Annotated in this window: 38 protein-coding genes; 27 read left to right on the forward strand and 11 right to left on the reverse strand. The window is 43.3% G+C overall.

The window, feature by feature from the left end; translation table 11 throughout:
- Positions 1 to 129 precede the first annotated feature (129 nt).
- Both A3729_RS19450 and sbcB read left to right on the forward strand, forming a co-directional pair.
- A complete protein-coding gene (locus A3729_RS19450) occupies positions 130 to 1,017 on the forward strand; it encodes a DUF6160 family protein (RefSeq protein ID WP_156490548.1) in 888 nt (295 codons plus the stop codon).
- A gap of 84 nt (positions 1,018 to 1,101) precedes the next feature.
- Complete coding sequence (sbcB, locus tag A3729_RS19455) at positions 1,102 to 2,544, forward strand: exodeoxyribonuclease I (protein ID WP_068512962.1); 1,443 nt, start codon at positions 1,102 to 1,104, stop codon at positions 2,542 to 2,544.
- Positions 2,545 to 2,592: 48 nt separating this feature from the next.
- Here the strand turns inward: sbcB and A3729_RS19460 are convergent, their stop codons facing one another.
- Positions 2,593 to 5,436: an insulinase family protein gene (locus A3729_RS19460; protein ID WP_156490641.1), complete on the reverse strand. Its 2,844-nt coding sequence runs from the start codon at positions 5,434 to 5,436 to the stop codon at positions 2,593 to 2,595.
- A 362-nt stretch (positions 5,437 to 5,798) separates the two neighbouring features.
- Between A3729_RS19460 and A3729_RS19465 the strand changes: the two genes are divergently transcribed.
- Together A3729_RS19465 and A3729_RS19470 are read left to right on the forward strand one after the other, a co-directional pair.
- Complete coding sequence (locus A3729_RS19465) at positions 5,799 to 7,790, forward strand: SDR family oxidoreductase (protein ID WP_068515512.1); 1,992 nt, start codon at positions 5,799 to 5,801, stop codon at positions 7,788 to 7,790.
- 216 nt (positions 7,791 to 8,006) lie between these two features.
- On the forward strand, positions 8,007 to 8,609 hold the full coding sequence (locus A3729_RS19470) for a peroxiredoxin (protein ID WP_068515509.1): 603 nt from the start codon (positions 8,007 to 8,009) through the stop codon (positions 8,607 to 8,609).
- Between the two features lie 59 nt (positions 8,610 to 8,668).
- Here the strand turns inward: A3729_RS19470 and A3729_RS19475 are convergent, their stop codons facing one another.
- A complete protein-coding gene (locus A3729_RS19475) occupies positions 8,669 to 8,878 on the reverse strand; it encodes a hypothetical protein (RefSeq protein ID WP_068515507.1) in 210 nt (69 codons plus the stop codon).
- 151 nt (positions 8,879 to 9,029) lie between these two features.
- Entirely contained in the window at positions 9,030 to 10,280 is a 1,251-nt protein-coding gene (locus tag A3729_RS19480; protein ID WP_068515504.1) for a response regulator, read from the reverse strand.
- 199 nt (positions 10,281 to 10,479) lie between these two features.
- On the opposite strand from A3729_RS19480, the gene gyrA reads away from it, so the two are divergent.
- From gyrA to A3729_RS19540, 12 genes are all read left to right on the forward strand, one after another.
- A complete protein-coding gene (gyrA, locus tag A3729_RS19485; protein ID WP_068634191.1) occupies positions 10,480 to 13,104 on the forward strand; it encodes a DNA gyrase subunit A in 2,625 nt (874 codons plus the stop codon).
- Positions 13,105 to 13,115: 11 nt separating this feature from the next.
- The gene (gene pheA, locus A3729_RS19490; protein ID WP_068515499.1) at positions 13,116 to 14,213 is read left to right on the forward strand and encodes a prephenate dehydratase; all 1,098 of its coding nucleotides are present in this window, start codon (positions 13,116 to 13,118) and stop codon (positions 14,211 to 14,213) included.
- Complete coding sequence (gene hisC, locus A3729_RS19495; protein WP_231872046.1) at positions 14,213 to 15,346, forward strand: histidinol-phosphate transaminase; 1,134 nt, start codon at positions 14,213 to 14,215, stop codon at positions 15,344 to 15,346. The genes pheA and hisC overlap by 1 nt, the downstream gene beginning before the upstream one ends.
- Positions 15,337 to 17,562: a bifunctional prephenate dehydrogenase/3-phosphoshikimate 1-carboxyvinyltransferase gene (locus A3729_RS19500; RefSeq protein WP_068553341.1), complete on the forward strand. Its 2,226-nt coding sequence runs from the start codon at positions 15,337 to 15,339 to the stop codon at positions 17,560 to 17,562. The genes hisC and A3729_RS19500 overlap by 10 nt, the downstream gene beginning before the upstream one ends.
- A gap of 65 nt (positions 17,563 to 17,627) precedes the next feature.
- Entirely contained in the window at positions 17,628 to 18,302 is a 675-nt protein-coding gene (gene cmk / locus A3729_RS19505) for a (d)CMP kinase (RefSeq protein WP_068509312.1), read from the forward strand.
- Positions 18,303 to 18,421: 119 nt separating this feature from the next.
- Positions 18,422 to 20,098, forward strand: coding sequence for a 30S ribosomal protein S1 (gene rpsA, locus A3729_RS19510; RefSeq protein ID WP_068509310.1), 1,677 nt, complete (start codon positions 18,422 to 18,424; stop codon positions 20,096 to 20,098).
- 144 nt (positions 20,099 to 20,242) lie between these two features.
- On the forward strand, positions 20,243 to 20,539 hold the full coding sequence (locus A3729_RS19515; RefSeq protein WP_068509308.1) for an integration host factor subunit beta: 297 nt from the start codon (positions 20,243 to 20,245) through the stop codon (positions 20,537 to 20,539).
- 81 nt (positions 20,540 to 20,620) lie between these two features.
- Positions 20,621 to 20,920 carry a LapA family protein gene (locus A3729_RS19520; RefSeq protein ID WP_068509306.1) on the forward strand — a complete coding sequence of 100 codons (300 nt, stop codon included), beginning with the start codon at positions 20,621 to 20,623 and terminating at the stop codon, positions 20,918 to 20,920.
- Positions 20,921 to 20,923: 3 nt separating this feature from the next.
- Positions 20,924 to 22,102 carry a tetratricopeptide repeat protein gene (locus tag A3729_RS19525; protein ID WP_068509305.1) on the forward strand — a complete coding sequence of 393 codons (1,179 nt, stop codon included), beginning with the start codon at positions 20,924 to 20,926 and terminating at the stop codon, positions 22,100 to 22,102.
- Between the two features lie 26 nt (positions 22,103 to 22,128).
- A complete protein-coding gene (gene pyrF, locus A3729_RS19530) occupies positions 22,129 to 22,854 on the forward strand; it encodes an orotidine-5'-phosphate decarboxylase (RefSeq protein WP_082865164.1) in 726 nt (241 codons plus the stop codon).
- Positions 22,847 to 23,428 (forward strand): chalcone isomerase family protein, encoded by a 582-nt coding sequence (locus A3729_RS19535; protein WP_068509304.1) that lies wholly within the window; start codon positions 22,847 to 22,849, stop codon positions 23,426 to 23,428. The genes pyrF and A3729_RS19535 overlap by 8 nt, the downstream gene beginning before the upstream one ends.
- A 116-nt stretch (positions 23,429 to 23,544) precedes the next feature.
- Positions 23,545 to 24,393 carry an alpha/beta fold hydrolase gene (locus tag A3729_RS19540; protein ID WP_068509302.1) on the forward strand — a complete coding sequence of 283 codons (849 nt, stop codon included), beginning with the start codon at positions 23,545 to 23,547 and terminating at the stop codon, positions 24,391 to 24,393.
- A 12-nt stretch (positions 24,394 to 24,405) separates the two neighbouring features.
- Here A3729_RS19540 and A3729_RS19545 read toward each other — a convergent pair whose 3' ends face one another.
- From A3729_RS19545 to A3729_RS19555, 3 genes are read right to left on the reverse strand one after another with little or no spacing between them, the layout of a single operon-like run.
- Positions 24,406 to 25,476 (reverse strand): ABC transporter ATP-binding protein, encoded by a 1,071-nt coding sequence (locus A3729_RS19545; protein ID WP_231872213.1) that lies wholly within the window; start codon positions 25,474 to 25,476, stop codon positions 24,406 to 24,408.
- Between the two features lie 28 nt (positions 25,477 to 25,504).
- A complete protein-coding gene (argF, locus tag A3729_RS19550; RefSeq protein ID WP_068509298.1) occupies positions 25,505 to 26,413 on the reverse strand; it encodes an ornithine carbamoyltransferase in 909 nt (302 codons plus the stop codon).
- A 55-nt stretch (positions 26,414 to 26,468) separates the two neighbouring features.
- Positions 26,469 to 27,671: an aspartate aminotransferase family protein gene (locus A3729_RS19555; protein ID WP_231872212.1), complete on the reverse strand. Its 1,203-nt coding sequence runs from the start codon at positions 27,669 to 27,671 to the stop codon at positions 26,469 to 26,471.
- Positions 27,672 to 27,882: 211 nt separating this feature from the next.
- On the opposite strand from A3729_RS19555, the gene A3729_RS19560 reads away from it, so the two are divergent.
- A complete protein-coding gene (locus tag A3729_RS19560) occupies positions 27,883 to 29,430 on the forward strand; it encodes a hydantoinase B/oxoprolinase family protein (protein WP_068513276.1) in 1,548 nt (515 codons plus the stop codon).
- Between the two features lie 83 nt (positions 29,431 to 29,513).
- Positions 29,514 to 29,834 (forward strand): Grx4 family monothiol glutaredoxin, encoded by a 321-nt coding sequence (gene grxD, locus A3729_RS19565; RefSeq protein WP_068513273.1) that lies wholly within the window; start codon positions 29,514 to 29,516, stop codon positions 29,832 to 29,834.
- Between the two features lie 66 nt (positions 29,835 to 29,900).
- On the opposite strand, the gene A3729_RS19570 is transcribed toward grxD, so the two are convergent.
- The 4 genes from A3729_RS19570 to A3729_RS19585 form a co-directional block, all read right to left on the reverse strand.
- On the reverse strand, positions 29,901 to 30,689 hold the full coding sequence (locus A3729_RS19570) for an energy transducer TonB (protein ID WP_068513268.1): 789 nt from the start codon (positions 30,687 to 30,689) through the stop codon (positions 29,901 to 29,903).
- 3 nt (positions 30,690 to 30,692) lie between these two features.
- A complete protein-coding gene (locus A3729_RS19575; protein ID WP_068634192.1) occupies positions 30,693 to 32,903 on the reverse strand; it encodes a DUF1631 domain-containing protein in 2,211 nt (736 codons plus the stop codon).
- A gap of 203 nt (positions 32,904 to 33,106) precedes the next feature.
- Positions 33,107 to 34,360 (reverse strand): HlyC/CorC family transporter, encoded by a 1,254-nt coding sequence (locus A3729_RS19580; RefSeq protein WP_068510844.1) that lies wholly within the window; start codon positions 34,358 to 34,360, stop codon positions 33,107 to 33,109.
- 32 nt (positions 34,361 to 34,392) lie between these two features.
- On the reverse strand, positions 34,393 to 35,190 hold the full coding sequence (locus A3729_RS19585; protein ID WP_068510840.1) for an inner membrane protein YpjD: 798 nt from the start codon (positions 35,188 to 35,190) through the stop codon (positions 34,393 to 34,395).
- An 85-nt stretch (positions 35,191 to 35,275) separates the two neighbouring features.
- On the opposite strand from A3729_RS19585, the gene ffh reads away from it, so the two are divergent.
- The 7 genes from ffh (at position 35,276) to A3729_RS19620 (ending at position 40,834) form a co-directional block, all read left to right on the forward strand.
- Positions 35,276 to 36,643 (forward strand): signal recognition particle protein, encoded by a 1,368-nt coding sequence (gene ffh / locus A3729_RS19590; RefSeq protein WP_068510837.1) that lies wholly within the window; start codon positions 35,276 to 35,278, stop codon positions 36,641 to 36,643.
- A 183-nt stretch (positions 36,644 to 36,826) separates the two neighbouring features.
- Positions 36,827 to 37,075, forward strand: coding sequence for a 30S ribosomal protein S16 (rpsP, locus tag A3729_RS19595; protein WP_068510835.1), 249 nt, complete (start codon positions 36,827 to 36,829; stop codon positions 37,073 to 37,075).
- A 55-nt stretch (positions 37,076 to 37,130) separates the two neighbouring features.
- Positions 37,131 to 37,673, forward strand: a complete 543-nt coding sequence (gene rimM / locus A3729_RS19600; RefSeq protein ID WP_068510833.1) for a ribosome maturation factor RimM — start codon at positions 37,131 to 37,133, stop codon at positions 37,671 to 37,673.
- Positions 37,674 to 37,834: 161 nt separating this feature from the next.
- Entirely contained in the window at positions 37,835 to 38,608 is a 774-nt protein-coding gene (gene trmD, locus A3729_RS19605) for a tRNA (guanosine(37)-N1)-methyltransferase TrmD (protein ID WP_068510832.1), read from the forward strand.
- A gap of 38 nt (positions 38,609 to 38,646) precedes the next feature.
- Complete coding sequence (gene rplS, locus A3729_RS19610; protein ID WP_068509094.1) at positions 38,647 to 39,003, forward strand: 50S ribosomal protein L19; 357 nt, start codon at positions 38,647 to 38,649, stop codon at positions 39,001 to 39,003.
- A gap of 90 nt (positions 39,004 to 39,093) precedes the next feature.
- Entirely contained in the window at positions 39,094 to 39,978 is an 885-nt protein-coding gene (gene xerD / locus A3729_RS19615; RefSeq protein ID WP_068510830.1) for a site-specific tyrosine recombinase XerD, read from the forward strand.
- 139 nt (positions 39,979 to 40,117) lie between these two features.
- On the forward strand, positions 40,118 to 40,834 hold the full coding sequence (locus tag A3729_RS19620) for a DsbC family protein (RefSeq protein ID WP_068510827.1): 717 nt from the start codon (positions 40,118 to 40,120) through the stop codon (positions 40,832 to 40,834).
- 54 nt (positions 40,835 to 40,888) lie between these two features.
- Here the strand turns inward: A3729_RS19620 and A3729_RS19625 are convergent, their stop codons facing one another.
- Positions 40,889 to 41,101 (reverse strand): hypothetical protein, encoded by a 213-nt coding sequence (locus A3729_RS19625; RefSeq protein WP_068507676.1) that lies wholly within the window; start codon positions 41,099 to 41,101, stop codon positions 40,889 to 40,891.
- A 221-nt stretch (positions 41,102 to 41,322) separates the two neighbouring features.
- Between A3729_RS19625 and A3729_RS19630 the strand changes: the two genes are divergently transcribed.
- Both A3729_RS19630 and A3729_RS19635 read left to right on the forward strand, forming a co-directional pair.
- Complete coding sequence (locus A3729_RS19630; protein ID WP_068510825.1) at positions 41,323 to 42,630, forward strand: homoserine dehydrogenase; 1,308 nt, start codon at positions 41,323 to 41,325, stop codon at positions 42,628 to 42,630.
- Positions 42,631 to 42,693: 63 nt separating this feature from the next.
- Positions 42,694 to 43,293: pyridoxal-phosphate dependent enzyme (locus tag A3729_RS19635; RefSeq protein WP_156498033.1), on the forward strand; the 600-nt coding region annotated here is incomplete at its 3' end.

A 43,293-nucleotide genomic window follows, 5' to 3' on the forward strand; every position in this document is an offset into this window, starting at 1 on the left:
ATATAGTTACATTCGCTTATAAAAAATAATACAAAGACAAAGCAATAGAGTTTTAGTTGTAGATTTTGGGTCGCCGAACAATTCGTTAATGGAACTTGAATAGGTAATTCCGCAGGTATGGGAAATCGGTTGAAAAAATTATTTTTTACAGTTTTGGCTGTAGCCTCAGTTGATGTAGTGGCTGAGCTTAAGCCCATTGCTGATGATGAGCTGAGTCAATACTCTGGCCAAGCCGCTGTTGCCTTTGATATTGATCAAATAGGCTCGAATAGCTATACCCGCGTTACATTGGGTATGGAATCAAAAATGCAGATGAACATTAATAATGTTGAGTTAGGTAAATACGAAAGAGATGGTGAGTTAGGCGCTGACTTCTCTGCTACTAACCTAGCATTTGGTTCTATATCTACTGATGCCGCTCAAGTTCAGCTAGATGGGCAAACTTACGCGGTAAACGATATTATTCCTTTTGAAGTAAATGATCCGTATTTCGAAATTGCCAAAGACGCTACCGATGAGCTTGTAGGCTTTCGTTTGGGCTTTGGTGAAGCTCGTGGTCAGCTTAGCGGTGACTTTGATAGTATTTCTGGTAACGTTGGCGCTACGATTACTGATTTCTTTGGCGATGATTACCAAGCATCGATGCTTAACTTAAGTGGCGATGTCGATAATACTCGTGCTAAGTATTTTGGTGTAGGTAATGATCAAAGTGGAGGTGCAACGGATTGTAATTCGGGTTTTTACTGTTATGACCTTGCAGACTATAAGACTCTTGATGTTGGGCAGAGAAACTCTACAACAGGTAATGTTGATTACACCAACGACTTTTTCATCTCTTTTCAGAAAGAAGACACCGACTGGTCAACGAGTGATGGTCAGATGACCACTGCTTCAGGTGTATTTATTAACATACCTACTTCTCTTCATATAGATATGAATACCGGCACTAATGCTAATGGTACTGAACGAGTTCGGGTGGAATATATCGACCGTGGTGTTGGTTTATTTAAGCCGTAAAATCTTTTCCTTTATTAATCTTACAGTTCTCGAAAAGCAAGCCTATAGAGTACAATATGAACCTTCTTAGATTAGGAGGTTCTAATGCAGTCCATCTTTTGGCACGACTACGAAACATTCGGCGCAGATACTCGCCGAGATAGGCCAAGTCAGTTTGCCGGTGTTAGAACCGATTTAGATTTAAATATCATCGAAGAGCCAACGACTTTTTACTGTCGCCCTTCAGAAGATGCTTTGCCTTCTCCAGAAGCTTGCTTAATTACTGGCATCACACCTCAATATGCACAAGAAAACGGTTTCTCTGAGGTCGAGTTTGCCAAGAAGGTAGAAGAGATTTTTTCAGTCCCGTCTACCTGTGTGGCTGGCTATAATAGTATTCGCTTTGATGATGAAATCACTCGAAACCTGTTTTATAGGAACTTTATAGACCCTTATGAGCGAGAGTGGAAAAACGGTAATTCACGCTGGGACTTAATCGATGTTGTGCGTTTAACTTACGCTCTTCGACCCGAAGGGATCAATTGGCCTTGTGATGACTCTGGAACGCCAAGCTTTAGGCTTGAGGTCTTAAGTCAAGCTAATGGTATTGAGCACTTGTCAGCACATGACGCGATGAGTGATGTTTATGCCACCATCGGCCTAGCTAAGCTAATCAAGTCAGCACAGCCACAATTGTTCGACTATGTTTTTAAAAATAGAGACAAGCATAAGGTACTAGAGTTACTCGAACCAAATAAGCTTAAACCGGTTTTTCATGTTTCTTCGAAATTTCCTGCAAGTAAAGGGTGTTGTGCGCTTATTGTGCCGCTATTTCAAGACTCCAAGAATAAAAATTCCTTTATCTGTTTTGATCTAAGGCAAGACCCTGCTTACTTGTTTGCGCTGAGCAATGAAGAGATTCAGCGTCGGCTTTACATGCCTTCGGCGCAGCTTTCTGAGGGCGAAGAGCGGCCAGCAATCAAGGCGATTCATGTAAATAAATGCCCAATGGTTGTTCCTGCTGCAATGATAAAGACGATGTCTGCTGAACGACTTGAACGCTGGGAGCTGAATCTGGATTTGATGAGGTCACACTTAGAATGGATCAGAAATAACCCAATATTTGTTGAAAAAATTAAAGAAGTGTTCAGCCTGAGCTCCCCCGAGAGAAACGAAACAGACCCCGACTTGATGATATATAGCGGTGGTTTTTTCTCTACCCATGATAAAGCTGAGATGTCGCGCGTTAGGCAGGCCAGTGATATTGAGTTGGAGGAAGAGGAGTTTAGATTTCAGGATAGTCGTTTGCCGGAATTATTGTTTCGCTACAAAGCGCGAAACTTTCCTCAAACTTTGACGGAGGAAGAGCAGTCAAAGTGGGAGCGGTATTGTGCAAACAAATTGATGAGCGCCGATGGCGGGTACCTTACTTTTAAAGAGTTCTTCGATCGCATTCATGCAATATCTCAATCGGATATCGACTCTAAATCTCAGTCGGTGCTTGAAGATCTCCGGTTCTATGGTGAGTCTATCATTCCATATGCCTAGTAAAGAGCTTCAGATAGCGCGGGCTATCTGAAGCTAAATAAGCTTTTTCTAGAACTTGCTGAACCCTTGCCATTGTTCAGTAGAAAGATTCGTCATGCCCTCGGCGCTGTTAATTTCTGTCTTTTCTGGTTCTCTTGCCTGAGAGTTTTCAGAATTAGATTTTGCGACAACAGTAAGCACCCCGTTTTCGTCAGCAATAATGTTCTGAACTAGAGTGCTCATATCTTCTAAGGTAAGAGAGTTCACTTCTTTAGCTAATTGTTCTTTGGTGTCGAAGTCTACATTTTTTATATCAATGTCTTTCCAAAACCTATTGGAGCGTGAATAAAGGGTGTTGTCTTGCTTTAGTAGGTTTGCAACAACCGAGCTCTTGTGCTTGTTCAAGTCAGCTTTGCTTGTTGACCTAACTGTCTCTAAGCTTGTATGAATGAACGCCTTGGTTTCCTTATAAAGCTCTTGGCCTGTGTTACTAGGGGACTGAACAATGAACGCTATAGCCGGTACTTCAAGCAACTCAAAATTTGTTGCGAATACGATGTAACCCATTTGTTTTTGAGTGCGGACTTGGTTGTAGTAATCACTAGAGAGTATTTGAGTGAGTAGTAAGTACTTAGCACGTTCTTTGTGACTAGTAGTTTTTCCTTGTACATAGTGAACAAAGCCGGTATCACTGTGCTCGGTGTCGAGCGTGTTGAGCCAAGGAGTCTTAGGTGGTATGCGGCGAATTTTGGCGCGGCTGACCTCGGTCTTAGTTGCCTTATCAAGTAATATGCTTTGAATTAATTGTGCATTATTGAGTGTTGATGCACGCGATAGGTTTCCGCTACTCAACACTGCTATATCTAGTTGAGACAGAAAGTCTTCACGAAACTGATTAATATCTTCTAGTTTTATATCTCTAAGTGCGCTCAGACGTTCTTCTTCATTCCAAGAAGGAGCAATAACTACGTTCTGAGCTTTGGAAATAGCTTGCTGAAATGGCTTCTTATCTTTTGCGTTTGATAGGCTTCTAGACAAGCGTTCTTTCATTATAGAGAAACGAGAGGGAGAAAACTCTGCATATTTAACGGTGTTAAGTAACTTGCTTAGAAGTTGGGCCTGTCTATCGCTGTACCCGCTGATTTTGATGGTTACACCACGCATATGCTTGTATAGCTCGTAATGAAGGCCTGCAAGATAGGCAGGGTAGCTATATTCATTAAGCGAGTCAGTTAGAAGTTTTACTAAAAGATCTGTCATATTTAGCGTTGCCGCAGACTTAAGCGCTTCAGGGGAGCGTATGGTAAGGAATAAGTTTGATTTAGGCGTGCCAAAGCTAGTGTCAGTGTGATGCCATACTTCTAAGCCAAGTTGTTTGAGCAGAAGCTCTGGCTTTTCAGTATTCATCGTTTTAACTATTGATATGTTTTCCGGAATAAAAATGTTTTTCTCTGGCAGGCTTAGCCTATTGTCCTGCTTAGGCTTGATGAGTTTATCCAGAAGGTTCTGATCCAGTTCTTGAATGTTATAGGGTGCGTCGTACCAGTCAGTAAACCGTTTTCCAACAACTGCTTTAGCGCTAACCGCAACAAACATATTCTTGGGATTAAGATGGCTTAAGTATGTTTTGTATAACTCGTGATCGAACTGCTTGAGCGAGTAGGGCTTGATAAGAATATCTTCTGCTGAAGTAAACTGGAGCGCCCTTGATAGCTTGCTCGTGAAATGAATGGGTTCACTTTTCTCTTGATAGTTAAAAGCAATATCTAACATGGTTTTTTGTTCGTCAAAGTAAAGCTTTTTCAGGCCTTCTTTACGTAGAAGGTCAATATAACTATGAATGGTCTCTAGAATTCGTTCCTGGTTGTCAAAGCCAAACTGAGTCAAGCTCATGCGGATAACAAACAGTTCTTTGACTCTAGTATCAAACTCTGCACCGGCCGATAGTGAGTCGACTAGGTTTTCATTTTTTAATGCCGACAATAGGCTGCCTTTACCCTCATGGCCAATCAGGTTTGATAGGTAGGATACAGGCTTTGAGTCTTGGTGAAGGCTTGATGATGGTATGGGGAATGCGAGCATCATTGATCGCTTGTCCATTATCGATTGCGCTTCAACTTTTACAGGTAGGAAATCTTCTGCGAAGAAATCTTGCGATATGTCGGTAAACTCGACGTTGCTGTTTGGAATGTTACTGAACTTGGCTAGTGTCCACTTTTTAAGTGTTGAAAGAGGCTCTTTCCCCAAAATTACCAAAGTCATTTGATTCGCAGAGTAATTCTTTTGATAAAACTCTAATAAAGTGTCGCGTAACTTTTCTTCGCCTTTGTCACTCAGGGTTTCAAGGTTTCCAACAGAAAAGCGGCTATAGGGGTGATCGTCGGCTAATACTGCTTTTATTACAGAATAAAAGCGTCGTCCATCATCCTTGACTTTGGATGTGTATTCGGAATGAACAGCGTTAACTTCACGCTCGACATACTCGGCGTTAAAAAGCGGGTGAGTGAACTGCTCAGAAAAGCGTTCAAGCGCCGCTTCTAGGAATTCGGGTCGGATATCAAAGAAATAGTTTGTATTTTCAGGTGAAGTATATGCATTGTGTGAGCCGCCATGTTGAGTGATATATTTCTGATAAGCATCAGGCTCAGGGAATTTTTCAGTGCCAAGGAAGAGCATATGTTCAAGAAAGTGGGCCAAGCCCGGATATTCAAGAGGGTCACTTGCGCTGCCAATATTAACGTCTAGAGACGCAGAAGATTTATCGGTATTTGGGTCGGAAACCAGCAAGACTCGAAGTTTGTTTTCTAGTACTAAGTAATCGTAGTGCCGGCTATCATTAGGGCTTTTTTCTATAGAAAGGGAGGCGTTAACATTACTAGATATAATACCTACAGCGCATAATATGAAAAGCAAATAAACTGGCCGTAAAATTGATATTCCGAACACAGAAATTCCTCGATGATCAAAGTAAGTTTAGTGAGCTAGTATAGTGTTATTTCAGCTTGATAGGGGCTTTTGTTAAAGCAAGTTCACGTTAATAACATAATTATATATATTAGAGTAATGTATCTACGTAATCTGTAGTTAAAATAAGGTCACATGGCCGATTAGTATTATATTTCAGCATATTTTTGGCTTTATACTACAATTATCTTTGGTGTGGTCGCATTTGATTTCAGACTTAAGATACTGATGCAGGGAATTAACTAGTTATCCATTGGTAAGCGAATTCTGAGCGAAGCGCAATCAATTTATTCTTTTCGGGGTATTAAGTAATGAGCTATTTTTTGACCGGTGGAACCGGTTTTATTGGTCGTTTTTTAGTTGAGAAACTAATCGCGCGTGGTGAGAAGATATATCTTCTTACACAAGAGTCCAGTATGGAGCGCTATGAGGAATTGCTTGAGCGTTTTAACGTGTCAGGTGATGACGTTGTAGCGATCGTTGGCGATTTGACTCAGGATAACCTGGGTATCTCTGATGCTCAAATGGCCGAGCTCAAAGGAAATGTTAAGCACTTTTATCATCTAGCAGCGATCTATGATTTGAACGCTGGTGCTGAAATTCAGAAAGCAGTAAATGTACAGGGCACAAGAAACGCAATTGTTGCCGCGACAGAAATGCAAGCAGGCTGTTTTAACCATATTAGTTCGATCGCAGCAGCTGGTCTTTATAAGGGGACGTTTAGAGAGGATATGTTCGAAGAGGCCGAGAACCTTGACGATCCATACCTTCAAACAAAACATGACTCGGAAAAGGCTGTTCGAGACGAATGCTCTATTCCTTTCAGAATCTATCGTCCTGGTATGGTTGTGGGGCACTCTAAGACTGGTGAGATCGACAAGATTGACGGTCCATATTACTTCTTCAAAATGCTGCAAAAAATTCGTAACACTTTACCAAAGTGGATGCCTACTATTGGTATTGAAGGTGGCCGCATTAACGTTGTGCCGGTCGACTTTATTGTTGATGCAATTGATCATATTTCCCATGCAGATGGTGAAGATGGAAAATGTTTCCATTTGACTGACCCAGACCCACACAAGGTTGGTGAGGTTCTAAATATTTTTGCCGAAGCTGGTCATGCGCCAACCATGACAATGCGTGTTGATTCTCGCATGTTTGGTTTTATTCCTTCAATGGTTAGGAATGGCCTAAAGAACCTTCCTCCTGTTAAGCGTATTACGAGTGCGGTTTTAAATGATTTTGGTGTTCCAGAGTCGGCAATGGGTTTTATCAATTACCCAACAAAGTTCGACTCTCGCGAAACAGAGCGTGTATTGAAAGGATCAGGAATCGAAGTTCCTCGTCTAGAATCCTACGCACCTGCTATTTGGGATTTTTGGGAGCGTAACCTAGACCCAGATTTACATAAAGATCGTTCCTTAAAAGGTACTGTTGGTGGAAAAGTTTGTGTTGTCACGGGTGCAACATCGGGTATCGGATTGGCGACTGCGCATAAATTGGTAGATGCTGAGGCAATCGTATGTATCGCTGCTAGAACGCAAGAGACTCTGGACGAAGTTAAGGCTGAGCTACAAGCAAAAGGTAAGGGTGAAGTGCATGCTTATCGTTGCGACTTCGCGGACATGAATAACTGTGATGAGTTCGTTGAAGCCGTGCTAAAAGATCATGGTCATGTTGATTATTTGATTAATAACGCAGGCCGCTCGATCAGACGTGCGATTAACCATGCATTTGACCGTTTCCATGATTATGAACGAACTATGCAGCTAAACTACTTTGGTTCTTTGCGTTTGATTATGGGGTTCGCGCCATCAATGCTAGAACGTAAGTGCGGCCATATCGTTAATATTTCCTCTATTGGGGTACTAACTAATGCTCCACGCTTTTCTGCATACGTTGCATCAAAAGCTGCTTTGGATGCATTCTCACGTTGTGCTGCGTCAGAATTTTCCGATAGTAATGTGACTTTCACAACGATTAATATGCCGCTTGTGCGTACGCCGATGATTGGCCCAACTAAGATCTACGACTCTGTTCCGACATTGTCGCCAGATGATGCGGCAGATTTGATTGCTGAAGCGATTGTGCATCGACCAAAGCGTATCGCTACACGCTTGGGGACTTTTGCTGCAGTACTTCACTGCTTAGCTCCTAAGGTTGGTGAGATTGTAATGAATACTGGCTATAAGATGTTCCCTGATTCAGCTGCGGCTCAAGGTAAGGGGCAAGCTAATGAAAAGCCAAAAGTTTCAACAGAGCAGGTTGCATTCGCTGCGATCATGCGTGGTATTCACTGGTAAGGCGTTTTGTCTAGCTAGTATTTGATGCTATGTAGTAATAGAAAAGGGGCTTCGGCCTCTTTTTCTTTTTTAGAAGCTTACTTTTTCAGAAAAAGTAACTAAGAAATGGTGTAATTATTTTTACTGGCTGTGTAATATAGCCACGTTGTTTTAACCACACTAAGAGATACGTTCTGTATCTCTATCGAATAAAACTTTTAAGGAAGGTAATAACTAATGAGTGTTTTAGTTGGTAAGCAAGCTCCTGATTTTACAGTATCTGCAGTACTAGGTGACGGTTCTATCGTTGATGAATTTACGTTTTCTGAAGCGACAAAAGGCAAGTATGCCTTGGTGTTCTTTTATCCATTAGATTTTACTTTTGTTTGTCCATCTGAGTTGATTGCTCTGGATCACAGAATGGATGACTTCAAAGCTCGTGGCGTTGAAGTTATTGGTGTTTCTATCGATTCTCACTTCACTCACAACGCTTGGAGAAACACTCCAATCAATGATGGTGGTATTGGTCAGGTAGGTTATACGCTAGCAGCAGACATGAACCACGATATTTGTAAGGCTTATGATGTTGAGTCAGAAGGTGGTGTTGCATTCCGTGGTGCATTTTTGATTGATACTAACGGTACTGTTCGTTCGCAAATCGTTAACGATTTACCGCTTGGTCGTAATATGGACGAATTGATTCGTCTAGTTGACGCGCTTCAATTCCATGAAGAGCATGGCGAGGTTTGTCCTGCAGGTTGGAATAAAGGTGACAAAGGTATGAACGCTTCTCCTGATGGCGTTGCTGCATACTTATCAGAGAATGCCGACAATCTTTAATGGTCGATAAGTCTTTGTAATATGAAAAAGCCCAACATTAAGTTGGGCTTTTTTGTTTTTTAGTGCTCTTGTTTTGAATAAAGTCGTTCAAAGCTCCATACGAGCATTATGGGGATGGTGATAGCTAGCGTTCCCATGCTGTAGTCTGATAAAGAGCGCTCAGTAATTCCATGAATCAAAAGCATGAAAATATCCAGGGTAATCAGCCCGAAAAGAGCGCCAGATATATAGTCGCTATAATCATGATACCAAGGTGTGGCGTTACTCATTGTTGTTCTACCTTTCTTGTGTTTCAGGCAGTTGCTGTGCCCGATAGTTTTTATTTTTATTGTGACAAAAGCAGAATATCACGGTGTGTTGGTGCTGTAAGAGTATAGTCAGGGCTATCTCTTCGCTGCAAGTATATCTTGCAGGACTTGCTTAGTCTTCAAACCATACCTGATTTTCACCATTTTCTCGGGCTAGATACAGGCGATTGTCAGCATTTTTTAAAAGCTCAATTAAAGAGTTATTGTTGTTCTCGGTTATTCCTGCTGAAACAGTGAAGTTGAAGCTGAACTCATCTATCATAACAATATGGTCTTCAACTAGCTCCCTAAAGCCGTCTACAAGCTTTGCTGCTTGTTCCAGGCTTAGCCCTGCCATAAGTATTGCAACGTCAGAGTCGTTTATTCGAGCGTATTGGAAGCGATTGAATGCCTTTGGTAGCAGGGTGGTTAGATTGCGCATGGTGATATCGGGCGCATCCAGGCCGTGCTTGTCTTGAATGTTATGCATTTGGTCAACAGAGAGTAGAGCAACAGATACTGGGGTGCTCTGGCTTACGGCCTTTTCTAACTCTTTGTTCCCATCAAGAAAGAACTTCTGTTTGTTGGGCAGCCCTGTAACAAAGTCATGGAAGGCGAGATATTTAAGCGTTTGGGAATGCTCAAGGTTTTCGATGTTGTGTAAAATGCGGCAATGAAACTCTTCATGGCTAAAGGGTTTGTTCAAGAAGTCGTTTGCGCCATTTTTTATGAACTTGGCAGTTAGTTTTCCGTCACCTTCACCAGACAAGCCGATTATAACCAGCTCATTCTTGCTCACCTCTTTTCGGATGTTTTTGACCAAGTCAAAGCCGTTCATTCTTGGCATGTTGTAATCGGTAATCAGTAGTTTAATATCTGGGTGTTGTTCAAGGGCCTCTAAAGCCGTGTCGCCATCGTCTGCGGTGTGCACTTGATAAAGGTGTGTCTCAAGTTGCTGTTGAATGTAGCGGCGAGACATTTTGGAGTCGTCTGCTACAAGAATTTTTATATGCTGGTTTTTTTCAAGGCGCTTAATCAGCTTTATGACATACTCGTAAGAGAAGCGGCTTTCTTTTACAACGTAGTCGACGATTCGCTTTTCCAGCATTTTCTCCCTTTTCTCTTCATCGTAATTTCCCGTGAGTACGATGGTGGGGATTTTTTCTGCAATGGTGTAGTCAACGACTTCTCCATCCGGTGCGTCAGGAAGGTTTAGGTCGACCACTGCAACAAGGTACGCATCTGCGCCATTATTTTGAATGTGTTCCTTTGCTTCTGCGAAGGACGTGGCGATGTCAAAAGGGAAGCCAGCATTGCTTTTGTTGATGTGTTTGATGATTTTTACAACAATCGAGCTGTCTTCAACAAGTAAGAATTTTTTCATAGTTGAGGGTACGCTAGTCTGTACATAATAAAAGGGCGCTATATAGAAGCCGTGGGTTTATCTATCAGCTTAGTAGTTCCTCGCATAGTCTCCAGTTTTTAGTCTTCAAAAAGTTTAAATATGGTCACTTTTGACATTCAAATATGTTAGAATCGCGACCTTTATTTTAATAATCAGAATAAACAGGAACGCTGTCCATATGGGTGATCAAGCGAAAGAAATCCTTCCAGTTAATATTGAAGACGAATTGAAGCAGTCGTATCTCGATTATGCGATGAGTGTTATCGTTGGTCGTGCCTTGCCTGATGCGCGTGACGGTCTCAAGCCTGTGCATCGTCGAGTCTTGTTTGCGATGAGCGAACTGGGGAATGACTGGAACAAGGCGTACAAGAAGTCAGCACGTGTCGTCGGTGACGTAATCGGTAAATATCACCCTCATGGTGACTCCGCCGTATACGATACGATTGTACGAATGGCTCAGCCTTTCTCTTTGCGTTACATGCTTGTAGATGGACAGGGTAACTTTGGTTCCATAGATGGTGATAACCCAGCTGCGATGCGATATACCGAAATTCGTATGCAGAAGCTTGCTCATTCGTTGCTTGCTGACTTGGACAAAGAAACAGTCGATTTTGTTCCTAACTATGACGGTACCGAGCAGATACCCGAAGTTATGCCGACTAGAGTTCCTAACCTGTTGGTGAATGGCTCGTCAGGTATCGCTGTTGGTATGGCGACTAATATTCCACCACACAACTTAACTGAAGTTGTTGGTGCTTGCCTTGCTCTGATGGAAAATAGTGATATTACCTGTGAAGAGTTGATGGAAATTATTCCAGGTCCAGATTTTCCAACCGCTGCGATTATTAATGGTCGTGCAGGGATAGTCCAGGCTTACCAGACTGGCCGCGGGAAAATTTATTTAAGAGCGCGCTATGAGGTCGAGACCGATAAGAATGGAAAAGAGCGCATTGTCGTTACAGAAATTCCATATCAGGTTAATAAAGCCCGTTTGATAGAGAAAATAGCCGAGCTTGTTAAAGACAAGAAGATCGAAGGTATTACCGAGCTTCGTGACGAGTCTAATAAAGAAGGTATGCGAATAGTGATCGAACTTCGACGTGGCGAAATGCCTGAAGTGATCATGAACAACCTTTATGCCCAGACTCAACTTGAGAACGTATTTGGTATTAATATGGTTGCTTTGGTTGATGGTGAGCCAAAGACGATCAATCTAAAGCAATCGCTAGAAATATTCGTCAAGCACCGAAGAGAAGTCGTTACTCGTAGAACAGTCTACTTGCTCCGTAAAGCGAGAGAGCGTGGGCATGTGTTGGAAGGTTTAACGGTTGCTTTGGCAAATATCGATCCGGTTATTGAGTTAATCAAGAAGTCACCAAGTTCTGCGGAAGCGAAAGAAAAACTCTTGGCTCAAGCTTGGAGTCCTGGTGATGTGACCGCGATGCTTGCTAGTGCAGGTGAGAATGCCTGTCGCCCAGATGATTTAGAACCACAGTATGGCTTGCGTGATGGTAAATATTACTTATCGCCAACTCAGGCTCAAGAAATTCTGAATATGCGTTTGCACCGTTTGACCGGTTTGGAAACGGAAAAACTCATTGGCGAATATCGTGAGATACTAGAGCGAATCGGAGAGTTTTTAGCGATTCTGAGTGATCCGGTTAAATTGATGCAGGTTATTCGTGAGGAGCTTGAAGCGGTTCTTGAAGAGTATGGAGATGAGCGCCGTAGTGAGATTATTTCTTCACGTCGTGATTTGACAGTTGCAGATTTAATCAATGAAGAAGACCTGGTAGTTACTATTTCTCATGGAGGCTATGCAAAAACTCAGCCTGTTGAAGATTATCAGGCTCAGCGTCGCGGTGGTCGAGGGAAGTCTGCAACGTCGATGAAGGATGAAGACTTTATCGAAAAACTACTCGTGGCCAATTCCCACGATACGATTTTATGCTTTACCAATAAAGGTAAGGTTTACTGGTTGAGAGTGTTCGAAATTCCGCAGGCCAGCCGTGGTTCTCGTGGTCGCCCAATGGTGAATATTCTGCCATTGGATGAAGGCGAACGCGTAACGACTTTCTTGCCTGTTCATGAGTACGCTGAAAATAACTTTATCTTTATGGCTACAGCTAACGGTACGGTTAAGAAAACTCCGCTCGAAAACTTTGCTCGCCCACGTAGTTCTGGTTTGATTGCTTTAGCTCTTGATGACGGGGATACGTTGATCGGAGCCTCGATCACTGATGGTGACCGTGACATTATGTTGATGAGTAACTCGGGTAAGATGATTCGCTTCCATGAGTCAAATGTAAGAGCGATGGGACGAACTGCTCGAGGTGTTCGCGGTATTAAAATAGCTGAAGAGCATCAGGTTGTATCCTTGATTATTCCTGAAGAAGAAGGCCTGTTATTGGTTGCAAGTGAAAATGGTTACGGTAAGCGTACTCGCATGGATGAATTCTCAGTAATCGGGCGTGGTGGTCAAGGCGTGATTGCAATGCAATGCTCCGAGCGAAATGGTTTGTTGGTGTCTGCGGTTCAAGTTAAGGAAGGTGATGAGCTGATGCTTATTTCCGATAAAGGCACTTTGGTTAGAACTCGTACAGAAGAAGTTTCGATCCTCGGTCGAAATACTCAGGGTGTAAGGCTGATCAAGCTATCTCAAGAGAATGAGCATTTAGTTGGTGTGGAGCGTGTTGATGAGTCTAGTCTTGATGAACAAGAAATAGAAGAGGGAACTGATACTGTTGAGGCAGGCGCTTCGAGTGAATCAGATGAATCTTCAGATCAATCACCTGAGGCCTAACTGGAAATATAATGGTAGATGAAGCAACAGAGCTCGCAAAGCTACGGGCTCAGATTGATGAGATTGATCAAAATATTCAGTCTTTGATCAACCAGCGCGCAGCTTGTGCTCAGCGTGTTGCTGAGGTGAAGCAGGCTGCTGCCGGTAATGAGCTTGTGCAGTATTATCGCCCTGAGCGAGAGGCTCAGGTCCTGCGGGCCGTAATGGAACGCAATACGGGGCCTATGCCAGATGAAGATGTTGCTAAGCTCTTCAGAGAGATAATGTCCTGTTGTCTAGCCCTTGAAAAACCAATGAAGGTAGCTTTTTTAGGGCCGGAAGGTACTTATACGCATGCAGCGGCCCTAAAACATTTTGGACACTTTGTTCATGCTCAGCCTATGAGTGCAATTGATGAAGTGTTTCGAGAGGTGGAGTCTGGCCAGGCAAACTATGGCGTTGTACCAGTTGAGAACTCAACGGAAGGCGTTGTTAATCATACTTTGGATAGTTTCGTAAATTCACCTTTATTCATTGCTGGTGAAGTGAAGTTAAGAATTCATCACCACTTGCTATCGAATGATGAAATCAAACCCTCTGATATCAAACGAGTCTATTCCCATCAGCAATCTTTGGCGCAGTGCCGGAAATGGTTGGATGCGAATTGCCCTCAAGTTGAGCGTGTTGCTGTTAGTAGTAATGCCGAGGCTGCAAAGCTCAGCATGAAAGAAGAAGGGGCTGTTGCGATCGCTGGTGACATGGCAGCCGAGCAGTATAGCTTACTCAAACTTGTCGAGAATATTGAAGATCAGCCTGATAATACGACCCGCTTCTTGATTATCGGTAGCGATGTTGTTCCTGCTAGCGGTCAAGATAAGACCTCTATTATGGTGTCGGCCAAGAACAAACCAGGGGCACTATATCACGTCCTTGAGCCTTTCCATCAAAATGATATTAGCCTTACCCGCCTGGAAACTCGGCCTTCGAATTCCGGTACTTGGGCCTATGTGTTCTTTATTGATTTCGAAGGTCATATCGATGACGAAGGCGTGCAGAAAGTTGTTCAGCAGGTTTCTCCTGATGCGGTAGAAATTAAACATCTCGGTTCTTACCCGGTGGGTGTGCTCTAGTGAAAAAATCTGACCAGCTTTCAGGTTTGGCTGTAGCGCCTGTCCAGGCTTTGCATCCTTATCAACCCGGAAAACCCATTGACGAGCTAGAACGAGAGTTGGGTATTAGCGATATTGTAAAGCTGGCAAGTAATGAAAATCCTCTGGGTATGAGTGAATTGGCAAAACAAGCCATTTCAGCTGAGCTCGCTGAGGGAAGTCGTTACCCTGATGGCAATGGCTATAAACTAAAGTATGCCTTAAAAGAGTATCTGTCATTTCAAGGGCATGACATCAGCCTTGAGAGCATGACGCTTGGCAACGGCTCAAATGACTTGTTGGATATTATTACTCGTTGTTTTTCTGATCGAGATTCTGAAGTAATTTTCTCTGAATATGCCTTCGCAGTTTATGCGATATCCTGTCAGGCTGTAGGTGCTAAAGCTGTTGTAGCTCCCTCAAAAGATTGGGGTCATGACCTTGATGCAATGTATGAGCGAATTTCTGAGAAAACCAAACTAATATTTATTGCTAACCCGAATAACCCAACGGGGACATCGATCAATAAAGATCTTTTGCTTGAGTTTCTAGCCAAGGTGCCGGAACGAGTGATTGTTGTTTTGGATGAAGCTTATTGTGAATACATTTCCGATGAAGACTTTCCGGATGGTATCGGTCTTGTCGAAAAGCACACAAATCTGATTGTTACTAGAACCTTTTCCAAAGCTTGGGGGTTGGCTTCTTTGCGTGTGGGCTATGCTGTCTCTCATCCGGGTATCGCGAATATCCTTAATCGTGTACGGCACCCGTTTAATGTCAATTCTTTAGCATTAGCCGCAGCAGCTGCTGTTTTAAGAGATGATGCCTACCTAAAGGCTAGTGTTGAGTGTAATGCTCAAGGGATGTGTCAGATGGCGCTTGCTCTTGAGCATCTCGGGCTAGAATTTATTCCGTCAAAAGGTAACTTTATTACCTTTGATACGGGTGTTGATGCTATGGAAATTTATCAGCGCTTGTTGAAGCTTGGTGTGATTGTGCGCCCTGTAGCGAATTACGGTATGAACTCGTTCCTTCGTGTATCTATTGGTTTGGAGCAGGAGAATTCAAAGTTTATTAAAGCACTCGACTCTTTACGAGAGGAAGGATGCTTGTGAGCTCGCGCATTGCAAGGTTGGCTGTAATTGGTGTTGGGTTGATTGGTGGCTCCTTGGCTAAGGCCGCGAGAACTGAAGGTTTTGCAGCACACACTTGCGGTTACTCCTTAAATCATAGTGAGGCTAAGCTTGGTGTTGAGTTAGGAGTTATCGATGAGGCTGCTGAATCTATCGCTGCGGCAGTGAAAGGTGCTGACTTGGTTGTGCTGGCGGTTCCTGTAAAGGCATTTGAAGATGTCTTAAGTGAAGTAAAGGTGTCATTGAAAGAGGGGGCTGTTGTTACCGATGTTGGTAGCGTAAAAAAATGCTTTCTTGAGGCTGTTGAAGCAGTCTATGGTGAGGTACCTTCGTTTGTCGTTCCGGGGCACCCAATAGCGGGCTCGGAACGCAGTGGAGTCATGGCTGCTGATGAAAATTTATATCAGCGCCATAAAGTCATATTGACACCCTTAAAAAATACTAACCATCTTGCTTTGTCCCTGGTTCGGTCTATGTGGCGTATGGCCGGTGCGACCGTGCTTGAAATGTCGATTGAGAAGCATGATGAAGTCCTTGCTGCGACTAGCCATTTGCCACATTTGTTAGCCTTTTCGTTGGTCGATACGCTTGCCGGTGAGGAGCAGAACCAAGAGATCTTCCGTTATGCAGCGGGAGGCTTTAGAGATTTTACTCGTATTGCCGCAAGTGATCCTTTGATGTGGCATGACATTTTTCTTGCCAATAAAGATGCCTTACTTAAGGTTTTAGATCACTTTACTTCAGACCTTGCTTCCTTGAGAACCAGTGTCGAGCAAGGCGATAGTCAGCACTTGTTAGGCGTTTTTACGCGAGCTAAGTCTGCGAGAGAGCACTTTTCAAAAATACTAAACGGACAGTCGTATACCGATACTATGAATACTAAAAATGTAACGTTCAAAATGGCACCTGGCGGTGAAGTTCGCGGAAATATCCGAGTAGCGGGCGATAAATCGATTTCCCATCGTTCAATAATGTTAGGCGCTCTTGCAGAAGGAGTGACGGAAGTTGAAGGGTTTCTTGAGGGCGAAGATAGTCTGGCGACACTTCAGGCCTTTAGGGATATGGGGGTTGTAATTGAGGGGCCAGAAGAAGGGCGAGTTAAGATTCATGGTGTTGGTCTGCATGGTCTTCAAGCGCCTCCTGGGCCACTTTACCTTGGTAACTCAGGAACTGGTATGCGTTTATTTGCCGGTCTACTTGCCGGGCAAAAATTTGATACGGAATTGACGGGTGATGAGTCTTTATCTAAGCGGCCAATGGAGCGAGTTGCTGGCCCATTACGTCAAATGGGTGCGAAAATTGAGTCTGCGGAAGGTGGACGTCCGCCTCTAAAAATTAGTGGTTCTCAAACTCTGGCAGGTATTCGTTATGATATGCCAATGGCCAGTGCGCAAGTTAAGTCTTGTTTGTTATTGGCGGGCTTATACGCTGATGGCGAAACACAGGTTCAGGAGCCAGCGCCGACTCGAGACCATACAGAGCGTATGCTTAATGGTTTTGGTTATCCGGTAAAGCGAGAGGGTGCAGTTGCTACTTTGGCTGGAGGTGGTTCTCTGAAAGGCGGGTCTATTGATGTGCCTGCGGATATTTCCTCTGCAGCTTTCTTTATGGTTGCTGCATCTATCTGCCCAGGCGCTGATTTGACACTCAAGCACGTAGGCCTAAACCCTACGCGTGTTGGTATTATCAACATTTTACGCCAGATGGGTGCTGATATAGAGGTAATGAATGAGTCTGTCGTAGGTGGTGAGCCTGTAGGCGACATTCGTGTTAAGCATGCACCTCTTAAAGGAATTAAAATTCCAGAGGATCAGGTTCCGCTTGCGATCGATGAGTTTCCTGTTTTGTTTATTGCTGCGGTTTGTGCTGAGGGAGAGACGGTCTTAAGTGGCGCTGAAGAGCTTCGTGTTAAGGAAAGCGACCGTATACAAGTGATGGCTGATGGTTTGGCGCAGCTGGGTGTTAGAACGGATGTTAAGCACGACGGTATAGTGATCAAGAATTCTGAGATTCAAGGCGGTACAGTTCATAGTCATGGCGATCATAGAATAGCGATGTCTTTCGCTGTCGCTTCATTAAGAGCGAAGGGTGAAATCGTGATTAGGGATTGTGCTAATGTTGCGACGTCATTTCCAAATTTTGTTGAGTTGGCTAGTGAAGTGGGTCTGAATATTAGCGTTGAAGACGATTCCGAGTAAAACGAGTTGTAGTAAAGAATGGTGCTGAAAAATTTCGTGACATTCAAAAAATTGGAGATAGTTGAATGACATGCAAAGTATTAACGATAGATGGTCCCAGCGGCGCGGGTAAGGGGAGTATTGCTCAGCTCGTGGCGAAGCATTTGGGCTGGTCTTTGCTTGATAGCGGGGCGCTTTATCGTCTTACCGCGCTGGCTGCTACTAGGTTGGGGGTTGCTTTCGATAACGAAGAGGCTTTGGCTGAAGTCGCTGAGAAGTTAGATGTTGAATTCGTTCCATCTGAGTACGGTGAGCCTGTCAGAGTATTACTTGGTGGTCAGGATGTGACGAATGATATTCGTACAGAAACTGTGGGTAATGATGCGTCAAAGATAGCGCCTTTGGCATCTGTTCGCGCAGCATTATTGCAAAGGCAAAGAAACTTTGCAGTCGAGCCTGGCTTGGTTGCTGATGGTCGAGATATGGGGACAGTGGTGTTTCCAGAGGCAGAATATAAGGTATTTATGACAGCGAGCGCAGAAGCTAGGGCGGATAGACGCTTTAAGCAGTTGAAGGCGGAGGGGGAAGATGTTAAAATCGCGCCCCTTTTAAAGGAGATAGAAGAGCGAGACGCCCGAGACATGGGGCGAAAAAATGCTCCGCTCAAAGCCGCTGAAGATGCGTATCATGTTGATACTACAGGGCTTTCTATCGAAGAAGTTTTAAAGGAAGTTGTTAATTTTATTGAGCGGAAATCTTAATAAATACGACTTCTAAACTTTTGGGTTTTGGTTAACGTTGGCCAGCAATGCAAAACCCATTTCAATAAATAAACCGTACATGCTGGTGGTACGGAGAATTTAATCACACAGGAATTGTAATGAGCGAGAGCTTTGCAGAGTTATTTGAAGAGAGTCTAAATGAAATCGATATGACCCCGGGAGCAATTATTGCGGGTGTTGTAGTAGATATTGATAGCGACTGGGTTACAGTAAACGCTGGCCTAAAGTCAGAAGGTGTTATACCTCTATCTCAATTTGTTAACGAGAGCGGTGAAGTCGAATTAAAGATCGGTGACTCTGTTGATGTTGCACTAGATGCTGTTGAAGATGGCTTCGGTGAAACACGCCTATCTCGTGAGAAGGCTAAGCGTGCTGAAGCTTGGAAAGAGCTTGAGAAAGCATTTGAAGCTGAAGAAATCGTTAAAGGTGTGATTAACGGTAAGGTTAAAGGTGGTTTCACTGTTGAGCTGAAAACTATCCGTGCCTTCCTTCCTGGTTCATTGGTTGATGTTCGTCCAGTACGTGACACGCTACACCTTGAAGGTAAAGAATTAGAATTTAAAGTTATCAAGCTAGATCAGAAGCGTAACAACGTTGTTGTTTCTCGTCGTTCAGTGCTTGAAGCTGAAAATAGTGCAGAACGTGAAGCATTGCTTGAGTCAATGGCTGAAGGTATGGAAGCCAAGGGTATCGTTAAGAACCTTACTGACTACGGTGCTTTCGTTGACTTAGGTGGTGTTGACGGTCTTCTACACATTACAGATATGGCTTGGAAGCGTATTAAGCATCCAAGTGAAATCGTAAATGTTGGTGACGAGATCAATGTTAAAGTATTGAAGTTTGATCGTGAGCGTAACCGTGTTTCACTAGGCCTTAAGCAGCTAGGTGAAGATCCATGGGTACAGATCAAAGAGCGTTACCCAGAGAATACTCGTGTAACTGCGCGCGTAACTAACCTAACTGACTACGGTTGTTTCGCAGAAATTGAAGAAGGCGTTGAAGGTCTTGTTCACGTTTCTGAAATGGATTGGACTAACAAGAACATTCACCCATCTAAGGTTGTTCAGTTAGGTGATGAAGTTGAAGTAATGGTTCTTGATATCGATGAAGAGCGTCGTCGTATTTCTCTAGGTATTAAGCAGTGTCACGCTAATCCTTGGGAAGAGTTCTCAAGCAAGTTCAACAAAGAAGATAAAGTTAGCGGTAAGATCAAATCTATCACTGACTTCGGCATCTTCATTGGTTTGGATGGCGGCATTGACGGTCTAGTTCACTTGTCTGATATTTCTTGGCACGAAACTGGCGAAGAAGCTGTTCGTAAGTACAAGAAAGGCGACGAGATTGAAACTGTGATTCTTTCTGTTGATCCAGAGCGTGAGCGTATCTCTTTAGGTATCAAGCAGCTTGAGCGCGACCCATTTGCTGAATACGTGCAGGTTAACGATAAAGGTACTATCGTTACAGGTACTGTTAAGTCAGTAGATGCGAAAGCAGCTATTGTAGAACTTGGCGAAGATGTTGAAGCGACTTTGAAAGCTTCTGAAATGAGTCAGGATCGTGTTGAAGATCTAACTACTCAGCTTAAAGAAGGCGATGAAGTAGAAGCTAAGATCATCAATATTGATCGTAAGAATCGCGTAATTAATTTGTCTGTTAAGTCTAAAGATATCGATGACGAAAAGCAGGCGATGAAAGAAGTTCGTGAGAAGCAAGTTGAGTCTGCTGGACCAACTACAATCGGTGATTTGATTAAAGAGCAAATGCAAAACAAGTAATGCGCTTTCATCAATACAACTAACTGGTTGTAATATAATCAAAAAAAACGGGCTATAGGCCCGTTTTTTTTGTTTTTTTGGTTTCTTTGTCTACACTGAAAAAAAGCAACGTTATTGTTGAGTCTTTTAGGGATCGAACAGTTAATGACAAAGTCCGAATTAGTTGAAATTATTGCTGCGAAGCAAACGCAGTTGTCAGTCAAAGATGTTGAGCTGGCGATAAAAACACTTATTGATCTTATGTCTGATACCTTGTCGTCAGGGCAGCGTATTGAGATTCGTGGGTTTGGTAGTTTTTCTCTACACTATCGAGCACCAAGGATGGGTAGAAATCCGAAAACAGGTGAGTCTGTTAGTCTTCAGGCAAAGCATGTGCCTCACTTTAAGCCAGGTAAAGAGCTTAGAGATCGTGTAAATGAGAGTCTAAAAGAAGGCTATTAATCAAATTCGCCTCTAATATAGTCAGCGTGTTAACATGGTAAAGATCTAGGCACGTTTCAATATTTGAGTCAGGTTTTATTAATGGCACGTATTTTATTCGCTCTTTCATTTCTTCTTTTTGTAGTTATTCTACTCGCTTGTGTTGTTTTTGTTTTACGAAATGATGCGCTTGTAGCTGTGGATCTATTATTTGTCGAGTTCACCTCTCTTAGTGTGGGGTTTTGGGTGTTAGGCAGCTTGGTTGTTGGCCTCATTCTTGGTTTCTTATTTTCTGTACCGACTCAGATTTCCCTTTTTGGTTCGAAAAAAATTAAAGATAAGCGTCTCCAGACAACAGAAACTAAACTGTCGAGACTTAAAAGAGCGACCTCAAAAGGCTAGTAAATGGAAACTGCGCAGCTCTGGGTTTTTCTGTTTTTAGCGCTTTCTTTAGGCTGGTTGCTCGGATATAGCGCTAAGCAGAAAAGGTCTCCTACTAGCGAACCTAGCCAAACAAAGGTCGGTGAAAAGCACCGACTCCAGCTGCTTTTTGATAGTTATTCCGATGATGCTATAGATCGATTGATTAACTCCCTGGAAGTATCCGAAGAAACTCTTCAAACACACATCTCTATCGGTACGCACTTTAGAAAACAAGGTGAGGTAGAGAAAGCTATACTAATTCACCAGAATCTAATGGCTCACCCAGAAATCTCAAATGAAGCCAGTGATGCTGTGATATTTGAGCTAGCAAAAGACTATAAAGCTGCAGGCCTTTTCGATAGAGCAGAGTCTTTATTGTTACAATTAACACAATCTAAAAGATACTCCTATCGTAGTCAGGTTTTATTACTTGATATCTGTGAGCGTGAAAAAGACTGGTCAGGCGCATTGGTCATTGCTAAAGAGATTGATTTAAGGCGTCATCCCGAAATAAAGATTCGACTGTCTCAGTACTATTGTGAGCTTGCTGAGGAAAAGCTAAAAAGTAACCAGCAAAGGGAAGCAATCAATTTATTTAAGCAGGCTTTGGGAGTTAATAAATTGTGTGTCAGGGCTTTGCTTGGACAGGCTGCGCTTGCTCAACAGGATGAGAGGTATGGAGAAGCTATTCGTTTCTTAAAGCAAGTTGCAGAAATAGCTCCTGAAGACATCATTTTAGCTTTGCCTCTTTTGTTAGAGTGCACCGTCAAGACAGAATCTTTTGATCAGCATCAGGCGTATCTTAAAAACCTTTACGAAGATACAGGGCAGATGCCAGTGATGTTGGCAGTCGTTGCTTCAATGGAAGCTCAGGGGCGTAAGGATGAAGCATTTGAATTCCTGCTTGACCAGCTTTCCAGTTTGCCAAGTCTTCGAGCATTAAACTATTTATTTAGTATGGAGGGCATGTCTGATGACATTCACCCGAAGTTGGCTCGCCAATTGATTAGAATTATATCCCGTGAGAGTGATAAGAAAGAGAAATACCGCTGTTCTCAGTGTGGATTTAACGGTGGGCAGCTGCACTGGAATTGTCCTAGTTGTAAGAGCTGGCAGACGATTAAACCGGTATTAGAGTATGAAAAAAAGGTCGTGAATTAAACGATTTCGGAATTGTAAGGATTTATATGCAAGGTACAGACATGTCTTCGGTAGAACAAAAATCACCACTAATAGTTGCGCTTGATTACCCTGACTCGGCAAGTGCAATAAAAATGGCTGAGTCTCTAGACCCCTCATACTGCCGGGTAAAGGTCGGGAAGGAACTATATACACGTTGTGGACCTCAGATATTGGAGTCCCTGCATGGTCTTGGTTTTGAGGTGTTTCTCGATCTAAAATTTCACGATATTCCAAATACGACAGCTAATGCAGTTGCTGTGGCTGCAGACCTTGGTGTCTGGATGGTAAATGTTCATGCATCTGGTGGACGGCAGATGATGGAAGCCTGCGTTTCCAAGTTAACTAGCTATCAGAAAAAGCCCTTGTTGATTGCTGTTACGGTGTTGACTAGCATGCAAGACGCAGACCTTCATGAGCTTGGTTTGGAGGTGTCAGCGCAACAGCAGGTAAATCGATTGGCCGAGCTCAGTAGAGATGTAGGAATGGATGGCGTAGTGTGTTCTTCACACGAGGTAGCTGAGTTAAAGGCTAACTTAGGGGCTGACTTTAAGTTGGTGACCCCGGGAATAAGGCCTGCATTTGCTTCAGTGGGGGATCAGAAGCGGATTATGACACCGTATGAAGCTGTTCAGGCTGGCTCAGACTATTTGGTGATAGGTAGGCCAATTACTCAAGCTGATGACCCAATGGATGCCTTATCAAAGATAACCAAGGAGCTGGCGCTTGGGTAAGGTTTCAAAAAGCTTGATAGCTTTGTTCTGTTTTGTTCCTGTTATGCTTAGTTTTGCCGGGCCGGAATCGAAACATGAAGCGTCAAGCACTTTGGGTTTTCCCGTAATAAGCTATCTAGCGCATATGCAGCAGACCTATACATTCGTATTGATAGGAGAAGCGGAACGGTCATTCCTATTTTTTGATGTCTATGATGTCGCTTATTACCGAAGTGTTTCCCAGTCTAACAAGAGTAATTATGCAGAGCTTCTAACTCTGAATTATGAAAGAGATTTGCCTAAAGAGAAGGTTCACAATGCTTTGTCAGAAGGGCTTGAGAAAAATCTTTCAAATCACGACTTTCAGGCGCTTTCTCAAGAAATAACTAAGCTGGTGTCCAGTATCAATACAGATGTAAAAGAGGGAGACTCTCTCAAAATATTCTTTAAGCCAGAGGGGAAGGTGAGTTTTTATTACAATAACGTGCGTGTTTCCTCATTTTCGAATACAGCCCTCTCTCGTGCTTTACGTGCGATCTGGTTAGGGGGGCAATCTGTTGTAGATCAGGCGATGTTAACTAAAGGCCTGAATTAAGATTTTGATCTTTTAAGGCATACTTTCACAAATCTTACCCAATTAACTTGTTATCTGCTCTGATTTCTATCACCCTTAACTGCTCGCTCAGTGACATTAGGTGGAAGGAGGCTTGTGTGAATAAAATCGCAGGGAAACTTGAGGTCTCACGATTTGAAATTCCGTATAGGCTATATGGCTCTTCAGATAAGTTAATGGTATGCATTGGCGGTGCAAAACAAACCATGTCTGCATGGCGCAGTTTTGTCTCTCGTTTTCAAACTGAATACAGCATCCTGGTATTTGACTTGCCTGGGCAAGGGCGTGCAAAAATTAACTACGGTTGCATGGGGGTATCGCTTGAAGAGCAAGTGGATGCCTTGCATGAGTTATTAGTCAGAATTGATGCGCAAAAGTACTCTAGTCGATATTTAGTTGGCGGCTCTTGGGGCTCAATTGTTGCGGCTTCTTATTTGGATCGTTATCCGGATTTGTTTAATCGGGCTGTTCTTGGCAGTTTTGGCACGCGTGCAAATTCAGTCCTTCAGGTAATTATAGATCAAGTTCAGTCTTATATTGAGCAGGGGCGTGGCGCTGAAATTGCGCCATTGATGATAGAGAAGTTTGGCCAACTTATTCCTGAGCATTTAAAGCGCCAAATTATTAGCCAGTTTAATGATATGAGTGAGGAGCAGTATGCATCATTTTATGAGCATAGTCGGTCGGTTACTCAGATGGGGGATCTTAAGCAGCATATTGAGTTGAGCTCGATTGCGATTCCCGTGCTAGTTGTTATGGGGCAGTTCGATACCATTATGGACCTCTTTGACACGCGTAAAGCTACTAAAATGCTGGCGAATGGAGAGTTTCAGCTAGTCAAAGGGGTGGGGCACTTTTTGCATTGGGAGAAGCCTGAACTACTTGAGACTTACGCTGAGTTTTTTGAGCGCACTGCTGAGGAGTCACAGCATTGCAGCGCCAACTAAAGCCAATTTAGTTTAGGTTGATACTTCATATGCAATCAGGTGCTCTGCGTCGATTGCGATATTAATGGTTTCTCCGATATTAAAATCCTGGTGGCTAGGGAAGATGACATCGAGAGCCGTATCAGAGGCAAGCTTTAATTGGTATTGGGTTGAGGTGCCTGCAAAAATTTTCGAGCTGACGACGGCATTCAGGTTTGCTCCTGGTTTATAAATTACATCGTCGGGACGAATTAGTATTTCAATCCTGGTTTTTTCTGGCCAGTTATAAGCACGATTGCCTTGAATCACACCGACCTCACTTGAGAAGGTATCGGGTGTTAAGGTTTCACCTTTGATAAAGGTGCCGTGTCCAATAAACCTAGCGACAAAAGGATTTACGGGTTCGTGATATAGCTCGTAGGGTTTTCCCCATTGTTGAACTTTTCCTTGATCAATAACGCCAATATAGTCACACATAGCGAATGCTTCTTTCTGATCATGAGTCACTAATATTGCACTGATTCCTAAAGTCTTAAGAATGTTCCTGATATCAATGCTTAGACGGTTGCGTAGCTCAGCATCAAGATTTGAAAAAGGTTCATCTAGTAGGATAAGTTCGGGTTCAGGCGCTAAAGCTCGTGCTAGCGCTACTCGTTGTTGTTGCCCGCCAGACAGTTCATGTGGAAAGCTGTTTTGATAGCCATCTAGGTCGACTAAGTGAATTAACTTTTCAATATGAGCTGACTTTTCGGTTTTGTCCTTAATGCCTGTGAGGCCGAAAGCGATATTTTGGCTGACGCTAAGGTGGGGGAAGAGGGCATAGTCTTGAAATACCATGCCAATCCGTCTTTTCTCGGGGGCTTGTACCTTGTTGGTACTGGATATAGTTAAGCCGTTCAAATTGATTGTGCCGGCTTCAAGATTCTCAAAGCCGGCGATAGCGCGGAGAATGGTGCTTTTGCCACACCCACTTGGCCCAAGTAAACAAGCTATATCACCTCTGACCAGCTTAAAAGAAAGGTCTTTAATGACGATTAGGTTTTCATAGTTGCACTGTACATCGTTAACTTCGAGTATATTGCTCATCTTTGTTGGTGAAGACACGTGCTACTAAATCCTTTCTTATGTTTACTTAAGCATTACACAATAAAAACTCAAGAAGTGCCTTTTGAGAATGTAATCTATTTTCTGCTTCATCCCAAACGACTGAGCTGGGGTGATCCAGCATGTCGTGACTAATTTCTTCTCCACGATGTGCAGGCAGGCAATGCATGAATAGGGCATCAGAGTTCGCTACGCTCATTAGTTCCGGGCTAACTTGATAGTCTTTAAACTTGTTGATGCGCTCTTTTTGCTCTTCTTCTTGCCCCATTGATGCCCAGACATCAGTTACAACTAAGTCGGCATTTTTGACGGCGGCAATTGGGTTTCGTACAATATGAGCATGTTTTTGATTCTTTTTGAGCAACTCGTTATTTGGGTCGTAGCCGACGGGTGATGAGATGACCAACTCGAAGTTAAGTAGTGCTGCAGCGTTAATGAAAGAATGGCACATATTATTACCATCACCGACCCATACGACTTTTTTGCCTTCGATTGAGCCTCTATGTTCGTGATAGGTTTGCATATCGGCAAGTAATTGGCAGGGGTGGAAGTCATCTGTAAGGGCGTTAATGACTGGCACCGAGGAGTGTCGTGCAAATAATGCCAGTTTCTCATGTTCGAAGGTTCGAATAGTAATTGCATCAACCATACGTGATAGTACCCTAGCACTATCTTCAACCGGTTCTCCACGACCCAATTGCGTATCCCGAGGAGACAAAAATAGAGATGAACCACCAAATTGAGCCATGCCAGACTCGAAAGAAACACGAGTTCGGGTAGAAGACTTCTCGAAGATTAGTGCTAAAACGCGATTTTTGAGAGGCTCATAGATATTACCTTGCTTATGCTCGGTTTTAAGTGTGATAGCTCGCTCAATAACTTGCTTAAGCTCTTGGCTGGAAAGGTCATTTAAGGTTAAGAAGTGTCTTAGTGCCATTTGTCTCTCAATAAATAAACGATTTGATCGTGGAGGTAGAGTGTTTCCTGCCCAGTTAAGAGCGGGGCCTGCTGCGATCGTCGGCAGAATATAGGCGAATGATTTGTACGACGGCGTCAATTAAGAATTCACACTCGTCGTCACTCATATTCAGTGCCGGTAGAAGTCGAATCACTTTTTCGGAAGTGACGTTCAATAGTAAGCCTTTTGCCTTGGCTAGTGGAACGAGCTCTAGGCAAGGTTCGGTCAGTTCAATGCCGATCATTAAGCCCCTGCCGCGAATATCAGCAACGTAGTTAGCTGCCAAAAGTTCATTCTCAAGTTCTTTAAGAATGCGTTCTCCGAGAACAGATGCTCTATCACAAAGCTTATGGCTTGTAATTTCATTGATTGTCGCTAGTGCAGCTGCACAGCCAAGAGGGTTTCCGCCGAAGGTCGAACCGTGAGTGCCGGGAGTAAGAACATCGGCTGCGCTGCCTTTTGCCATGCATGCACCAATAGGGTAGCCATTGGCGATGCCTTTTGCAGTTGTCACAACGTCAGGTGTTACATCATACCCTTGATAAGCAAAATAATTACCCGTTCTGCCGTTACCTGTTTGAACTTCGTCTAACATCAATAGCCAGTCATTCTCATCGCAGATCTGACGCAAAGATTTTAGGTAACCGTCCTCAGCGATTGAGAGACCTCCTTCACCTTGAATGGGCTCGACTAGAATTGCGACAACATTAGGGTTCGATTTGGCAATCGCTTCAACAGCTTTAACGTCATTGAATGGTGCTCTAACAAAGCCGCCTAGTAAAGGCTCGAAGCCCGCTTGTGCTTTTCGGTTTCCTGTCGCGGTCAAGGTCGCCATAGTCCTGCCGTGGAAAGATTGATCCATGACGATAATCGTGGGAGTCTGTATACCCTTGTCATGCCCATACTTTCTGGCTAGCTTAATAGCGGCTTCATTCGCTTCAGCACCGGAGTTGGAAAAGAAAACTTTTTCCATACCTGATATTTGGCATAAGGTCTGTGCAAGTTTGACTTGTAAAGGCGTGTGATAAAGATTTGAACAGTGGAGTAGGCGGCCGGCCTGATCTTTGATTGCTTTGGTAACTGCGGGGTGTGAATGGCCAAGGCCGCAAACAGCTATACCAAAAAAGGTATCAAAGTATTTGTTTCCGTCAGTGTCGTATAGCCAGGCGCCGTCACCATTTTCAAAAGCAACAGGTAGTCTGCCATAAGTGCTCATCAGCGGTTGATCGTTGTTCATTTCAGTCTCTTATTAACGCAAAAAGGCAGCTAAATGCTGCCTGTATAAAGATAATATGTTAGCTTGATCTTTCATGGTAATCAATTGTTTTTGGGCTTCAATTTTTAGCCTGCGATCAAGATGTATCTGGTGATACTTGATCCTTGGAAAATGTAGTTGATGTATTCTGGTTACCATATTCAAATCTTGTGACGAATTGAGAGTTTTTATTGTGCTTAATGCGGTTGAATTAGCGGTGTTTTCGGGTCAAATAAAGTCGATATGTGAAGAAATGGGCCTGGTTTTGCAAAGAAGTGCTTTTTCTCCAAATATAAAAGACCGTCTTGACTATTCCTGCGCTTTTTTTGATTGTGATGGAAAAATCGTGGCCCAAGCTGCGCATATTCCTGTTCATCTCGGTAGCATGGCTTATGCAATGACCCGAATAGTTTCTGAGTTTGATTGGAAGCAAGGCGATGTTCTGGTTTTAAATGATCCTTTTAAGGGTGGGACTCATCTTCCTGATGTAACATTGATTGCACCATTCTTTGTTGGTGAAGAGCTAAGTGGCTTTGTTGCGAATCGTGCGCATCATGCCAATATCGGTTGTGATTCTCCTGGCTCAATGCCGCTTTCAACAAGCTTGGAAGATGAAGGCGTAATTATTTCTCCCCAAAAACTATATTCTCAAGGAAAACTGAATAAGGTTTGTCTCGAATTATTATCAAGCATAGAAAAGAACACTAATGCCGACGATTTGCCAGGAGATTTTATTGCACAGCTCAGTGCGAACGTTGTAGGTCTGGAGCGCCTGGAACAGTGGTTTATTGAGTCGCGGATGACACGTCAGAGTTTTGTTCAAGGCATTGAGCAATTGAATGACTATGGTAAAACGCTTGCAGCGAATTACCTAGAGCGTTTGCCGAAAGGGAGGGCTAGTTTTTCAGATTACCTTGATGGCGACGGGGTAGGTACTGAAAATATTCTAATTAAAGTTGAAGTGTCTATCGATAGTGAGGGAATTACGCTGGATTTTACCGGAACATCAGCACAGGTTAAGGGGAATCTAAATTGCCCTCTTAGTGTATGTGCTGCGTCTGTGTACTATGTGTTTGCAGCACTAATGCCAGCGTATGTACCTCATTGTGATGGGGTGTTCAAACTGATTAATATCTCTGCGCCCAGTGGCTCGCTACTAAATGCTCTACCTGGAGCTGCCGTTTCAGCAGGGAATGTTGAAACAAGTATGCGTGTTGTAGATGTTGTGCTTGGAGCATTGCATCAAATAGGACTTAAAGTGCCTGCCGCCTCACAGGGAACGATGAATAATGTTGCGATGGGAGGGACAGCTCCGACGCCATGGAACTATTACGAGACAATCGCTGGTGGAGCAGGGGCAGGTGAGTTATTTGAAGGTATTACTGCGCGCCAGTGTCATATGACGAATACGCTTAACACGCCCATAGAGAGCCTGGAGCTTCATTATCCGATGCAGGTTATGCAATACGGTATTAGGGCGGGCTCTGGTGGCATAGGGGAGCATTCAGGTGGAGATGGCGTCATCCGCTCTTACCTGTTTAAGCAGGCGGCTCAGGTCACTTTGTTAACTGAGCGTCGCTCGAAAGCTCCGTGGGGACTCGAAGGTGGTGCTGAAGGGTGCCCAGGTAAAAATGTACTTAATGCTAGGGTGCTGGATGGTAAGGCAGAGTTTAAGGTAGGGGCGGGTGATGTTTTAACGATCAACACACCTGGTGGCGGAGCCTGGGGGGAGAAACTCTGAAAAAATACCTGACTAATATGGTTGGTCTTATCAAAAGATAGTAAACTAGGTGGCGAAAGATTTAACTCTACAGGTAAATACCGATGTCAATAATGGATACGATTAAAGAGCAACTTGAAAGCAATGATATTCTGCTATACATGAAAGGCTCGCCTCAGCAACCACAATGCGGCTTTTCTGCCAAAACATCACAGGCGCTGATGGCTTGTGAGGAGCGATTTGCTTATATTAATATTTTAGAACACCCTGAGTTGAGAGAGAACCTTAAGGTTTACTCAAGTTGGCCGACATTCCCGCAGCTATACATAAAAGGTGAACTTGTAGGCGGTTGTGATATTGTCACCGAACTGTACGAGTCTGGTGAGCTGAAAAAGATGGTAAGCGCTGCTGCTTCCGCTGAATAAGTTGTACTTTAGCCGACTTTAATCTCGTCTCAAGGTCGGCTCTCTTCTTCTTTTTTTGTGTTCTAGTTATTTACTGATGTTTTTGTTTTGGTAGATGATGAAAGGAATGTCATATTTGTACCCTTTTTGAATATCTTCATGAGGTGGCGTTGGGAAAGGGCTCGCTCTATAAGCCGCTTGTAACGCTAATTCATCTATTTTCATAATTCCACTAGGCTCTTTTATCAAAGCGTTTTTTATTGCTCCATTGGGGAATAAGCGAAGCGTTATTGTATAGGCAACTTCTTTACGTTTGTGAGTGTTCATTACCGCATGAAAAGGGTCGTATAGAGAGTCCTTCCTGAGTGCGCTCAAAAGTAAAATCTCGTAGTCGCTGAGTTGCTCAAGTTCCTTGCTCGAGACTTGTTTTGTCTGGCTGGGTTTAAGGCTTTGCTTATCGCGGCTGAAAATATTTTGTAATCCGTGAATTGCCGTGCTTGGATTAGATCCACGAAAAGCAGGGCTGTCTAGCCGAGTGTGTTTGTCCGACAGCTTCTTCACGGCATTTTGATTAGGACTTAGGCTGCCTTTTGATGAGGAGTCACGTTTAGTTTGGGTGTCGCTTTTAAATTGCGATTGGTTAAGTGTCGCTAAATATTCTTGTGCTGCGCGTGAGTTTTCTTCGGCGCTAAGTGATGAGCTTGAAAATTGCGAGCTTCTGTCTGCAGATACTAGCTTGAAGGGGATAGTCTTTTCCTTGGTTTCAAGGAATGATATGTCGAGCCAGTAGATCAATAGGGCCAAGATTGTGTGAATCAAAATGGCAGCGAAAGCCGCTAAGCTGAGCCGAAGACTTTGGTTGCTCTCGGTATTCACAAATTAGAGTGTACTTGCTTTCTGGCTTAGGCTACTGGTTAGTGCGTTCATGGCTCTATCAATTAGCAGTCCTTGCTCTAGAACAATTGTGTGCTTCCTTTTTAGATCATTCGCCAGGTCGGTTTTGGTTTTTTCACAAGACTTTAGCCCCATGCGATTGACGAAAATATAGCTATCTGCATCATTGATGACCGCTGACAGCTTGCATCGCTGTTTGCTATCGTTGTTTGTAAACTCAAACCAAGTGCCAACTTCAATTTGCTCAATTTGCTCAATATATTTATTTAAACTGGAGTCTATCGATGCTTGTTGGCGCTCAATTGCAGTTTCAGCCTTTGGCTCGTTCTCCTCATTTACAGGAGGAACAATATTATGACTCAAGTTAAATGAGTTTTGCTTAAATGTGTTTGTGAGTGTTGAGCGAATCTCGACAAGTGCCTGGTCAAGATCGGCTGTATTATAGGAAACTTCTTCAAGACCTGACTTAAGCTCTTTTAATACTTTAGGGGCAATGGCGATCCAGTACTGGCGATCTTTAGGTTTTTCAAACGGCTGCAAACACCAGATTAGGTTCTCGGCTGTTTTACAGCTGTGTTCCCACTGATGCTCTTCTTCGTCTTTCAGGTATGCTAGAAACATAACGCGACTCCAGCCACCGCGAATTGTTTCAAGGACTAAGTCAGGAATAGAAATTTGAGAGCTATCTAGCAATGAATCTAGCTTATCTTCGACACATTTTTGAGCTTGGCGAGACTTAATTTGGCCAATTTCAGATTCCTTTGTTCTTTGCTCGACAATCTTAGATTTCTTTTCTTCTTTTTTAACAAAAGCACTAAATTCTTCATATAGCTTTTCAAAAAGCTGGATATCGCCGGTAAAGTTATCAAGAATGTTCTGAACTGTATCAAAAATTGCCTGGTAATGCGCATCGCCTTTGTTTTGTGTTTCGTTCCAGCCTATACCTGCTTTAGCTAGCGAGTTGAGGAGCTTGCGGGCAGGGTGTTTGCTAGAGCTGAAGAAACTATTGTCTTTAATGACTACTTTGAGTATGGGTATTTGTAAGCGGCTAATGAGGACTTGTATCGGCGCAGCCAGATTATAATCCTCTAGAATAAATTCAAATAGCATTGAGACAAGGTTGATCAAGTCTTCATCTATTTGCTTAAATTTTGGTTGGGTTGTTGGCTGATCGCTGCCTTGGCTTAGTTGGGCTTTTAGCTGCTGATGAATATTAATAACCTTAGGGTCAGCGCTATTGTTAGTTGATGGCGCTATATCCTGGATGGCAGAGAGTAGCGATATTAAGTCTTGAGTGCTCACATATTGAGTGGGCAGGCCAGGATTGTAATCAGCACTGAGCGCTTGGGGGCCTAGATTATTACGAATATTTGCTAGTAAGTTTTGCAGCTGAGGTAGTACATTTGTAGTGTTTTGCTGCTTGGCAGTCGTGTCTTCGGAAGCATGCGTTGATTTATCATGTGGCGAAGAGGCAGTCTTGCTACCTTGCTTGGTGCGAGGTGCTTTTAGCGATGGCATAATGCCAAGGCGTATTAATGTTTTGTTGGCTTCGTCTAGCACAGGACCAAGGTTTGATAGAACATATCGATCAAATTGCTTAAAAACAATTAACCGCTCTTTTAACTCTATTTCAAGCACTTCACAGGCGCTTGTAAAGCTTTCTATTACGTCTTTTAAGCCTAGAGGAAGGTTTGCATCTTCATTGTTCTCGCAGCCGTATAGGTTGCAAATTCGAGTATGAAACTGAAGTAAAGGGCCTTGAAAATTTGCCTGGGCTTTAGTCGCCATAGATGATATCGCGACTTCCTCTTCGAGGTCGTCATTCTGAACTAGGCTTAGACTTTCAAAACCTTTCGGTTCGACTGGTGCGTTTAGTTTCGAAGAGGGAGTAAGAACTTGCTCAAGGGAAAACTGCGCTTCGATACTGGACTTAAAGTCATTCTCAATATTCTTGCGCTTAATGCGAATATCGCGCATTGCTTCAAAGAAGCGGTTTTGTTCATTGTTGTTTCTAGCATTGTTAGCAAGCTCGAAAAAAGAGTCATCTATGCCGTCAAACATGCCTTGCAGAAGGGCATGCATGTCTCTTACAACAATATTGCAAATTTTGAGAGCTTCAGCTGATCTTGCGTTATCGAGCCTGGAAGGTCGACTATTGCGATCTCCGATAAAGCTAACGCTAGATGACTTATTCATCGTCCTTTCCCGTATGCTGAATGACTTTCAATGCTTAACAAAAATAAAGGCACTGAACAAAAGCAGGTACATCTTACCCGCAATATAAAAATTATTACTACTTCTATATCAATCCTGAGATTATAAAGCAAATATATATAAAAAAAATAACAAATTATTACATAAGACAAAAAAAATGAGTGGTGCGTTTGTTTTTTCAGTTTCTATGGTGAAATTTGGGCGGTTCTAATGACGTTATCCTTGATTTGTCTGATTTCTGTCCGGTGATGCTGAAGGTAAAGGCAAACGGGGGTGTCAGGTATGGTTTCGAGAGTTTCCGTTATCAAGCCGTTAAGTGTCTTCGGACCGTTGACAGGTAGGTTCCAGCCAAGTGTTTTGTTAATATTTCGAATCGTGGCTGTGCCATCGATGAGAAATGAACCATCTTCTTGAGGTGTGATGTCTTGGCTGCTGCTTGAAGAGTAATCAGTAGTGAACTCCCCAACAATTTCCTCCAGAATATCTTCCATTGTGGCAATGCCGAGAGCGTCGCCATACTCATCAACTACAATGGCAATTCGACGTTTCTCCCGCTGGAAGTGTATTAGCTGGGTGTTGAGTGTAGTACTCTCAGGAGTGAAGTAAGGTTCTCTGCAAGCTTGAAGTAGCATGGCTTTGTTCGGTTCGTCATTTGAAAGTACGCGAGTCATGCTGCGAAGGTGTAGGATGCCAATGATGTTGTTTATATCGCCCTTGTATACGGGGAGGCGTGTGTGTTGGGTGGTTTTTAGTTGCTGAAAAATATCATCCAGGTCATCGTCTATATCGATGCCAACAATCTCGTTTCTGGGAATCATGATGTCGTTAACGGTGACTTTCTCTAGGTCTAGAATCCCCAGTAGCATTTCCTGGTGTTTGCGTGGGATCAAGGTGCTAGATTCATTAACAAGTGTTCTCAGTTCTTCTCGGCTTAGGTGGTTTTCTTCTTCTCCGTTTGTACTAAAGCCGAGTTTTGTTAATAGGAAGTTAGTAACAAGGTTAACTGACCAGACAGCTGGGTAGAGTAGCTTTAGTAGAGGTTTTAGTATGTGTGCGGCGGGAAAGGCAACCTTTTCCGGGTGGTAGGCTGCAATGGTTTTAGGTGTTATCTCAGCAAAAATTAGTATAACTAGCGTCAAGATTGCGGTTGCAATTGCGATGCCTGCGTCACCCCATAGTCGAATGGCAATGACCGTTGCTATTGACGAGGCTAGTATGTTTACAAAGTTGTTTCCAATTAGGATGACGCTAATTAATTGATCGGTTCGATCTAGTAGATTGCTGGCTTTCTCCGCGCCTTTATGGCCATTTTTCTTTAGGTGTTTAAGTCTGTAGCGATTGAGCGACAGCATGCCAGTTTCTGAGCTAGAGAAAAAACCAGATAAAATGATTAGAAAAAGCAGAAATAGTAATAGAGAAGGTATAGAGGCGTCGTTCAATGTTGTTTACCGTTTATATGAAGGTTGTCGGGTTATTTGCTTATTGTTTCAAGAACTAGCTTGCTACCGAAAAAACCTAGCATTAGAAGGCTAAAGCCCCAAAGTGTCCATTTGCTGGCTGTGATTCCTCTCCAGCCATAAATTTTTCTGCCTGCGAGTAGTGCAGAGAATGTGAGCAGAGCAAGAATTGATAAAACGGTTTTGTGTGCCAAGTGTTGAGCGAATAGGTCATCGACAAAAATGAAACCGGCGAGAATGGCAAGAGCAAGCAGGATAGTGCCGCTCCATAGCATTTCAAACAGTAAGTTCTCCATGGTCAGGAGTGGCGGCAAATTGCGCATTAGTATAGTGTGGTTTCGCTTCTTTAGGTTGTTGTTCTGCATATGAACAAGTAATGCTTGTACGGCGGCAATCGAAAAGACGCTGTAGGCAATGAGTGATAATATAACGTGTATAAAGATGCCGCTGCTTTGTGGTGAGAATGATTGGCTGCTGTCGTTAAAGGCGAGTAGGGTGATTACGCTAAGTGCAGCGCAAGGGTAAACGGCAAGAAAAATTGCTTGGAGTGGTTTTCTGCTGGATGCCAATAAAAGCCCGATAACAATAACGCAGGCGATAAGTGATGCTGAGTTTGAGAAGCTAAAGGCGGCGTAGTTGTCACGGAAGGTTTGCTCTAAAGTAACTATTAGCTGCAAGCTTGCCGCACTGGCTCCGATTAAAAGGGAGATGAAGTGCTTGGCATTAATTTTTCTGAGATACACGAGGGTTTGATAGATTGTCCCTGTGAAATACAGTCCGACCGACAAAAAACTGAGTACAAAGATATTCATTATTTAGCTTGATGTTCAACTTATGGCTGTTAAATGGTTATAATGCGCCGTTTGCAATTACATAGCAATAATATAGAGATTAAACATGTTTGAAAATCTGAGCGATCGCTTATCAGAGAGTCTTAAAAAAGTTACCGGCAAAGCCCGCTTAACTGAAGATAATATTAAAGGAACTTTGAGAGAAGTTCGAATGGCATTGCTTGAGGCTGATGTGGCTTTGCCAGTCGTTAAACAATTTATTGGGCAGGTTAGAAAGCGCGCGATTGGTTATGAAGTCATGCGTAGCTTATCGCCCGGTCAGGCATTTATTAAGATAGTGAATGCTGAGCTGGTTGAAATGATGGGGGCTCAGTCAGAAGGCTTGAGTTTAAATGCCCAACCTCCGGCTGTTGTTTTGATGGCGGGTTTACAGGGTGCGGGTAAGACTACCTCTGTTGCCAAGCTGGCTCGTCACTTGTCTGAGCGGGAAAAGAAAAAGGTAATGGTTGTGAGTGCGGATGTTTATCGTCCTGCGGCGATCAAGCAGCTTGAAACATTGGCTGGAGAGGTGGGAGCGAACTTCTTCCCGAGCACCACTGATCAGAAACCAATCGATATTGCTAATGCAGCGATATCTGAAGCCAAGAAAACCTTTTGCGATGTCTTGATTGTCGATACAGCGGGTCGATTGGCTATAGATGATGAAATGATGCTTGAGATTAAAGAGTTGCATCAGGCGATTACTCCGGTAGAAACCTTATTCGTTGTTGACTCTATGACGGGGCAGGATGCAGCAAATACTGCGAAGGCCTTTGATGAGGCTCTGCCATTGACGGGTGTTATTCTGACAAAAGCTGATGGCGACTCCCGTGGTGGTGCGGCATTGTCTGTGCGCCATATTACCGGCAAGCCTATCAAGTTTATGGGGATGGGTGAAAAAGTCGATGCATTAGAGCCGTTTTATCCGGATCGTTTGGCTTCTCGAATTTTGGGGATGGGTGATGTTCTGACTCTGATTGAAGAGGCTGAGCGTAATCTTGATAAGAAGAAAGCTGAAAAACTTACTAAAAAGATCAAAAAGGGTAAATCCTTTGATTTAGAAGATTTTCGCGACCAGTTGCAACAAATGAAAAACATGGGTGGTGTTGGTAATTTGCTGGATAAGTTGCCGGGTATGGGGCAGATGGCAGAGGCTGCACAACAGCAAGTTAATGATAAGTCTTTAGGGCAGATGGAAGCGATTATATCCTCGATGACGCCCAAAGAACGTCGCTTCCCTGATACTGTTAACAATTCTAGAAAACGTCGTATAGCGGCAGGTTCAGGTACGCAGATTCAAGATATTAATCGTCTGTTAAAGCAGCACAAGCAAATGCAAAAGATGATGAAGAAATTTTCTTCTAAAGGCGGTATGGCGTCGATGATGAGGGGGATGAAAGGAATGATGCCTCCAGGCGGCGGTGGACCGTTTTAAGTGTTAAGAAAAACTGGAAATCGCAGCAGGGCGCTCTGAATTATTGCGATATTGTAAAAAAACAGAAATTAGTGTTTTCAATTCTAGAGTAATGCTCTAGAATATGCGCCCTTTCGAGCGCCGTCATCCTGCTTTGCGGGTGTGGTGTGGGAATTTTTTAACTGGAATCAGGATTTACAACGAATGGTTACTATCCGTTTATCTCGTGGTGGCTCTAAGAAGCGCCCATTTTATCATCTAACAGTTACAGACAGCCGTTCTTCACGTGATGGTCGTTATTTGGAACGTGTTGGTTTTTTCAATCCTTTGGCACGTGGCCAGGAAGAACGTTTAAGAGTTGATTCTGACCGTGTTCAGCACTGGTTAGATAAAGGTGCTCAGACTTCTGACCGAGTTAAGACACTTTTGAAAGAGTCTGCTAAAGCTGCGTAAGGCCGTTTAAGTAGTCTGGAAAGCTAACATTGATACCGGCTGGAAATAATTACTCATGAGCAAAGCTACAGAAAAAGCTGTAATGGGTAAGATTACCTCGGTATACGGTGTTAAGGGTTGGGTGAAGGTGTTTTCCTATACTCAGCCTAAAGAAAATATTTGCCAATATAAAAATTGGACTCTCGAAGGTGGCAGCAAGAACGGATCGGTAACCGTGCTTAGCTGCAAAGCTCATGGCAATGGTCTGGTCGCCCAGTTAAAGGGGTGTCATGATCGCGATGAGGCTAAGCAGTATTGTGGTTCGTTGATTTCTGTACCTCGAGAAGAATTGCCGGAACTGCCTAGCGGTGATTACTACTGGCATCAGCTTCAAGGTCTGAAAGTATTTGCTTCAGGGTCTGATGTAGAAGAGAAGGTTTTACTTGGTCGTGTTGATCATTTGATTGAAACCGGATCTAACGATGTTTTGGTAGTAAAAAAGTGTAAGGATAGCTTGGACGGTAGGGAGCGATTAATTCCTTACTTGCCAGATCAGGTTGTCTTGGCGGTAGATCTGGAAGCAGGATCCATTGAAGTTGATTGGGATCCGGAGTTTTAGTTTGTAAAGCGCTGATTGCGGTACTTGCGGGGCGTTTTTATATAGGCACTACTTAATCAGTTCTGTAAATCAGTTCTGGCATAAGGGATTGGTTCTTTAAGTGGTGCAAAGATAGAAACTTGCTGGTCAATGTGGTGTGACTGGCTTAGAGATGTGAATGTATGCATTTTGGACTGGTTACGCTTTTTCCTGAAATGTTTCGCTCTCTAGAAGATCATGGTGTCGTTGGGCGGGCAGTAAAGAAAGGGCTAATAGCTCTGGATTATTGGAATCCTCGAGAGTTCACCCATGATAAGCACCGTACGGTCGATGATAGACCTTATGGTGGTGGCCCGGGAATGTTGATGAAAGTGCAGCCTTTGCAGGATGCTATTCACGACGCTAAGGCAAAGATGGTGCAGGACCTAAAGCACGATCAGCCCGAGAAGGTGGTATCACTACGTACTGTATACCTGTCACCTCAAGGACAGCGCCTAGACCATAAGAAAGCTGTGGAACTGGCTGAATATGACGGATTGATTTGCGTCTGTGGTCGATATGAGGGAGTTGACGAGCGCTTAATCGAAGCTGAAATTGATGAAGAAATATCAATTGGTGATTTCGTATTGAGTGGTGGTGAGCTTGCTTCAATGGTATTGCTGGATACCATTTCCAGGTTAATACCTGGGGTATTGGGGCATAGTGAGTCGGCAACCGAGGATTCGTTTGCTAGTGGTTTGTTGGATTGTCCTCACTATACTCGTCCAGAAGTTTTTATGGGTAAGCCGATTCCTGATGTTTTGATGTCGGGTAATCATGAAAAAATTCGCCGCTGGCGCCTTAAACAATCCTTGGGGCGAACATGGCAGCGACGTCCAGAGTTGCTGGACAAAATAGAATTAGATAGCGAGCAGCAGACTCTGTTGCAAGAATTTATTAGAGAAGTGAATCGGTAGGCCTGAGGCTTTAGGTTTATCATTTTTAGGAGTGTAAAATGAGCAGCAAGAATAACATTATCAGCGCCTTAGAAGCTGAGCAAATGACGGCAGAGATTCCAGAATTCGGCCCTGGTGATACAGTCGTTGTTCAAGTAAAAGTTAAAGAAGGTAACCGTGAGCGTCTACAGGCCTATGAAGGTGTTGTTATCGCTAAGCGCAACCGTGGTCTTAACTCTTCTTTCACGGTTCGTAAGATTTCTTACGGTGTTGGTGTTGAGAGAACATTCCAGACTTTCAGTAAGCAGGTTGATAGCATCGAAGTTAAGCGTCGTGGTGATGTTCGTCAGGCTAAGTTGTACTACTTGCGTGAGCTAAGTGGTAAGGCTGCTCGAATTAAAGAGAAGTTGAGCTAAGTTTTAATACTGCTTAATTTATCTTTTAAAAAAGGCAAGTGGCTTTAGGGCGCTTGCCTTTTTTGCTTTCTCCTTGGTGGTGAATGGGTGATGACGTATACAGAGCGTTTTCTTGACACTTTGTGGCTAGAGAATGGGCTAAGTGACAATAGCTTGTCTGCTTACCGATCCGATTTAAAGCAATTTGCTTCGTGGCTCCATAAAAAGCGCACTTTAGAGCTACATCAGGCTGGCGAAAGTGATATCTATGATTATCTATCGGACTGCTTGGAAAGAGGGCTTAAGTCTTCGTCCAGTTCACGCTTATTATCCTGTTTAAGGCGCTTCTACCGCTTTCTAGTGCGCGAAAACATAATCGCCATAGACCCAACACTCAATATAGATAACCCCAAGTTGCCGCGTATGCTGCCCAGTTCTCTTACTGAAGCAGAGGTTGAGAAGTTATTGGCGGCTCCGGACGTTTCTGAGGTGCTTGGCTTGCGTGATAGGGCAATGTTAGAGGTTATGTATGGCTCCGGCCTAAGGGTGTCAGAATTGGTATCCCTGAATTTTGAGCAACTAAATGTCCAGCAAGGCTTAATTCGTTTATTTGGAAAGGGTGGTAAGGAGCGTTTGGTTCCTGTGGGGGAGCCGACCTTGGATTGGCTGGACGAATACTTGTCGAAAGCCAGGCCAGAGCTAGCGGGCTCATCTGGGTGTCACGTCATCTTCCCAAGTTCTCGATCACAGCAAATGACAAGGCAAACATTCTGGCATCGAATTAAAAAGTATGCGATTGAGTCCGGTATTAACAAAAAATTATCACCTCATACCTTAAGACATGCTTTCGCAACTCATCTCTTGAATCATGGTGCAGACTTGCGTGTTGTACAGCTATTACTGGGGCATGGAAATTTGTCAACAACTCAGATTTACACTCATATAGCTAAACAGCGCTTATACGATTTACATCAAGATTTTCATCCTAGAGCCTAGTACTACATAACAAAATGTTAACGATAAGTTCTTGTAGATGAACTTAATTCCGTTTAGCTTGTCATACAAATAATGTTCAATTAAAAAACGGCTTGGTTTTTTGCCAAGCCTTACATAGGTTTTAATTATAGAGGTTTGTATGCGTTTAGTTCGGTATATTATCTGTCTAAGTCTGCTGTTTTCGCTCACGGCGAATGCTGATGAGGCTCAGGTTCGAAAAAGCTTATCCGAGGCAATGCCGGGTTTGAAATTGAGCTCGGTCGAGATGAGTGAGATTGTTGGTATGTACCGGGTTACAACCTACTCAGGTGAAGCTTTATTTGTCAGTTCTGATGGTAAGTTCTTTCTAACCGGTGATCTGTATGCAACGAAGACAGGGCGAATTGAAAACCTGACTGAAAAGCGTCGCGAGACCGCCAGAATTGAGCAAATTTCTTCAGTTCAGGGTAAGGATAAAATTGTATTTCCTGCAAAGGGTGAAACCAAGGCTCGTATAGCAGTATTTACTGATATTGATTGTGGTTATTGCCGTAAGCTTCATAGAGAAATTCCAGCTTTGAATGATATGGGGATAGAGGTTAGTTATCTGGCATATCCGCGTGCAGGTGTTGGGAGTGACTCATATGGTAAATACGTATCAGCATGGTGTGCTGAAGATAAGCTCGAAGCGATGACTGATGCTAAGAATGGTAAGTCAATTCCCGAAAAGACTTGCGCCAACCCTGTACAGGACCAGTATATGTTAGGGCAGGCAATGGGAATAAGTGGCACGCCGGCAATTGTTTTAGAAAGTGGTCGTTTAATTCCAGGTTATTTAAATGCCCAAAAACTTGGGAAAGCGCTTGGTGTTCTATAGTTGCTAGCTAATAAAAAAAGGCCCTCATCGGGCCTTTTTTTATCGCTGTCGAATTTAACACCTAAACCCCTTGTCTTTTCTGCGTGAGTCGCATTCTTTTTTGATGTTGTTGCAGCGCTGAGCTCCGGCTGGAGAAAGTTTGTTGTAGTCACAGTCACGATAAGCTTTTCTAAGTTCCGCGTCACTATAGCCGCTAAAGGCGCCACCACATGAAGAAAGTAAGGTGCTGAAGATAATAAAGCAGATGCCGGTTAAGTATTTAGTCATGGATTTGATTCTTGTTTATTTAAGTTTTCAGAAGTATAGCTGTGAAGAAATGATCTGCTAGTAAAAAATATGCGGGTCTCAAAATAAGTTGTGGTGCCATTCTTTTTCTTTGATGAAAAGGTATACTATCCGCCAAAATATTTTAAGGCTACAGGGTAGCAGCTATTTAGTCGTTGCTTTGCTTTAAGTCAGAATGAATTCGTGATCGTGAGGAATATATCTTGAGCTCCGTTAAGATTGGAATATGTGGTCTAGGTACCGTCGCTAGTGGCGTGATTAATGTCTTGAAACGAAATCAACAGGATATTACTGCCCGAGCAGGCTGTCAGGTTGAGGTGATTCAAGTCGCCTCTAGAAAGCTTAAAGATAATTGTGACCTTAGCGGTATCGAATTTTCGACGAATGTAATGGATGTTGTCAATAACCCTGATGTGGATGTGGTAGCAGAATTAATTGGTGGCTATGATCTTGCTAAAGACATTGTTTGTGCTGCGATTAAAAATGGCAAGCATGTTGTCACGGCTAACAAAGCGCTTATAGCTGAGCACGGAAACGAAATTTTTGCGCTGGCTGCCGAGCATAAAGTAGTTGTTGCCTATGAGGCGGGGGTCGCTGGTGGAATTCCGATTATAAAAGCGCTTCGAGAAGGTTTAGCTGCAAACAAGGTTAATTGGCTTGCGGGTATCATCAACGGTACAGGAAATTTTATTCTTACGGAAATGAAGGACAAAGGGCGAGATTTCCAAGATGTGTTAAAAGAAGCGCAAGATCTTGGTTACGCTGAAGCAGATCCAACCTTTGATGTCGAAGGTATTGATGCTGCGCATAAGTTAACTATTCTGGCATCCGCAGCGTTTGGTGTTCCTTTAGAGTTTGAAAAAGCCTTTACTGAAGGCATTAGTAAAATTGCACCAGCTGATGTCGTTAATGCCGATGCTTTAGGTTATAACATAAAGCACTTGGGTATTACGCGTAAGCATGAAAATGGTTTTGAGCTTCGAGTTCATCCGACGTTAATCCCTCAGGACCAGCTGATCGCTAAAGTCGATGGCGTAATGAACTCGGTATTGGTCGATGGTGATGCGGTTGGTCAAACATTGTACTATGGTGCCGGTGCTGGCTCAGAAGCAACAGCTTCAGCGGTAATTGCGGATATTATTGATATCGCACGAATAGGCGATAATAAAGGCTTTGTACCGGTTCCTTACCTTGGCTTCAGCGCTGACAAGATTCAAGACTTATCGGTACTGCCAATCGAAGAAATATCTTCTGCGTATTACTTGCGTGTTACTGCTGAGGACCACCCGGGCGTATTGGCCAAGATCGCGTCGATTATGAGTGACCTGGGGATTAATATTGAGTCAGTGATGCAAAAAGAAACCGACCGAGAGGGTGATTGCATTCCGCTTGTATTATTGACCCATGAAGTGCAAGAGAAGCAAATTAATACTGCTATAGAGCAGATAGAAGCGCTTGAAACGACAAGAAAAGAAGTCGTGAAGATACGCGTTGAGCACTTTAACCATTAATTAGAAGAACCTGAAGGCAGAGCCTTCTTGTTTACGATAGAAATTTTGCTTGGATAGATAAACGTGAAATATATTAGCACACGCGGCGAAGCGCCCCCTTTATCATTTGAAGATGTTTTGTTGACTGGTTTAGCGCCAGATGGTGGGCTCTATGTACCCGAAACCTTACCTCGTTTTACTCAGGAAGAAATCGCATCCTGGGCAGGCCTTCCATACTCTCAGTTAGCTTTCAATGTTATGTACCCCTTTGTTGAAGGTGAAATTCCTGAAGATGATTTCAGGGACATGGTTGAAAAAACCTATGAGGTGTTTGATCACTCTGCCGTCGCACCTTTAGTGCAAGTGGATGCTAACGAGTGGGTGATGGAGTTATTCCGCGGTCCTACACTGGCATTTAAAGACTTTGCCTTACAGCTACTAGGTCGCTTGTTGGATTATGTGCTTAAGAAAAGAAATGAGCGTGTAGTTATTATGGGTGCGACTTCTGGCGATACTGGTTCTGCCGCGATAGAAGGCTGTAAACACTGCGACAACGTCGACATCTTTATTTTGCATCCGCATAACAGAGTATCGGATGTACAGCGTAAACAAATGACGACGGTATTGGGTGATAACGTTTTCAACATTGCTATTGAAGGTAACTTCGATGACTGTCAGCACATG

The sequence above is a fragment of the Oleiphilus sp. HI0043 genome (assembly GCF_001634935.1).

Coding starts and splice junctions, on each gene's coding strand:
- sbcB (WP_068512962.1), top strand. CDS start 1,102: ATGCAGTCCATCTTTTGGCACGACTACGAAACATTCGGCGCAGATACT.
- A3729_RS19465 (WP_068515512.1), top strand. CDS start 5,799: ATGAGCTATTTTTTGACCGGTGGAACCGGTTTTATTGGTCGTTTTTTA.
- A3729_RS19470 (WP_068515509.1), top strand. CDS start 8,007: ATGAGTGTTTTAGTTGGTAAGCAAGCTCCTGATTTTACAGTATCTGCA.
- A3729_RS19475 (WP_068515507.1), bottom strand. CDS start 8,878: ATGAGTAACGCCACACCTTGGTATCATGATTATAGCGACTATATATCT.
- A3729_RS19480 (WP_068515504.1), bottom strand. CDS start 10,280: ATGAAAAAATTCTTACTTGTTGAAGACAGCTCGATTGTTGTAAAAATC.
- gyrA (WP_068634191.1), top strand. CDS start 10,480: ATGGGTGATCAAGCGAAAGAAATCCTTCCAGTTAATATTGAAGACGAA.
- pheA (WP_068515499.1), top strand. CDS start 13,116: ATGGTAGATGAAGCAACAGAGCTCGCAAAGCTACGGGCTCAGATTGAT.
- A3729_RS19500 (WP_068553341.1), top strand. CDS start 15,337: ATGCTTGTGAGCTCGCGCATTGCAAGGTTGGCTGTAATTGGTGTTGGG.
- cmk (WP_068509312.1), top strand. CDS start 17,628: ATGACATGCAAAGTATTAACGATAGATGGTCCCAGCGGCGCGGGTAAG.
- rpsA (WP_068509310.1), top strand. CDS start 18,422: ATGAGCGAGAGCTTTGCAGAGTTATTTGAAGAGAGTCTAAATGAAATC.
- A3729_RS19515 (WP_068509308.1), top strand. CDS start 20,243: ATGACAAAGTCCGAATTAGTTGAAATTATTGCTGCGAAGCAAACGCAG.
- A3729_RS19520 (WP_068509306.1), top strand. CDS start 20,621: ATGGCACGTATTTTATTCGCTCTTTCATTTCTTCTTTTTGTAGTTATT.
- A3729_RS19525 (WP_068509305.1), top strand. CDS start 20,924: ATGGAAACTGCGCAGCTCTGGGTTTTTCTGTTTTTAGCGCTTTCTTTA.
- pyrF (WP_082865164.1), top strand. CDS start 22,129: ATGCAAGGTACAGACATGTCTTCGGTAGAACAAAAATCACCACTAATA.
- argF (WP_068509298.1), bottom strand. CDS start 26,413: ATGGCACTAAGACACTTCTTAACCTTAAATGACCTTTCCAGCCAAGAG.
- A3729_RS19555 (WP_231872212.1), bottom strand. CDS start 27,671: ATGAACAACGATCAACCGCTGATGAGCACTTATGGCAGACTACCTGTT.
- grxD (WP_068513273.1), top strand. CDS start 29,514: ATGTCAATAATGGATACGATTAAAGAGCAACTTGAAAGCAATGATATT.
- A3729_RS19575 (WP_068634192.1), bottom strand. CDS start 32,903: ATGAATAAGTCATCTAGCGTTAGCTTTATCGGAGATCGCAATAGTCGA.
- A3729_RS19585 (WP_068510840.1), bottom strand. CDS start 35,190: ATGAATATCTTTGTACTCAGTTTTTTGTCGGTCGGACTGTATTTCACA.
- ffh (WP_068510837.1), top strand. CDS start 35,276: ATGTTTGAAAATCTGAGCGATCGCTTATCAGAGAGTCTTAAAAAAGTT.
- rpsP (WP_068510835.1), top strand. CDS start 36,827: ATGGTTACTATCCGTTTATCTCGTGGTGGCTCTAAGAAGCGCCCATTT.
- rimM (WP_068510833.1), top strand. CDS start 37,131: ATGAGCAAAGCTACAGAAAAAGCTGTAATGGGTAAGATTACCTCGGTA.
- trmD (WP_068510832.1), top strand. CDS start 37,835: ATGCATTTTGGACTGGTTACGCTTTTTCCTGAAATGTTTCGCTCTCTA.
- rplS (WP_068509094.1), top strand. CDS start 38,647: ATGAGCAGCAAGAATAACATTATCAGCGCCTTAGAAGCTGAGCAAATG.
- xerD (WP_068510830.1), top strand. CDS start 39,094: ATGACGTATACAGAGCGTTTTCTTGACACTTTGTGGCTAGAGAATGGG.
- A3729_RS19620 (WP_068510827.1), top strand. CDS start 40,118: ATGCGTTTAGTTCGGTATATTATCTGTCTAAGTCTGCTGTTTTCGCTC.
- A3729_RS19625 (WP_068507676.1), bottom strand. CDS start 41,101: ATGACTAAATACTTAACCGGCATCTGCTTTATTATCTTCAGCACCTTA.